Below are 47966 nucleotides of genomic sequence, written 5' to 3' on the forward strand. Positions count from 1 at the left end.
GTTTGTTGCTGGACCGTGTAAACAAGATAGCCTACTGTGCACTCTCGCCAAGGGCCGATGAAGAACTCTTTATAGAATTTTGTGAGGACTTTGAATATACACCTATAGTTTTCACGGCAAACCAAACAGTAGATGGGAAGCGAATGCCCATTTACCACACCAACGTGATGATGGCCCTCGCCGAAGAATTTGCCGTAATCTGCTTGGACAGTATAGATAACCCCAAAGAAAAAAAACAAGTAATCTCTGCTCTACGACAATCCAATAAAGAGGTTGTGAACATCACAGAAGCACAAATGCATCAATTTGCAGGCAATATGCTACAGGTACGTGGGGCGGAAGATAAAAAGTACTTGGTAATGAGCCTGGCTGCCCATAAGAGCCTCTCCAAAGGCCAAATTACCCAAATAGAAAAGCATTGCGAAATAGTAAGTAGTGATCTTCATACTATTGAAACATGTGGCGGTGGAAGCGCTCGCTGTATGATGGCAGAGGTATTTTTGCCTAAAAAGGAGTAAAAATTTGGTTACTCCTAAACCGCTCGAAGTAAATTTTATTCTTCTATTTCATAGGTGCTCTCTGCAATCCTATTGATCATCCCTGCAAAAATGAAATAATGGAAAGGTAACATGGTATACCAGTACAGCCTTCCTGTTAAACCACGTGGTCGGAATGTAGCTGTTTGGTGTAGCACATTGTTTGCGTCAATTTCAAATTCAAGCCAAGCTTCTCCAGGGACCCGCATTTCAGCAAATAGCAATAGCCTTTTTTCATTTTTATCGGCCAGGATCACACGCCAAAAATCAAGGCTGTCACCCTCATAGATTTTATTTGGGTGCGTGCGGCCGCGGCGCAGACCAACACCACCAAAAAGTTTATCCAGATAACCTCTTATTTTCCAAAGCCAGTTTCCGTAGTACCAGCCTCTATTACCACCTATGCTCCAGATATTTTCCAGTGCTTTCTCTGGGTTTTTTAATTGCACTGTCTGTTTGTCCTTTAAGCACCCTTGGTCCGGAACTTCTACATATTTTTTCAGTTCTTTTTTAAAACGCCCGCTCACCATACTGTCCTTCCAACTTGAAACTACTTGGTTCTGCTTAATTTTTTTGAAAGCCAGATCTATGGCTTTTGTATAGCTAACAGGTTGAATGTCCAGCATTTCTTGAAGTCTGGTATCTTTTGAGATTACTTCAACACGCATGCTGTCAACAAGGTTCAATGCCAGTTTGTATGAGGTTGAGGTTACAAAATACAACCAATAAGAGGATAACTTGGGCGACATAAATGGTACATCTATAATAGCAATACTCAAGTTTCGGCACTTGGCATAGCCCAACATCATTTCTTTATAAGAGAGGATATCTGGACCACCTATATCAAAACTTTCGCCGTAGGCTTTCTCATTCCCTAGGACACCCGTTAAATAACCCAACACATCTCTTATGGCAATGGGTTGGCAACGGGTCTTCACCCATTTGGGCGTAATCATTACAGGTAACTTTTCGCATAAGTCCCTTATAATTTCAAAAGAAGCACTACCGCTCCCCACTATAATTGCCGCTCGTAAAACGGTTAGCTGGGCATTGCCACTCCTAAGGGTTTCCTCTACGTTTTTTCTAGAGCGAAGGTGTTTGCTCAGGTTTTTTTCATTGGCAATACCGCCTAGATAGATCACTTGCTTGTACTGGGTATGCTGTAAATAGGTGTTGAAATTTTTTGCAGATTGCTCCTCTTTTTCGTCAAAATCATCGGTGGAGGCAGACATGGAGTGTATTAAATAATAGGCTGCATCAATATCTTTTGGAAGCTTATTGGGTTCTACTTCTTCAAGAAAGTCAATTTCAACAATCTCAATTTTCTGTTTTAAATCTTCAGCAATTGATAGTCTGTTGGCGTTGCGAACCGAACACACAACTTGGTGCCCCTCTTCTAAGAGCAAAGGCAATAAACGCATCCCAATATAACCGTTGGCCCCGGTGAGTAAAATCTTCAAAACCTGTATTTTGTTTAAAGATAAGTTGTATTTCCTGAACAAAGATGGACTTTATCAAAACTTTAAAAACAGTGGCTAGCTAAGTTTACTATCTTTATAAAAAATATATGGATATGAAAATCTTGAAAACTGTATTAATCGTTGTAGGTGTGGTGCTTATAGGTTTTGGTCTCTACAACGCCTTTGTGCCTCAAGAAGTGCTTGATGTTGGCCCTTTGGAGGTTTCAGCAAAAGAAGGCTTGAGTAACCAAACATTGGGAATGATAGGCCTTGGGGTGTTGGCACTGGTAGCGGGTGCTTTTATGAGGAAACGATAGTTGTTTATTTAAGTCGTTTTTTGATATCCATTCTCTGATGTAAAATGCCAACGATTTCAATAATTTCATTTTCGACCTTTCTGTAAAAAATCGGGTGCGATTTGATTTTTGTCACTCGATAGTTTTTTCGAGTTTGTTCTGCAGATTTCCCCATCAAATAGTTATTCGCTATATATTCAAACTCTCCAATTATTAAGTTGTAATAACTGTAGGCTTGTTATTTAGACCATTTATGAAAAGTATACACCTAAATATCATTTGTCTGACCCCCTTACAAATCTTCTAATCGTGTTGGAGTGGCTTCAGCTTTTGCCGCAAGCACTTTGGCCATAAAACTATGGGTAGCCTTATCTTTTGGTTTGGCCTCAATTTTTATAAAATAAGTATCCTTGTAAATACTGTATTCTTCCGCTTTTCCTTTGTAAAGTGTCAATTTATAATACGGAATGATAAGCGCATAACTTTCCAGTAAACTCCTGAATCCTACAATAATGCCCTTGGGGCGCATCTCTATATTACATTGGTTGCGGTTGCTATCCAGGTTCAAGAGGTTCTCTATCTCAATACTTGCTTGGGTAATAATCAATTTTGAGGAACCTATACCGCGCATCTTTATCCGGGTAGCCAAGGGGAATGGTTTACCTAGTTCTTGGTCAATCTTCCTTGCGATTGCTTTGTTGTTATAAGATACGTTTTGTAGCACGGGCCAGTTTTAATCCCCGTTCAAGGGTTGTAGGTTAATGTAGTGGTACTTTATGGTACCTAGGTGCTCTATGTCCAATTCTTCTGAAACAAGTTGGCACCAATTAAAATTAGCCTCTATTTTATTCTTTTTGTAACGTTCCAAAAGGGCATCGGAAATGAGCAGGTATTCGCTTATAGGCACATTGTTCTTTAACAGTCTGTGGGCAGTGATTACATCTTCACCCATTAGTTTAATGTGGTTGCCTATCTGTACCATGCCAATTTCGTCACCATAATGTAGAATTATCTTTAGCCCCAATACTTCGGGAAATTCAATTTCTTTATGTTTTTCCTTGAATTTTGCAAGCAATCCATCCATCTTTTCATAAAACTGTGTATAGAATAATTTACACTGGTCCACCAATTCATTAAAAGCTGGCAGTTCGCCTTTTCTGTAAAAAAGAACAGCATCTCCTTCAATTTCTGAAACTTTAAGGTCTATCTCGTTACTATATATAATCTCATTGAGCAGTGCGGGTATCACTACCGAACTCACTTCAATATCTACCGATCGCATAAACTCGGTAAAACCACTAATATCCGGGATGCAAATAAGGGCTGGGCTTGCTTTCATCTTAATTTATTTAGGGTAAAAGGTACAATAGTAAACGCTGGTAGCAAACAAGATTAACATAGTGTTGATTTTTTTCTGAAAACCCTCCCAAAAAACACTTTCTTTTTAAATATAACTATCTTTGCACCTTCATTGTCCAAAGCCGTTTTTATGGCTCAACTATTTTAAAACCACAACATGAATTTGCACACAAACCTTACCAAGCACATCAAGGAAGCAGTCTCCCAAAACTACGGCGCAACACTGGAAACCATAGAGTTTCAGGCAACCCGTAAAGATTTTGAAGGCGATGTAACCGTCGTGATATTTTCTATGCTGCGCACCGTAAAGGGCAATCCTGTTCAAATTGGGGAGACCATAGGAGCGTACTTGGTCGAACACGTTGCGGAGGTGTCAAAATACAACGTGGTAAAGGGGTTTTTAAATGTGGTATTGAGCGATGCGTACTATCTGGATTTTTTCAGAAGTATACAAGATTTTGGGACCTACGGAAGAGTACCTCCGGGCAAAGACGCCATGATGGTAGAGTATGCCTCTCCCAACACTAATAAACCCCTGCATTTGGGGCATGTGCGCAACGTACTGTTGGGGTATTCGGTTGCTGAAATCTTAAAGGCTTCGGGAAAAAAAGTATACAAAACCCAAATCATCAACGACCGTGGTATCCACATTTGTAAGAGTATGTTGGCATGGCAACGTTTTGGTAACGGTGAGACCCCTGAGTCTTCTGGGCTAAAAGGCGACACGTTGGTGGGAAAATATTATGTGAGATTTGACAAAGAATATAAAGCTGAAATTAATAAGCTCATCGAGAAGGGTACCCCCGAAAAAGAAGCAAAAGCCAAAGCTCCCATCTTAATTGAAGCCCAAGAAATGCTCCGTAAATGGGAAGCCGGCGATCCGGAAGTAGTGGCACTGTGGAAAAAAATGAACGGTTGGGTGTACGATGGTTTTGATGCTACCTACGAGAACATAGGCGTAGATTTCGACAAAAACTATTATGAGAGCGACACCTACCTGTTGGGAAAAGATTTTATAGAGACCGGTCTCAAAAAAGGAGTGTTTGAAAAAGACCCCGACGGCTCTGTGTGGTGCGATTTAACCGATGAGGGATTGGATCGAAAAATTGTACTCCGAAGCGATGGAACAGCCGTGTATATGACGCAGGACATTGGGACCGCTATACAACGTGTAAAGGATTTTCCAGATGTAAAAGGAATGATCTATACCGTTGGGAACGAGCAGGATTACCACTTTAAGGTATTGTTCTTGATCCTGAAAAAGCTAGGCTTCAGTTGGGCCGAAAATCTGTACCATTTAAGTTACGGGATGGTAGATCTCCCCAGTGGAAAGATGAAAAGCCGTGAAGGTACCGTTGTAGATGCGGACGATCTTATTGAGGATATGGTAACTACCGCCAAGGAAATTTCAGAAGAACTGGGGAAGATCGATGATTTTTCAGAAAAGGAAAAGAACCAATTATACAAAACCATTGGTTTGGGAGCGCTTAAATACTACATCCTAAAAGTAGACCCCAAAAAGAGAATCCTTTTCAATCCCGAAGAAAGTGTAGATTTTCAAGGTAACACAGGGCCTTTCATTCAATACACCTATGCGCGTATCCAGTCCATTTTGCGAAAAGCTGCTGAGAATGCCACCCAGGATCAAGAAGAAGAGGCTATCCAGCTGCACCCTAAAGAAAAGGAACTCATTAAAATAGTACAACAGTTTCCGGAGACCGTGCAACTGGCAGCGTCAAATTATAGTCCGGCCCTAGTGGCAAATTACACCTACGACCTTGTAAAAGAGTTTAACTCCTTCTATCAGAACGTGCCCATCTTTGGTGCCGAAAACCCTACGGAGATTGGCTTTAGGGTAGCACTTTGTGATGCAGTGGGCAATGTTATAAAAACAGCCTTTTCGCTATTGGGCATCCACGTGCCGGACAGGATGTAATTTAAAAAAGTAATTGTAGCGAGATATTGGGGGTCAGACCAAGTGAAAATTCATCTACTTGCTGGATGGTTGGGGTGTCTTCTTCGGTTTCTAGGATGTAATATCTATTCAGGGAATTACTTCGGTTGAATATGTTTAAAATGGCCAAGTTTATATTTCCCCTGAAAGTTTCATCTATCTTAAACTTGTAAGCAGCCGAAAAATCACTCCTAAAATAGCTGGGTAAAGTTTCGTTGTTTGGTTCATTATAATTAATGGTGCTTTCCCCTTCCTCGATACTAATTGGGTTGCCGGCCACGGGAGTGGTGTAGGGGAGTCCCGATTTAAAGGTATTCCCCAACGAAAAGCTGAAATCCTTATAATCGAAAGATCCTGCCAGGGTAACAGAATGGTTTATGTCCAAATTATTTCTAAAAGTTGCGGGCTGCACCTCTGGAAAATTATACGTATTGTCTTGAAAGGTGTAACTGAGCCAAATGTTGGCGTTCTCCAGTTTTTTATTTACTGAGACTTCAGCCCCTTTCACATTGTATTCGCCCGTAAAATTGGTATCCTGCAATTGGTTCCTAAACCCAAGATTGGACGTATTGATGCCCGTCACATTTTTTAGAAAGATATCTGTAGCCACGATCCAGTTGTTTGGGGAATAATTAATGCCCACGCCCAATTGCTTGCTCTGTAAAATTTCATTGTTGGTAACCCCCGCCAATAGCCAGTCACGAGTCTCCACGCCCAATAAATTATTCCTAATATTAATGGTTTGATAAATAGCTTGGTGCTTCAATTCCCCAGAAAGGGTAGCACGCCAATTACGGTCGATTTTTTGGTCCAAATGGAGTCTAGGTTCCAAAAAACCTGAAGCTATATTTTCAAAATTTGTGTACCGCAACCCTGCCGAAATATTGGTAAGACCCTCAAAGAGACTAACATTGCCTCCTATAAAAAATGCATTGGAGTAAAGGCTGTTATCTTCGGTATCTATAGTGTTGCTATTACTGTTGGTCACTGCGTTTTCAATGTTGGTATCGGTGTACTGGTATCCAGCATTGAGGGTGGTCTCTTTGTTCAAAGGATACGTGACGTCTGCTTTTATACCCTTTTCGGTCACTTTGTTTTGGTTGGATGCCAAAAGGGCGAGGTCTATATTATTGGTAAATTCGGTACGGTTGTAATTGCTCTGGTACACAAGTAGTTTTGAAGAAAAAGGATTGTTGGTCCCCCAGTTGCGTTTCCAGGAAAACCCGTTGGTGGATTTTTGCTGTTGCAGTTCACTTTGTAGGACTGAAGATGTTTCTTCGGAAATAAATCTTTCGGTAAAATTCAACTTGTTGTCTATGGCAAGGAACTGGTAGCCTATTTCGTCACGATCTGTAATTTTCCATAACGCCTTTACCGAAATATCAAAAAAATTGAAGGCCTCGTTAGTAGAGCGTACCCCTTCCGATGTATTGTTCTGCAGGTTGGTAATAATGGTATTTTGGAACACTTTACTGAAAAATTCGTTGTAGACAGGGTTGCCAATCCCAGTGTTTATTGAAGTTCTCCCCGAGAGGGTGAGCAAAAAAGTTTCAGAAACCGGTATCTCCGTATAGCCGTTGGCGCTGGTAAGATTTACGCCCAGTCCGCCCTCAACATTTTCAGGGATGGTATTGTTGGACTCCAGCGCAATCACACCAGAGACTCCCTCGCTGTACCTTGCGTTCGTGCCGTTTTTAAAAATAGTTACGTTTTGTGTGAGGTTAGGATTAAAGGCAGAGATAAGCCCAAAAAAATGGCCCGTTTGGTACATCCGAATATCGTCCCAGAGTATCAAAAATTCGTCCGAGGTTCCTCCGCGGACATTCAAATTTGCAGCGGTCTCATCTGCACTCTCAATCCCAGGGAGTGCTTGGGCAATCTGCAGGACGTCGGGTTCGATAAGGCTTGGGAGAATATCAAAATCTTTATTTGAAATAGTAGTGGCTCCCTCTATATTTTTGGAAATACCCTTTGTGATGAAGTTGGGTAGCACTACTTCCGGAAGGTAGGTATAGCTCTGCGACACGTACACAATAGGACAGTTGTTTTCACGTACAAGCATTTGGGAATTGATGGTCCTGGCCAAAAAGCCGTTTATGAAAATGCTAAGGGTGCTATTTTCAGTTATGTTTTCAATACTGAAATTCCCGCCACTATCGGTAGTCGTGGTTTTGGCGTTTGAGCTTATTTCGGCATTTTCAATGGGGTAGCCGCTTTCGGTATCTATAAGAATACCGCAAACTGAAATCTTTTGGAGTTGCTGCAACTGTACCGCAATGTATCTTTGGTCTATGCGCGTAAATTTAAGATTGCCATTTTCTGAAAGTGTCTCTAAAGTTTGCTGAAGATTCAGCGAGGTATTTAAAGCTGGCACCTCAATATCCTTTAAATCCCTACGGATATAGGAAAATTTAACATCGAAGGTATTTTCAACTTGTTTGAGGACCTCCAGTAAGGGGATTGGAGTGGTATTTTCCTGTGATACTGCTGAAAATGATACAAAAAAGAGAAGAAAAATGAGGATTGTTACGCCCTTATTCGGTAACGTCCTTCGGCTTAATTGTAATGGTTTCGTTTTCAATAGTATACGTTAGCCCCAGTGGGATAGTGATTGTTTGTAGGGCAGCCTCCAGATTGTTGTGGGTGTAGCTACCGGTAAAACGTAAAGTTACATCAATATTTTGTGTTTCAACAGGGATGTTGTAGGTGCTTTCCAAATCTTGGAGCACGTTACCAATGGCGATATCGTTATAACTACTTTCATTGTCAATCCAAGTGGGCTTGTTGGTGAATACCAGTGCCAGCTGTAGCTCGCCATCCTTTAAGACAACCGATTTTCCTTTGGTTAACGTAACGCTTTGGTCGTTGTGGGTCACGGCTACCTTACCTTCAAAACAGGCCACCTTAAAATATGCTCCATCTTCCAGCACGTTAAACTGTGTCCCCAGCACTGTAACGTCACCTTGGGAGGTTGAAACGGTGAATTTTTTTCCTTTGGCAACTTTAAAATAGGCCTCTCCAGAAAGAGCTAACTCTCGTGAATCTTCCCAATTGTTGTCGTTATAGGAAATTTCAGAAGCGCTATTGAGTACAACTTCAGAGGCATCTGGTAATACAATGGTCTTTGTTTCTGCGAGCTGGGTTGAGGTAGTGGTGGGCAAGGAATTAATAAACACATACGAAGCCGCTACAACCAACAAGACTGCTGCAATCTTGAGCAGGGTAGGGAGTGTCCTTACCTTAGGGCTTGTTTTTTGGGAAGTTTTAAGCCTTTGTTTAAGGTCTCTCAGGCCTTCTTCAGTATTGAAAGAAGGGGTTTCAATCTGTTTGGCGTAGGTATCTATTTTTTGGTAGGCCGCAAATTCTGGATACGTTTTTAATTTCTCCAGATCTTGAGCGGTGTGTGTGCCGTTAAGCCATTTATCCAATAATTGAGTGTCCATACTTTTAAGCTTCTAGTTGTTAAACAGTTTTCTGCACGTTTTACTACCTGTGGTGTTTAAATTTTTTCTACGGTTTTTCGTAAGGCCTCCAGGGCATCGTGTATCCTTTTGCTCACTGCTTTATCCGAAATGTTCAAGATTTCGGCAATTTCCCTGTATTTTTTTCCTTCAACACGGCTCAGTAAGAATGCTTCCCGTTGTATTTCGGTAAGGTTTGCAATGGCATCTTGCAGTTTTTTGCCATATTCCTTTTCTTCCAGTAAAAACTGTGGCGAATGCTTTTCTACCCTTGGTTGATGGCTCTCTACATATTTCAGCACCACTTTTTTATGTGCTACGGTATTCAGAAAAAGATTGTTGGCTACTGTGTACACATAGGATCTTGCTTTTCCTGGGGAGACTTTTTTACAGTTTTCCCATAGTTTTATAAATGCTTCCTGTGCCACATCATACGCCCTGTTTTTATCTCCACATTTAAAATAGATGAAGTTTATGATGTCCTGGGAGTAACGTTTGTATATGGTATTGTAGGTGCGCTCCTCGCAAATGTGTTTTTTTTCTTCTTCCATAGCTTTTGTAAACTTATAGAAAAAATAAAAAATAAAAACCGAGTAGTAATTTTAAACGTAAACTGTTATACAAGTAAGCAACAGCTTTTTAGAACGGGCTGTACTGCTTGTTTTGTTTCTAGTTTATGGAACAAGGGAAACCAAATTGCTATGAAAAGAATTTGGTTGGTTAATGTGGAAGCCCATCTTGTAATATTGTATTGCAGATGGGCTTTTTTATATTAGTTGATTGCGTCAAATTTATAACCTATTATTTTGTCTTTCCCGGGGTTGGCGTCTACCGCGACGAGATAGGTTATGGTTTGTCCGTTTGAAAACTCCAAATACGAATAGTATTTAAAGAGTTTTCCTATTTCGTCCGATGCTTCACCCACAGCATACAGATTGGAGCTCTTAAGTTTCCCGAAACGTTTTTCGTAATTTTTTATGCCCTGCCCAATATTTTCTTCGAGCGATTGTGGGATGTCGCTGGGATTTTTGATGCTGTCCATATTCTTGAAGTTATGCTCCAACAGATTTTGTGAGAATTTACGCACGTTCTTGGCTTTTGTGTCCAGCGTTTTAAGAATACTGGTATCGTAGTAAAAGTTGGCTGTATCCTTTTTGGAATTTATCATATACACCTCGATATCGTCATACGATTTTTTCTCTTCGGGTGTAAGGGCATGGTACACCATTAGTGCTGCAGCACCACTGGCGATAGGGGCGCGAAGTGTGTCTACCATTTTACTGTTTGAAATAAATACATTGAAGGTGGTTCTTTTTTCAGAAGTGTTGGATACAAAGCTCTTGGAATAGCTTGCAGTGCCTTTGTAAACGTCTCCAATTTTATCGAGAGCTCCTTTTTCGGTGTCTGAAGCACAGGCGAATAAACTTGCAATAGCTGCAGTGATTAAAGTGATTTTAAGTGTTTTCATGGTTGTTGTTATTTGGTTAGATTATATTCAAGAGCTGTACGTACCAATCCCGCTGTATTTCTGGCGCCGGTTTTAATGAGCATATTGCGTCTATGGGTCTCTACGGTTCCAAAGCTTATAAAGAGCTTGTCCGCTATTTCTTGTGTGGTGCATTCTTCCAATATAAGTTTTAATACATCCTTTTCTCGTCTGGATAGCGTTGGGAACGGGCTCGTTATTTTTTCTGTTCCATTTTTAAGAACGCTGTTGAGCACTATTTCGTTCACGGTATCGTCTAGGTACATCTTACCCTGGTGCACCGTTTTTATGGCATCTATCACTTCGTCCTGACCAGCGTTTTTCAACACGTATCCTTTTGCACCGTTATTGAGCATTAATTTTATAAGGCTGCTCTCTTTGTGCATGCTTATCGCCACGATTTTTAGATCTGGGTTGTACTTCAGCAATTGTTTGCAAGTTTCAATACCGTTAATTCCTGGCATATTGATGTCCAATAATACCACGTCTACTTTTTGTTTGGGAATTTCAGTGATACTTTCCTCCCCATTGAGTGCTGTGCCTACTACGGTTATGTCCTTTTCGTCCTTGAGGAGCAATTGCATTCCATCTATTACCATTTTGTGGTCGTCTACTATAAATACGTGTATCATAATAAGGGGATATTAATGGTTACTGAAGTTCCGTTACCGGGTTGTGAGTCCCAGTCTATCGTGCCATCCAGGTAAGCTACCCGGCTATGTATGCTTTTAAGTCCCAAGCCTCCATTTGCTTTGACTTTTTTAATGTTGAAACCTTTCCCGTCGTCTTCTATCAATAGGTTCAGTTCTTGGTTGTGCCCCACCAATTGTACAAGGATATTTTTGGCGTTGGCGTGTTTTCTTATGTTGGAGATTATTTCTTGTATAAGTCTATAGATCATTACCTCTTTAGTGGGTTCAATATTCTTTGGAAGATTGGTAATTTCGATATTTACATCATATCCTTGCTCCTTAAGGTGTGTGCCCACATCTTCGATAGCACCTTGCAAACCAGAAATGCTCAGCGCGTGGGGCATCATATTATGCGAAATCCTACGAACTTCTATGCAGGCCTCGTCTATTAGTTGGTTGGTTTTTTCGGTAAGGTTCAACTCGCTAAGTACATTAATTTCATTTTGTATCGTGGTAAAATGTGCTTTTACGGTGCTCAATAAGCCCCCAAGGCTATCGTGCAGATCCTTAGCGATGCGTAATCGTTCTGCTTCTTGACCTTCAATCATACTGTTCATAGCTATCAATTTGTTTTTTTGTTGGAGTTCGGTAATTTTTTGTTGCTGAAGGGCTTCGGTCTGTACGGCCAATCTATTTTTGTACTGCATGCGCTTACGCAAGAACAAGATAATAACTATTGAAAATACTGCCAAGGTAATAAGGCCAATGAGGATATTTCGTTTTAATTGTTTCTCTTTCTGAAGTATAGCCTCTTGCTCTTCCTGTTTTTTATTGAAATCGTACTGCATTTCAATTTGCGTGAGCTTCTTGATGTTCTTTTCGTTTATAACTGAATCCCTGGCAACCGTGAACATCTCAAAATTTTCAAGTGCCTTTTCAAAATTGCCTTTACGTTTGTAAGCATCGAACAGACATTCGCAAGCGGCTGTCATAAGCTCTGGAACTTTAATGGCGTCTATTAGGTTTTTGGCTTTTTCGCAATCTGCAATTGCTAGGTCCAAGTTGCCTTTTTTTATAAACAGTGTACCTCGAAGGGGTAACACTTCGGCAATTCCTGCAGCATGTTTTTTCTCTTCAAATATCGCCATGGCATCGTTGAAGTTCTGCATAGCCTTTTCTACGTCTCCCAACTCTAAGTGAGCGGCGCCAATATTAAGGCTGGAAATACCCAAAGAGGTAAGAGGGGCGCCAGCTTTGGTTTTCAGTTCCTTTCCTTTTTTTAGCGCTTCTAGGGCATCTTGGTGCCTACCCATTTTTAAGAGTAAATTGCCCTTGTTGCTGGTTATTACTCCAGCTCCATACGTGTCGTTCATAGAAAGTGCAGCTTCGTTTGCCAGATTGTAATAGATTAACGATGTTTCATAATCCTCGGTCTTGTTATATAAATTGGCTAAAGAATTTGAGAGAACGAGATTTTGTCCTTTTCGTTTTTTCTTCAATTCTGGTGTAAGGGTTGTAGTGTCTATTTTGTCCAGAATTTCCTTCGCCCGCATGGTGTACACGATAGATTGCGAAATAGCATCCTGTTTCTTTGCAATCCCTCCTCGGGTGGCAGAAATTCCCGAACGTAGAAAAGGAAACTCCTTTCCCTCGATAAAGGAAGCAGATTTGTTCAAGTACGTGGAAGCCGAATCTAACTGCGAATTAAAAAAATGAAAATTCCCTAAGGAGTAATAGGAGTTGGCAAGCATTTCGGGACTATTTACTTCTTCAGAAATTTTTACAGCATTGTCTATAAGTCTCTTGGTAGGGGCAGCATATCTATTCTTCCCGGCTTGGGAAGTAAGTAATTTAATGGCCTGGAGATCTTTATCCATGGTACCCACCAATTGTAAAATCGAGTCTACGTTGCGCTGGTTCACGGGTTTTCGCTGGCCAAGAGCTGTGAGTGCATTGCATAGAAAAAGGCAAGTACAAAAAATATAGATGGAACCTTTAATTTTCACAAGATTGGTTAGTAGTTGTAAAACACGTCTAAGGTAGGTAAGCTTGCTAACCAATTGGGTATGAATTCAGCCAGTACTTGAATCTATATGAATTCATAGAGGAATATTTCCTACAAAACCTAAATCGGAATTTTTACCGTAACGCTGGTTCCCTGGCCAATTTGGGAGTCCCAATCTATAGTGCCGTCCAGAAACTGCGCCCTGCTGTTAATGCTCTTTAAGCCCAAACCACCTTTTTCCAGTTGTTCTTTATAGTTAAACCCCTTGCCATTATCCTCTACCAAGATGGTAAGTTCATTGTTGTGCCCCAAAAGCTGGATGGTAACTTCACTTGCTTCGGAATGTTTCCTTATGTTCGATAATAGTTCCTGGAGCAACCTATAAAGCATCACTTCCTTGGTAGCATCTACATTTTTTGGATAGTCAATAATTTCAACCTTGGTCTCGTACCCTTCTTGCTGTAGTTGTAGTCCAAGATCTTCTACAGCACCTTGCAGCCCCGAAATGCTCAATGCTTGTGGCATCATGTTGTGTGAAATCCTGCGCACCTCTACCACGGCTTCATCAATAAGTTTGTTGGTTTTGTCAGCAAGGTTTATTCGTTCTACCTGCTTGAATTCGTTTTGGATGGTCGTAAAATGTGCTTTTACGGTACTTAACAAACCGCCCAAACTATCGTGCAGGTCCTTGGCAATACGGAGTCGTTCTGCCTCTTGACCCTCGATCATACTGTTTAGGGCAAGCAATTTGTTTTTTTGTTGGAGCTCGGTTATCCTTTGTTGCTGTATGGCATGCGTTTGTGCTGCAATAGTTTTTTGTGATTGTAACCTATACCTAAAAAACAGCAACAGCATCACCGCTACTACGGCCAATGCAATAAGCCCATATCGGGTCATGTTTTTTTGGCGGGTCTGTTTTTCCAGCTCCAGTTGTTGGGAGAGTATCTTACGTTCTTTTTTTTCGGTTTCAAATTCAATTTCCAGTGCTGCTATGTTTTTCTTCATTCTTTCTGAAGTAACACTATCCTGCAACGACCCCTGCAATATTTTATAGGTATAGGCATCTTTATAATTGTTAGCCGCAGCGCTCATCTTGGCAAGCGTGGTGAAGATATCTATTAAATGTGAAGGCTTTTGTACGGTTTGTAACCTCTCCACAGCATTTTTCAGATAGGGGATGCCCTTTTCGGGATTGCCGTTGGCTTCGTACAGATTTGCAAGTGCAATTGTTGTGTAAGCGTAGGAGTTCATGCTTTGTATGCTGTCACTGATGTTGATGGCTTTTTGTAACAGCGGAATGTTCTCCTTGCTCAATCTCCTTTTGAACAATGCTTCTATGGGCATGTGCCCGGCAGGAGTATTTACATGTGCTTCCTCATAATGCTCAGCAAGGATCTGGGTAAATTTTGCCAATTGTTGGGGCTTGTCCACTTGTGTGTAAAAATCCAGAATTATGTAAAGATGAAAACGTTTTTGGGAAGTGTTTTCCCAGTCCTTTACCAATTCGTAAATTTTCAATAGATACTGTTCCTGCTTGTCGTATTCCTTGAGAGAGTTGTATACCGCAGCCTTAGCGTCATAATAATTTGGTAGTAATACCCTGTTTTCTTCTTTCAGTATAAGTTCCTCTACTTTGTTGAGGTAAGCGAGCGCGCTATCTGGCTGGTTAATTTGGTCTAAACTATATGCCAGGGAGTAGTGGAAAAATATATAGCGCTTCTCCATATTGAACTTATCCGAAAGTTGGATGGCCTTTTTCTTAAGCGCTATGGCCTCATCCAAAAAACCGCTGCGGGATAGATTTCGGGAATAGGCTTCATAGAGGATGAGCTTGGCAAAATCTGTAGTGTCTTTCTTGAAAATATACTTGAACAAGGGAGTCGCTTGCTCCGGTGAATTTTTTCGTACAATGCTATCGCCCAGTTTAAAGTATAGGTGCCTTTTTTTCTCTTCTTCAGGAGAATTTAGGATGGTTTCAAGAACCTTGTCAATTTTTTCTTTCCCGAATTCTTGGGCAAACAAAAATTTGGGTTGCCCCAAAAAAAGGAGGGTCAACCCAAATAGTATATACATATGTTTCCGTAGTATTTTCACAAAGAAAAGATACACAATTATTGTGAAGTACGTTCTAGCGAGTTTTCATCTTTACCTGCAGCGTAAAGTCGCCTTCGCTCAATCCGTTGGCTCCGGTAACACCTATTACAACCCTGTAGGGCCTGTTTATGGCTACCAGATTAGTTACCGTTCTTGTGTGGTCCTGCGTTTTTCCTCGTACAGGGCGGTCCCATTTGTGGCCTGCCTCGCAGCGTATGCAGCGGTCCAGGTTGGGAACCAGTTTCATATTGTCCACCCCTATCTCATAGGCATATATGCTAAAATTCTTGCTCTTGTCCTTTGGGATTACGGTGACCTCCATCTCGCTATATTTTGGAATTACCCCTGTAAAGAACACGTGTTTGCCTGTAAACTTTTTCTTTTGGGTTTCTGGGAAACAGGCATTCTGGCTGCTCCAGGCCCAAGATAGATCGTCCAGTACGACACCTTGGTTTAGGTTGGCTGTATAAGCAACCTCACCATTGGGTTTGGGTTGTATTTCATTAACTTTTGGTTGGGCCATGATAGAAAACAACGGTGCCATTACTAGTATAAAGAAAATATTTTTCATAATTAATAGTTTTAAAAAGGGGCCAAAAATCACTTTGACCCCGTTGGTTAATTGAAATTATTTGGCGTTGATTCTATATTTGAATTTATTCCCCACCGAAAGATTCTTCATCGCAACAATGATTATTTTCCCTTTCACGTTTTTAAGGTTGAAGGTTTTAACCTTTCCGTTCTTGTCTTTCGGAAAAATATAGGAAACCCTTTCTTGGGTAACCCCGTTTTTTCCCTGTACGCAAATCACTACACCAGTCCTGGCTTTTCCATCGTATTTGTTTATGGTAAGTTTTACGTTGTTATTGAACGAAGGGTGGGTAACAAAAGTTCTCTTGGTCTGTCCCGTGATGCTCCCTGTTTCATTGCCGCCATCTATCTCAAGATAGCGAGGGCCAATGTTTGCACCACCATTGGATGCAATCCAGTTCCAGGCGTTCTTGATCTTTTTGGTACTGTTTTTAAAAGGAATAAGTGAGATGTCCGGTTTCCAGGGTCCAAATTTTTCCCAGGTTTTCTTGGCCAGTTTGGCGCCTTGGTTACAGTTTTGTGCTTCCGCTGTAAAAGTGAATGCAAACAATACGATACTGAATAATAAGATTACTTTTTTCATGATTTCTGAAATTTAAGATGATGTGTATTAAGGTTTAATTTCTAACTTTTGCTTCCATGGAATATCCAAAGGTGTTTCCTACCGAAACATTCTTCAGTTCAATTTTTAGCTCTCGGCTGGTGTTCACGTTTATCACCATTTGGTTTCCGGGCTGGCTTCTCTCAAAAGTGTCGCTGGAATATTCGGTCCAAGAGTTCCCGTTCTTTTTCCAAACGCGTACCGTACCACGGGCTTTACCACTGGTTCTTTTTATAATTACCTTGGTCTTGTTGGTACATGAAGCATTTGTGTAAATGGTTTTCTTTTGCTGCCCCATTAGCTTTCCAGTTTGTTTTCCTGTTTTTGAAAGGTTACTGGTACTTCCGGTAGCTGTCATTTTATATTTAAACTTGTTGGCTACAGATTGGTTTACGATATCCACCCGGATATTTTTTCCGGAAACCCCTGTAATGGTCTTGCTCTTTTTTGGAGTGTCACGTCCATTCTCGAAGATAATCCTATCCTTAAAGGCTCCGTTTGCATAAATGTTTACGGTTGTTTTTGCCTTACCGCCGGTCTTGTCGATAGTTACTTTGATCGAATTTGAAGTAGCCGTAAAATTAATCTTGGCTGGTCCTCCCGCCATCACGGTTCCCGTTCGGGATTTAAGGGTTGAAGTACACGTTTGTGCTTGCGCGTTCAGCCCAAAGCATACCATGACTATGGCTAGCGCAACTGTTTGTAAAGTTCTGTTGATGTAATTTTTCATAATTTGAAATTTTAATGGTTTATGAGATTATTATTTTGATACTGCTAAACTACGCAGGTATAATTGCTTGAGTATCAAAGAATACGGCTAGAGGTATAAAATGTATGAATTCCCGTAAGGGTACCCTTAATTCATATAGGTGTCTGAAAAACAGCTGCTTATTAAAACCTACAAAGCCCATCCCATAGGTTGAGACAGGCTTTTGCCACTAGGTCCTTTTTTGCTTTTTACACTACTTTGCCAAAATGGTAAACTGTGCCTTTTCGCCACTGTTTTTTAGGGAAATGCTCAGTACTTTTCCTTTTACGTTTTCCAGTACAAAACTTTTTGAGGTTTCTCCCATGGCAAGGGTGTGGGTCTGCAAATTTTCAGTGAGTTTTGCTTTTGTATGCGAGCATATCACTACTTCAAGACCTGCCAGGTCATTGTTGCCCGTTATGGTTATTTCCATGGTTTCCTTTGGGACCATATAGGTGACGTAGGTTTTCTTTTTGTTCTTTTTGAGGGTTCCTTTTTTTGGTTTTCCCTTGCTGGAAAGTAGTTTTGGAGTATTGCTTTTTAGGCTGAGCCCACCCAAGGATTTGGAGAGATTCTTCTTGACCGAATCGAAACCGGAGGTAAGTGATTCCGGATCGTTCAAGGCATTTTCCAATGTGAGGCTTTCCCACAAACCGCTTATTTGTTTAATGTCTTCGCTACATTCCTGTGCAAAGTTGCTTGTTGCTATTCCGAAGAACAATAAGATACATAGTAATTGTTTCATGATGCCACTTTTTAAGGTACATCACAAAACTACGGTCATATAAATTGCTGGCTATCAAAGAAAACCAATAGCGTTGAGAAATATATGTTTTCTGTAAAAGGGGAGTAGGGAGCAAATGTTACTCAGGAGAATCTTTTAATGTTGTCAACAGTGCTTCAAACTGGGTGCGTTTTTGGCTCTTCCTCAAGATGGCCATTTCGGTTGCAGTGCCTTGTTTTATGCTCAGGATGGAGGTAAGCATCCTCCGGGTGGTCAAAATTGAATTTTCCTTCATCAATGCTCTTGCGAGAGTTTCAATTTCCTTGAATTTTTCAGTAGTTATCCCTTTCCTGACGGGCTCACCACCGCTGTACGTACCAGAAGAGCTTTCTGCCTCGGTAATGGGCGAGTAGGTAAATTTGGTTTCTGTAATTCGGTATCTGTTGTTGTTTTGGTCTTGGTAGGTAATTGCCATAGGTCCTTTATTGGTAGTGCCACAAAACGCCACATCTTTATTTTTACTGCTCCCACAGCCCAACAAGAGCAAGGCAATTATGTATATAAAGAATTTTGTGGGTTTCATTTTTAAGTTGTTCGTGTAAAAGGTAAGCACTAGTTTTTTCTGAAGACCACTTTGGTCTCCTGGGTCGCCATGCCGTCTATCACTATAGGTTTTGTGATGATTCTTGCAATAATGGTATCGGTTTTGAACAGTGTTCTTGAAGCGATGGTGTACGTAAAACGTTGTTCCATCACGGTATCGTTAAGTTGCTGTAGACTCCCCATTGGTGAGAGATTTTTAACATCTATCGAATCCTGCCCTCGCGGCAACACAATGCTATCACTGGTTATTCCCTCCAATTGCTTTGATATGACCGTGCCCATTTCGGGGTGTTTGTTCTGTAAGGCGAGTAAATCGAAATATTCCTGTAATTTTTGTTCGGCAATGATGGCATAGGGAAAGGCTTCTTCAATTACGGTACTGCTGGTTGCTTCTGTAGCTTCCATTTCAACCATATCGCTGCTCACGGTAGCTTTCTCTTCGGAAACATTTGCGCAACCAACACATAGCAAAAGTAAAAATAGGTAGGAGAGCTGTTTCATTTTACTAAAAATTTAAGTTTTACCAATTGGCCGTTATGGTACTCCTTGTTCAAAATTTGAATGTTCCGCAGGGTACTGGTGGGGAGTGTCAATTTCTGTATAAAATCGTTTTTGGAGTACAGTTCAATCCCTGTGTTGTTGGGGTATACTTGATAGATCTGGGCATCGCTCGCAATGAGCTCTTGTAATTGGTTGCGCCGTTTTTCAACATCCATAAAATTTCCGCTGCTGTAATATTTCAGCATAAGGGCATAATCGTCCACACTCAATTTTACGGTGCCAAAGTCGTTGGTGTTGCTGTAGCGCACAATAGTATCGGTTTTGTGATAGGGGGATTGTACGACAAAGGTTATCTTTTCATCTTTTGTCTTGTAACTGAAACAGCCTTCATCATTGGTTTTGAGGTAAATGGGAGATTGCCCGGGCTGTAAAATCTTGATGTCCACAACCTGGGATACTGCTTCATTTTTATCCTCGTCTACCATGCAAAAGGTAAAGTTGTTTTTTTGGGTTACTTGTACTATAAAAATGATGAGTATGGGCAGGAAGATAGCAACCCACAGCACGGGCGGGAACCCTTTTCTTTTCTTGTCCTTTGTTTCCTCCACCAAACCAAGGTTTCCGTCCTTGAAATCTTTCCAATTTTCGGAACCCACATAGCGGCTCAGTATATTTAGGATATCAATTCGTGGTAGTTTTTTGGGTTGGTTCTTAAAATAAGTATAAAAGGATTTTTCTGAAATGCGCCCCTTCGTCCTGCTGAAGAGATCCTCCTGAAATGCCACGATGGTTTCCCCTTTCCAGTCTTCAGTATGCTTGGGTGCATGGTGCGTTTCCAAGAAAGTTTCGGCAACTTTTTCTTTTAGAAGTTTGAAATGGTGCAGTTGAGCTTCCGTCAATGTATATGTTTATAATATTGAAATTCAGTAACTTGTAAATTGTACAACAGTTTACAAAACTCTTACAAGCGTTTTGCAGCGATGTCTTTTCGGCCTGCGGTAGGTTTGTTTCATAATCATTAAAAATATAAAAATTATGAAGACTCCAAGTAAAAAGTTCACCTTAAAATCAATAATCGTTGCTTTTGCAATAATTGTGCTCTCCAGTTGCCAGCAAGCTTCCTATAAAGAAGATCTTGCCATGGAAAGTGTAGAAGTCACAGAGGATTACCAGGCAGTAGATGAAAATGAAGCAGCCGCAACAACCGCAAATGTTCCCGTACAGCTCAAGATCATTAAATCTGCTTCTGCACGGTACAAGGTTGAGGATGTAAAAAAGGCAACCGAGCAGGTAAAGGCCATGGCCCAAAAGTACAATGGCTACGTGAGCGATCTTAGGTTCGAAAACAATCTCTATGAAAAACAGAACCGCTTTACCATAAAAGTACCCAACCAATATTTTGATGTGCTGCTGGACAGCATTGCCAGCGTCGCCGTATTTACTGAATACGAAAACATTACCACACAGGATGTCACCGAGGAATATCTCGATCTGGAAAGCCGTTTAGCTACCAAAAAAGAAGTAAAGGCACGTTATGAGGAAATACTCCGAAAAAATGCCAAAACGGTTGAGGACATCCTTGCCACCGAAGAAAAACTACGTAGGTTGCAAGAAGAGATTGAAGCTGCCCAAGGGAGGTTGAAATACTTGAGCAGTAAGGTTTCCTATAGTACCGTACAAATAGATCTCTACGAAGCTGTACAATACAAAGACGAACCAAAGTCTTACACAAAGAGCTTTTTTGATAAGGCAGGTAATGGTTTCAATTTTGGTTGGAACTTGATCGAGGCCATTGTGATAGGGTTGATACATATCTGGCCAGTGCTTTTGGTGGTAATTGGCTTGGTTTTTTTCTTAAGATTAAAGCTGAGGAAAAAGTAAGATTTACAATGATAAATTAATTTGGTTTTGAAAACACCTCCCTTTCCGGTTTTGTACATTTTTCTTGCAGACTCTTTGGAGACCAATAAATGTAGTGATATGTATTCCCGCCTTAAGGGCGGGAGGGGGGTGTTACAATGTATATTAGTAAATAAACACTCCCCAAATAAATTAACCGTACCTTTGTCCCTCATAAAGAAACGAAACCTAAACTACACACGTTTCTGAAATACACTATATGTCATTTAAAAATCTTGGGCTGTCCGACGCCCTGCTAAAAGCTATTAGCGAAAAAGGATACGATACACCAACCCCGATACAACAAAAAGCGATTCCCAAAATTTTGGAGGGAAAAGATGTACTGGCTTCAGCACAAACCGGAACTGGTAAAACTGCTGGGTTTACATTGCCAATGCTTCAAAAGTTGAGCAATGCAAAAACCTTGCACAAAAGACCTGTACGCGCCCTGGTATTGACCCCCACAAGGGAGCTTGCTGCACAAGTACTCGAAGATGTAAGGACCTATTCAAAATTTGTGGATATTCGTTCCACGGTAATTTTTGGTGGGGTAAATGCCAACCCACAAATACGCACCTTGCGACAAGGGGTTGATATTTTGGTGGCAACGCCCGGTAGATTACTGGACTTGCACGGCCAAGGAGTTTTCAGCTTAAACAATGTGGAGTTCTTGGTATTGGACGAGGCGGACAGGATGCTGGATATGGGCTTTGCCCGCGATATCAACAAGATATTGGCACTGTTGCCCAAAAAGCGGCAGAACTTGCTGTTTTCGGCAACCTTTTCAAAAGAAATAAAGAAACTGGCAAACAGTTTTTTATATCAGCCCGTTATGGTAGAGGCCACTCCAGAAAATACCACGGCCGAAAAGGTAGACCAACTTATCTACAAAACCGATAAGTCCAAAAAAACAGACCTTGTCATAAAATTGATTTCCGAAGACGATTGGCAACAAGTGCTCATTTTTACGCGAACCAAACACGGCGCAAACCGTTTGGCAAAAAAGTTGGAAAAAGCTAAGATTTCATCGGCTGCCATTCACGGTAATAAAAGCCAAGGTGCACGTACCAAGGCACTGGCCAATTTTAAAAGTGGAAAGGTTCGTGTACTGGTCGCTACCGACATTGCTGCACGAGGTTTGGATATCCCATTGTTGCCGCACGTAATAAACTACGAGTTGCCCAACGTTCCCGAAGATTACGTACACCGCATAGGCCGTACAGGTAGGGCAGGAGCCAGTGGCGAAGCTATTTCCATAGTGAGCGTAGATGAGTTTGAATACGTTCGTGGCATTGAAAAACTTTTAGGAGAAAAACTGGACCAAAAGACCATTCCAGGATTTGAGGTGACTGAAACTTTGAAAGAAGTTGAAGAGAAAAAAGCAGCAAATAAAGCTGCAAACCAACGAGGGGGACGCAATTCGAGAACAAAAAAACCAACTGCTTCCGGGAGTAGGAATAGAAGAAATTCTAGAAGAAGAAAAAACTGAATTTTGGATTTTCAGTAGCTTGATAAATGTACAAAGCTCACTTTGCCACAACCTCTTCAATTTTGTATCTTTGCACCTCTAAAATAACGCACACCCATGTTCAATAATCTTAGCGATAAACTAGATAAAGCCCTCCACGTACTAAAAGGGCACGGAAGCATTACCGAAGTTAACGTAGCCGAAACTCTTAAAGAAGTTCGCCGCGCCCTCTTGGATGCCGATGTGAATTTCAAGACTGCCAAAGAATTTACCAACCGTGTAAAGGATAAGGCGCTGGGACAGGATGTGTTGACTACACTCCAGCCTGGCCAGTTGATGGTAAAAATCGTAAAAGACGAATTGACCGAATTGATGGGTGGCGATACCGTGGGTATTTCTTTGAAAAGCTCACCAAGCGTTATCTTAATGTCCGGTCTACAGGGTAGTGGTAAAACAACCTTCTCTGGAAAGCTGGCCAACTACCTTAAGACCAAAAAAACAAAAAAACCTCTTTTGGTGGCTTGTGATGTATATCGTCCCGCCGCGATTAACCAGCTGCACGTTGTTGGAGAGCAAATAAAGGTAGATGTGTACAGCGAAGAGGGCAATATGGATCCCGTGGCAATTGCTACAAATGCAATTGCACATGCAAAACAGAACGGTCACAATGTAGTGATCGTGGATACAGCAGGTCGTCTTGCGGTAGATGAAGAAATGATGACCGAAATCGCTAACATCCACAACGCAATTACACCAGACGAAACGCTTTTTGTGGTAGATAGTATGACGGGGCAAGATGCTGTAAACACTGCAAAAGCATTTAACGATAAACTGAATTTTGACGGGGTAGTACTCACAAAGTTGGATGGTGATACCCGCGGTGGTGCCGCTATTTCGATTAAAAGTGTAGTGAACAAGCCCATAAAATTTATTGGTACGGGCGAAAAGATGGACGCAATAGATGTCTTTCACCCAGCACGTATGGCAGACCGTATCTTGGGTATGGGAGATGTTGTTTCTTTGGTGGAAAGAGCCCAGGAACAGTTTGATGAAGAAGAAGCCAGAAAACTTCAGAAGAAAATTGCAAAGAACCAATTTGGGTTCGACGATTTTATCAAGCAAATCCAACAAGTAAAGAAAATGGGTAGTATGAAAGATCTCATCGGGATGATTCCCGGTGCCGGAAAAGCCCTAAAAGATGTAGATATTGATGATGACGCCTTTAAAGGCATCGAGGCCATTATCCATAGTATGACTCCTGAAGAAAGAAGTACACCATCAGTAATAAACGGAAGCAGAAAAAAGCGGATTGCCAAAGGAAGCGGTACCTCGGTACAAGAAGTGAACCAGTTAATGAAGCAATTTGACCAAATGAGCAAAATGATGAAGATGATGCAAGGTGGTGGAGGCCGTAAGATGATGCAGATGATGGGGAAGATGCGGTAAAATGTAAGTACGAATTGCAAATTTAAAAGTACAAAAAACCACGTAGTGACCTGCAGGGTTATGAGTGGAAGAAGCGAAGGAAACCCTGTAGGTTTTAATCGACAAAATAACAATAACTGCCACTGCATACTAATAATTATGACACTACTAGACGGAAAAAAGGTATCCAACGATATTAAAGACGAAATAAAGGCCGAAGTCGATAAAATGAAGGCCAATGGCGAAAAAGTACCTCACTTGGCAGCTGTTATTGTAGGGGATGATGGAGCGAGTTTAACGTATGTAGGCAGTAAAGTACGCGCTTGCGAGCGTGTGGGTTTTGAAAGCACTATGGTGCGTATGAAACACACAACTTCTGAAATTGAACTACTACATAAAATCAAGGAGCTTAACGAAGACGACAATATCGATGGATTTATAATCCAGCTTCCCTTACCGCCACAGATCAATACACAAAAAGTGTTGATGGCCGTGGATCCCAGTAAGGATGTAGACGGGTTCCATCCTGAAAACTTTGGAAGGATGGCCTTGGATATGAGTACGTTTATTCCTGCAACACCCTTTGGGATTTTGGAACTGTTGGAACGCTACGATGTAGATACAAAAGGAAAGCACACCGTTGTAATTGGCCGAAGCCATATCGTGGGACGTCCCATGAGTATCTTGATGAGCCGTAAGGGTTGGCCAGGCAACAGTACTGTAACCCTAACACATAGTAATACCAAAAACATTACACAGATAATCTCCCAAGCGGACATAGTAATCTCAGCCCTTGGCGTGCCCAATTTCCTCAAAGCCGAAATGGTACGGGACGATGCTGTTGTTATAGATGTTGGTATTACCCGCGTTGAAGATGAGACAGCCAAAAAAGGCTACCGGATTGTGGGCGATGTAGATTTTGAAAACGTAAGCAAGAAAGCAAGCTTTATTACCCCGGTTCCCGGCGGTGTAGGTCCAATGACCATTGCCATGTTGCTTAAAAACACCTTGTTGGCCAGAGAGCAACGCAAAGGATAATTCTTTAAGAACTACTCTTTGCCTGTGATAATTTCCAGTCTAGATATTTGTGAATATCGGTCTCTATCCACCCTATTCCTACTGAAAGTACCGCTAGGTCATCAATATAGCCCACTCCAGGGATAAAATCTGGTACAATATCCAAGGGATTCAAGATATAGAGCAAAGCCATTACAATTGTGGCAATTACAAACCAAGGGATACTCGTATAGGCTCCCTTTTTCATGTCTTTTACCATTCCTAGCATTATCTTGCCTATTTCAACATATTTGTTGAGGGAGTTGGCACCCGCCAGTTTTTTCTCTATCTGTTCCTCGTTTTCCAGAAGCAACTCAACATCGTCATCTTTTACTTCAACTACTTTTTCTTCTAGAAATTTTTCATCTATCTTTTCGGCTATGGGATTCTTATCGGTTTCTTTTTCTTTTTTCTTGCTGAAAAACATACAGTATCTTTTATTAGTTGGTTAAAGATACACCTATAAAAGCAGTTTCTGTTTTAAAGTTTTGTTATAAAAATTTCAAGACAACTAGTAGTAGAAGGGTAAACATAAAAAGATAGATTGTCCAGTAATGCCTAAATCGAAGTGGGTTGCTGCCCAACATTGCTTTGGTTATGGTAAACATTGTGCTTCGGTTTTTGGCAATGTAGTTATAACCCCAATCACTTAACCTCCTGAACCAAGCATATTTTGTGTACCAACCATGCCAAGGAGAGGAAGGATTTGCAATTTCATAGCTTTTGTAGGCAGAATCTGGGCCGCCGTGCACGCTACCACTTGTGGTAATAAGCCTAGAAGCTTTCTTGAATTCTTTGAGCGGGATATCCGGAAAGTCTTGTGCTGCGTTTTGGTAAGTGTCAAAATCTATTTTTCCTTCTGAAATTTTTCTCCACCGTGTTACCCAATACTTGCAAAAACCACATTTTCCATCCCACACCAAGAGTGGTTTTATTTTGGGTGGATATTGTGTAGTATTAAATTTTTGAAACATGGATTATAGATCTGGATCGTCATCGGTTTGTGGTTTACCGTACTCCCGCTTGTAAATACGCATTACTATCATAAACAAACTTATGAGCAAGGGACCAAAGATCAATCCTATGAATCCAAACAAGGGGACCCCTACAATTACACCAATCAATGTTACCAAGGGGTGCACATTGTCCAGTTTTTTCAAAACGTACAAGCGTATCACGTTGTCTGTAGAGCCAACTACTACGAATCCATAAATTAAAATTCCCCAAGCCTGAAATGTACTACCGCTGGAGAGCGTTAAGATAAAAACAGGAATAATCCCCACTAGGGTACCTACAAACGGGATCATAGAACCAATAGTTACAATAACAAACCAAAAGAAAGGGTCTTCTATTCCAAAAATCAGAAAACCTATTAGGGCAATAATCCCTTGTGCCAATGCCACTAACGGAATCCCAAGTGCATTGGAACGAACCATTGCGTGCGATTCGTCCCCTATTTTTTTTAGGTTCTTTTTGCTTATGGGGATGTAATCGAATAAAGATTCCTTCAATTCACGCCTGTTGGTGAGCATATAGTAGAGCATAAAATACATTAGCCCTATGGCAATGAACATGTTAAAAGTACCCCCCGCAAAACTTTGCAGGTTATCCGAGAGCCAACCAGACACAGCGCCGGCATCTATTTGCGAACTTAGGTCGTAACCTATTCTGTCTTCATATATCTGGGCTTGCTCCTTGAATGCTTTGGTAACCTTTTCTGAATTTTGTACTGCCTCTCCAATCTTATTCCCCAGCATTAATACAATACCAGCTACCGGGAGTAAAATACCCACAAAAGAGAGTAGCATTAATAGCCCTGCGGCCAATTCAGGCTTCCACCCTTTTTTTACCAGTGTTTTCATCCACTTTCGCAAAAGGACGTATATGGTGATTGCCCCCAATACTCCCGAGAGATACGGGATCAATTCACGAAAAATCAAGGTGCCCATCAATAAGATGAGCAGTAGTATAAATATCTGGCGTATTATTTTTGGATTTATAGTTCTTTCCATTGGGCTATGTTGCAAAAAGTTGGTCTGCGTTTTTAAAAGCCTTAAACTCCAAAGCGTTTCCAGATGGATCCTTAAAGAACATTGTGGCCTGTTCGCCTGTCTGCCCTTTAAAGCGTGTATATGGCTCTATGATAAAAGTAATTCCCTTTTTCTTTAGGGCGTTGGCGAGAGCATCAAAACTTTCCATGGTGAGCACTACTCCAAAATGTGGAATGGGCACATCCTTACCATCAACAGGGTTGCTTTTTTCTGAAATCTCTTCTGAAGCTTCTTTTATGTGGATGACCAATTGGTGCCCAAAAAAGTTGAAATCTACCCAATGGTCGCTGCTTCGACCTTCCTCGCACCCCAAGGTTTCCCTGTAAAAAGTTCGGCTGGGTTCTAGAGAGGTTACGGGAATGGCTAAGTGGAAAGGATGAAGGTTTTTCATGTAGATTAGTTGTTACGCAATGCTTGTATGAGTTCTTTCTTGTTCATGCTGGAGCGTCCTTCAATACCCACGTTTTTTGCTTGGTCGTAGAGTTCGTCCTTGGTCCATTCCTCGTAAGGGCTCGCTTTGCCACCTTTTTTTCCAGCGTTTGGAGTATTGGCTATACGGGCGGCTTTTTCTTGGCTATAACCTTTGTCACGTAGTGATTCGTATTGGTCTTCGTTTTTTATACTTGGTCTGTCCATAGTAATAAGTTTTACGTTTCGTCTGTATCTTTTTTACGTTTTAGGATACCAATACCAGCAAAGAAAAAAACAACTCCTAGAATTGCCAATGCCCAAGGGCTCAAGCCAGTTTCCATACTTCCGAAGATTCCTAAAATTCCCATTACAAGACCTATTCCTCCAGCAATGGTGAGTATTAATCCTAAAACTTTAATCATAATATTTTATTTGTTGGTTACAAGAATAAAAGTAGCAGAAATAGCTGAAACCCTTTACAGGCTTAACAAAATGTTAGCAGGTATAAAATATATTGAATCTGTGGTTTACCGATCCTTTTTTTACAGCAATGAAACATTCACAAAGCAACTTATTGTTGAGTTAAAAAAAAACCTTCCAGGTTTGAATGACCTGAAAGGTTTTTTTAATTTGTTGTTTTTTCCGACAGCTATCGGGACTAGGATTTAATTTTAAATATCCCCTTCCTGTATCTCAATAGCCTCTCCGGCATCCCAGCCCACCATAAAGTATTTAAACGTTGCAGTATCCGGGATTTGCGAGGCTTCGATCTTTTGGTTAAAGTTGTAGCGCACATCCTCGGGCAGTTCTTTTTTGTCTATGGTTAGGTACAAATCTGTTCCTTTTAAAAATACCACAACCGAGTTGATGGCGTTTTCAATGGCTGCTATCTGGTAATTGGCCTTTACATCTTTAAACGTGCTGGCCTTGGTGAGACCTTTTTCAGTTTTAAAGCGGGAATCAAAGATTTGTACATTGGCTATTTTCGAGTTTGGGTCGCTTTCATCATAGGGTGAGAGCAACAACAATTTGGCCCCTTCGCTGTCATAAATTTCTACTTCGCCCTGGGTTTCTATAGCTCCGGTGATGGGGTTCAGCTTAACAATACTGTCATTGGCATAAATACTGTCCAGCTGCTTCATTTGCGTTTTTTGGGTCAAGGGGCCTATAGCTCCATTGGTAATGGCAAATGGATCTTTTTCTTCTTCGCACTGCACAAAGAGCATCGTGGCTACGGCAGCAAAAACTATGGTTTTTTTCATTTTTTTGATTCCTTTATGGGAATGATTTTAATTAGTATTCAGTTTTTAATTTTATTTCACAACTCACAACTCACAACTCACAACTCACAACTCACAACTCACAACTCACAACTCACAACTCACAACTAAAGTCTATTTGATCAATTTAGTTAATATCCCCAATACACTTCTAATTACTGTGGGGCTGGTGAGCACTTTTTCAAGCGCTCCTTTGCTGGAGCTTCTGCGGCGGCTGGAACTACTTCGTCGGGAAGTCGAGCGCTTGGCAGCTTTTTTTTCTTTTTCGGCCTTTGCCTTGGCTTCCTCTTTGTTGGCAGTTTCAATTTTTTCGTTCAGCAGCTCATAGGCGCTCTCACGGTCTATTTCCTCGTTATATACGGGAATAAGTTTTGAGTCGTCCAACAAGTCCTTCAGTTCCTCATCGCTCAATACATCCATACGGCTCATTGGGGCACGAAGCATGGTGGCTGCCAAGGGCGTTGGAATTCCTTTTTCGTTCAGTACGCTAACCAACGCTTCCCCAATCCCCAAGGAGGTAAGTACTTCGTCGGTTTTGTAATACTCTGAGATTGGATAATTTTCAGCAGTGAGTTTAATCGCCTTTCTGTCCTTCGCAGTAAAGGCCCGTAACGCATGCTGGATTTTTAGCCCTAACTGGCTCAGCACTGCATCGGGCACATCGGTTGGGTTTTGGGTCACAAAGTACAGTCCTACTCCTTTGGAGCGTATCAATTTTACAATACTTTCAATCTGGTCCAAAAGCGCATCATTGGCTTCTTTAAAGATGAGGTGGGCCTCGTCTATAAAAATCACCAGTTCCGGTCTGCCGCTATCACCCTGTTCTGGAAAGGTGCTATATACTTCGGCAAGTAGGCAGAGCATAAAGGTGGAGAATAGTTTGGGACGGTCTTGTATATCGGTCAGGCGAACAATGTTTATATAGCCCATTCCGTTTTCATCTACGCGCAGGAGGTCGTCCGTATCAAACGATTTTTCACCAAAAAACATGTCGCCGCCTTGTTGTTCAAGGGCTACGATCTTTCTTAGGATAGCTCCAGTTGAGGCTGGAGAAATACGGCCGTAATGTTTGGTTATTTCATCTTTTCCCTCGCCTGTGGCATATTGAAGAATTTTTTTGAAATCCTTTAAATCCAGTAGCGGCAATTTATTATCATCACAATATTTAAACAGCACCGAAATAATCCCCGCTTGCGTTTCAGAAACGTTCAAAATTCTTGAGATGAGAACGGGCCCAAACTCGCTTACCGTAGCCCGTAACCTAACGCCCGCTTGTTCCGAGAGCGATAAAACTTCTACTGGAAACTTTTGTGCGTTGAACGGAATGCCAATTTTCTCGTGGCGCTCGTCTATCTTGGGGTGTCCCGGGCTGGGTTGGGCTATTCCTGAAAGATCTCCTTTCATGTCCATTAACAATACCGGCACCCCTTTTTCTGAAAGGTTTTCGGCCAGCACCTGTAATGTTTTGGTTTTTCCCGTACCCGTTGCTCCCGCGATGAGACCATGACGGTTCATTGTTTTTAGGGGGACCTTTACCAAAGCATTGGTAATGGTTTCACCATCCAGCATGGCGGCTCCTAAGGTGATCGAATCGCCCTTGGTAGTGTAGCCTTGCGTAATGTGGTCGAAAAACTTCTGCGTATCTGCCATGCGGTTGAAATTTGGCATAAAAATACGCATTGTACGAGACCCTGTAAAATATTAGGTATTTTTATTGAAACTTTAACCAAAACGTATGAAAGCATTGTATCTATTGCTTGGTTTGTGTGCTATTTGTATAATCAATGCGTGCAACCAGCACGAGCAAGAACCTGAGAAAATTGTATCCACTATCTCGCTAAAGAAGCCTGAGGCCCCCATATTTCATCAATCCCATGAGCCCAAGAAGCAAAACACCCCTTTTAGCGATGCTGTTCAGGTTGGGAATACATTCTATCTTGCTGGTCAAATTGGGATGGACCACTCGGTAAGAGAATTGGTTGAGGGAGGTATAAAAGCCGAAACAAAACAGGCCTTGGAAAATATTAAGGCTGTTCTAATACAACATCAGCTTAAGATGCAGGATGTGGTAAAAGTAACTGTGATCTTAGATGATATTCAAGATTTTGCCGCGTTCAATGAAGTGTATGTGCAGTACTTTCCGCAGAAACCTGCACGGACTACCTTTGCAGCCAAAGCTCTTGCCAGAGGGGCGAAGGTTGAGATTGATGTGATAGCTGTACGTGGAATCCCTAAAAATTAAAAGCCCAAATCCCACCTTGAGGGGGGGCGAAGGGGGGTGTAAATCAAAAAATACAATTAGAAATCCCCAACCACAACCCACTGCCACTGAAAGAGCTTTTTTTAAGTAAAATGACTTATCATTTATTACCACTGTAAACTGTAAACTTATTTTATACCAACTACCACTGCTACTGCAAACTAAAAGCTGTAAATTTGCCGGAATGAAGACTGAAGTACAAGAAAGCGTTGAAAAAGGGACGATGCTGCCTTTGATGGAAGAATTTTACACCATTCAGGGAGAAGGCTACCATAAAGGCACTGCTGCTTATTTTATACGAGTGGGTGGTTGCGATGTAGGTTGCCATTGGTGCGATGTGAAAGAGAGCTGGAACCCTAATATACATCCGCCAACCGATATTGTTTCCATTGCTGAAAACGCTTCAAAATATGCAAAGACCATTGTGATAACTGGTGGAGAGCCTTTAACCTGGGATATGGGCCCGCTAACCTCTTTGCTGAAGGAAAAGGGAATGGACACCCACATTGAAACTTCTGGTGCATACAAGCTAAGCGGTACTTGGGATTGGGTTTGCCTTTCCCCTAAAAAAATGAAACTCCCAACCCCCGAAGTGTATGCAGCAGCCAATGAGTTGAAAGTGATAATATATAATAACGATGATTTTCGTTTTGCCGAAGAACAGGCCGCCAAGGTTTCTAACGATTGCAAACTCTACCTGCAACCCGAATGGAGCAAGCGCGATAAAGTGATCCCTAAAATAGTAGATTACGTAATGCAGCATCCAAAATGGGTTGTCTCACTACAAACACATAAATATCTAAATATCCCTTAGTCCTGAAGGAGAACAAAAAAAACCGTGCCGCAATGTAACTTTTGCAGCACGGTTTTTTTTGTGTGAGAGTATGAGTTTTCCCTTTGGGGGCTAGAGGGCTTCTACATTGTCACGCTCATAAATGGAACGGCCACTCGGGTGGTTCCCCAGCCCAAATGCATGTGCACACCACCTTCTGCTTCTTCAAAAGCAATACTAAAGGCTTCCAGAGAGTCATCGGCCTTAGTTACCTTGCCTGTAGTGCGAACCACATCGTTGGCTTGGTCATAACTATATGCGCCCCAAACGTTGGTATCCTTGCTCAAGATAATGGTCCAAGTGTCTTCCCCAGGAATGGTAAAGAACGAATAGGTGCCGGCAGGAACCACTTTGTCGCCTACCTTCATAGCTTGATAAAGGGTGATTTCAGCGGCTTCATTGGCACCCGTTCTCCAAACTTTTCCTGTAGGGGCAAGTTTGCCTAGGGGTCGATCTTTGAGTTGTGGCCTGCTGTAGGCTATTTTTACCAATTTGTTGCTATCTCTATGGCTGGCGGGATAAGCAGCTACGTCCATTGGACTTTTGTCAAGTTCGTCAAATTTTTGTGCGTTCATGGTTCCAGTACAAACAAATAGTACGGAGAGGAATAAGGCTGTGAGAAATGAGTTTTTCATGGAATTTGTTTTAGGTTAAAATGAGTTTAAAGATACAGCTTGCGTTTCGGTATTTGCGTTAATGAAAAGCAAAAGTAATGCTGTCTTGGTCGGTAAAAACTTTCAGAACTTTCACGAGTGTGATCAAGGTTTCAGGAGTGATTTTTCAGGAAGTAAATTCCAGAAAAGAGCGATAAACTATTTCAGGGCTTCTTGCCAGGTTTTTTTCACAATAATTTGTTAATAACTTCGTGGGTTAAAAACGTGAAAGCAGGCAGTTTTATTGGTGGTTTGGTTATATTTGTTCGTTAGCGAAAATTTGAATATAAATAACGCATTTTATATATGAGCGAAGAACAAAAGAAAAACAATTACGGTGCCGATAATATTCAGGCGTTGGAAGGGATGGAGCATGTGCGCATGCGCCCATCTATGTATATAGGAGATGTTGGCGTGAGAGGATTGCACCACTTGGTGTATGAGGTGGTGGACAACTCCATTGACGAGGCACTTGCAGGGCATTGTGACACCATAGATGTAATCATCAACGAGGACAACTCTATAACCACAAAGGATGACGGTCGTGGTATTCCGGTAGATATACATAAAAAAGAAGGCGTTTCTGCCCTTGAGGTGGTAATGACCAAGATTGGAGCAGGAGGTAAGTTCGATAAAGATTCATATAAAGTTTCCGGTGGTCTCCACGGGGTTGGGGTAAGTTGTGTGAACGCACTTTCGGAGCACTTAAAGGCTACAGTACACCGTGATGGAAAAATCTGGGAACAAGAGTACGAAAGAGGAAAGACCCTCTATCCTGTTAAGCCAGTAGGCGAGACCGATTATCGCGGGACCATTGTTACCTTTAAGCCAGACCCGCAAATTTTCACCCAAGTAACCGAATATAATTACGATACACTGGCAAGCCGTTTGCGCGAATTGGCATACCTGAACAAAGGAATTACCATAACCCTTACCGACAAACGTGAAACAGACGAAAAAGGGGAGTATATCTCTGAAACTTTCCATAGTGAAGAAGGGTTGAAGGAATTTATCCGCTTTTTAGATGGAAATCGCGAGCCGCTCATAGGCGATGTAATTTCCATGGAGGGCGAAAAAAACGACATTCCCGTGGAAGTGGCTATGATCTACAATACTTCCTATAGCGAGAACCTGCACAGTTATGTGAACAACATCAACACACACGAAGGAGGAACGCATTTGAGTGGGTTTAGACGTGGATTGACCACGACCCTTAAGAAATATGCAGATGCCTCTGGAATGTTGGACAAACTAAAATTTGACATCTCTGGGGACGATTTCCGGGAAGGTTTAACTGCCATTGTTTCGGTAAAGGTACAGGAGCCACAATTTGAAGGGCAGACCAAAACCAAACTTGGTAACCGTGAAGTAACAAGTGCCGTGAGTCAAGCCGTATCGGAAATGTTGGAAATCTATCTTGAGGAAAATCCAACCGATGCCAAAACTATAGTCCAAAAAGTAATTCTTGCCGCAACAGCCCGCCACGCAGCCCGTAAGGCCCGTGAAATGGTACAACGTAAAACCGTAATGAGCGGTGGTGGCTTGCCTGGAAAACTTAGTGATTGCTCCGAACAGGACCCAGAAAAATGTGAGGTGTTCCTAGTCGAGGGAGACTCGGCGGGTGGAACGGCCAAGCAAGGGCGAGACCGTAACTTCCAAGCTATTTTACCGTTACGCGGTAAGATCTTGAATGTAGAAAAAGCCATGCAGCACAAGGTGTTTGAAAACGAAGAAATCCGTAACATCTTTACAGCACTTGGTGTGACCATTGGTACTGAAGAAGATAGCAAGGCACTGAACCTTTCAAAACTGCGCTACCATAAAATAGTGATTATGTGTGATGCCGATGTAGACGGTAGCCACATTGCCACGTTGATATTAACATTTTTCTTTAGGTATATGAAAGACCTAATTGAAGCTGGTCACGTGTACATTGCAACACCGCCATTGTATTTGGTGAAGAAAGGTCAGAAAAAAGAATACGCTTGGACCGATAAGGAGCGTGACGCACTCAACGAACAATTTGGAGGTAGTGCCAGTATTCAGCGCTACAAGGGTCTTGGAGAGATGAACGCAGAACAGCTATGGGATACGACCATGAATCCAGATTTTAGAACGCTACGACAAGTTACCATAGACAATGGTACCGAAGCCGATAGAATCTTCTCTATGCTCATGGGCGATGAAGTGCCACCACGCCGTGAGTTCATCGAGAAAAACGCAGTATATGCAAATATCGACGCGTAACATAAAAAAGTAGTTAAAGTTAGCTAAAAACCTATGGGAGCTCCCATAGGTTTTTTTATTTTGAAAAAAAAGTTATGAAAATTCATTTGTTTGTATTAGCGATTTTTGTTTCGGGTTTCGTTTCAGCACAAGAAAACCTTGAGGATCTTTTAGCTGCCGGTATCGAGGATGCCCAGCGTTTTTCGGCTGGATATATTTCACCTGCCACAGAGGGGATGATGTACAACCTTTCCAATAGTTGGGCGCAGTCTGCCGAGGTGAAAAAACCACTGAAATTTGAAATTTCCATCATTGGAAACGCCACTTTTGTTAATGACGACCGTAAAACATTCACTCTGAACACGGCAGATTATAACAACCTTCAATTTAGAGATGGCAGTGCGTCCAAAGACGTGGCCACTGCTTTTGGTGAAAATAATCCCGATATTATTGTGTTCGCCGAAGTGCGGGATGGCCCTTTTACCGATGAGGTGGAATTCCAACTCCCCCAAGGACTTGCATCGGTAAACGTAAACGTATTGCCAACAGCTTTTCTACAAGGGCGGATAGGTGTTTTTAAAGCTACGGAGGTAAAGCTAAGATATTTCCCAAAAGTTGAACGGGAAGATGTAAGAACTGGACTCTTTGGCGTAGGATTGCAACACGAATTCACACAATGGTTGCCTGCCGAAAAAGCGTTTCCCGTGGCTATTTCTGGATTGATCACCTACAACAACCTGAACGCCAATTATGATTTTACGGACGATGATGTAATTGATGGGGAAAACCAACAGTTCGACCTAAATATGGATACGTGGGTGTTTCAGGTACACGCATCTACGAAATTGCCAATAGTTAACTTCTATGGGGGATTGGGATACGTAACCGGAAAGTCGGATTTTGATGTACTGGGGACCTATCGGGTGAGAGGGGGAATTCCCCTGTTCGAGACCACAAACGAGTTTACCGATCCTTTTTCAGTTGAGAACAAAATTTCTGGAGTACGGGCCACAGTAGGAGCAAAATTACAGCTAGGGTTCTTTGGCTTGCACGCAGATTATAACATTTCAGAATACAGTACGGTGACCGTTGGGACACACTTCGGAATTTAACCCTTTGTTACCATAATAAATACGCATAGAATTGTATTTTTGCACTTTACAAACCCATAACCAAATAAAATAATATAGAAAATGAAAGTAACCGTTGTAGGAGCAGGTGCTGTAGGTGCAAGTTGTGCCGAGTATATTGCCATTAAGAATTTTGCGAGCGAAGTAGTATTGTTGGACATCAAAGAAGGCTATGCCGAAGGAAAGGCCATGGACCTTATGCAAACAGCATCGTTAAATGGTTTTGACACCAAGATCACGGGCTCAACCAGTGACTACTCCAAAACAGCCAATAGCGACATTTGTGTGATTACCTCAGGAATACCAAGAAAACCGGGAATGACCCGTGAAGAGTTGATTGGTATAAACGCTGGTATTGTAAAATCGGTTTCTTCAGACTTAATAAAACATTCGCCAGATACTATTATTATTGTAGTGAGTAACCCAATGGACACGATGACCTATCTGGTACACAAAACAACCGATCTTCCCAAAAACCGAATCATTGGAATGGGTGGAGCCCTGGATAGCGCACGTTTCAAATACCGTTTGGCCGAAGCTTTGGGAGCACCCATTAGCGATGTAGACGGAATGGTAATTGGCGGCCACAGCGACAAAGGGATGGTCCCGTTAACACGCTTGGCCACTCGAAACAGCGTACCGGTAACCGAATTTATCAGCGACGAGCGTCTGGACCAAGTACGGGAGGACACCAAAGTAGGAGGGGCAACACTAACCAAACTGTTGGGTACCTCTGCCTGGTATGCGCCAGGTGCTGCGGTAAGCGGATTGGTACAGGCCATTGCTTGTGACCAAAAGAAAATTTTCCCTTGCTCAACCATGCTGGAAGGCGAATACGGCTTGAACGACTTATGTATTGGAGTTCCCGTGGTATTGGGCCGTAACGGAATCGAAAAAATTGTAGAAATAGAACTGAACGATGCCGAAGCAGCACACATGAAAGAAAGTGCCGAAGGTGTAAGCAAAACCAACGGTTTGTTGGAGCTGTAACAGGATACACTATTAAAACCGAACCTCAAGAGATTTCTAATCTTTTGAGGTTTTTTTATGCAGCCTTTTTAGGTTTGAGAGCTGGAGGTTAAGGCTCTCCTAAGTCCTAAGCCGTAAAGTCTTATGTCTAAATTTTTTTCACACAATGGCCTAACGTCATTCCGAACGAGGTATGAGGAGGGACATTATTTCTAAAATCTCACATCTCAAGCTTTACTTCTAAAATCTAAAATCCAAAACTCCCCATCTCCAATCAATTTTCCCTATATTTGGCGCGTGAACTCAAAATGGTACATAAGTTTATTGGTTATTGCACTGGCTTTCATTGGGATAAGCTCAGAGCAAATGCTTGTGCCCAATCAGGAAATTGTGGTCCAGTTCAATGCCGATGCGGTGAGCGATCAACAAACACAAGATGCCATTACGAACGTTACCAGCAGGCTGCAATCCATTGGAATTGAAAGGATTCAGGTTGTTGAGGATTTTAGCGGAAATTTAAAGATCACTTATTATAGTGCTGTTACCGTTGAGGTGGTTAAGAGTTTATTGGCCAAAGAACAGCTTCAACTAGCACAAAACACCCAACAGGACAACAAGCAGCCTTTTGGGGAATACCCAAAAACCTACCAACTCAACATAAGCGAAATACAACTTGCCGAAGGTGCCAATATGGGCCTCAACGGAACTCTGGTTGAGGTAAAGTCTGGTTTCGAATGGTACATCAATCCACTGAATTATTTAGGTGGGGCTTCCATGGAAATAGGTTTGGGACAAACTTTTGAGGATATAGCCTTCACCTGCTACGGTGATGTGGCATTAGGGATAGATACCGCTTCCTATAAAATCCCCGAAGTACGTGCAGGCCCCTTGGCATAGGGGATGTATACTGTTCAATATGCTGGATACGCTTTTCACTGCTAGAAAATTTTCAGCAATCATCCTACTTTTCAGTTTTTTGCTTTTCAGAAATAAGAACGATCTAAAAATTGTTTCTGAAACAATATATCGCTAGTACGTTCAGTACTTGGCGTTTCAATAAAATAAATTTTAACTATAGTATTAATTGTTGAATGGAAGGGGAACGTATATATTTGCCCTCCCGAAAATTATCGGGGACTAAAATTCAACTAAAAACAACACAAAATGCAGAATAAAGGACTAGTTACCATTTTTGCTATCCTCTTTGGGATCGTGAGTTTGTACCAGTTATCGTACACTTACATTGCAACATCGGTAGAAAAAGAGGCTAAGGAATATGCCCAGAGCAATTTTCCTGAAACGCAGCCAGAAGAAAGACAACAAGCCGAAGCACAGTACCTGCTGGACGCAGCCAACGAGCCGCAAATGCTGGGTATAGACTATAAAACGGCCAAGGAAAAAGAATTGAACAAAGGTCTGGACCTTAAAGGAGGTATCAACGTGATCCTTCAGGTTTCGGTAAAGGATATCTTAAAGGGATTGGCAAACAATACCAAGGATCCTGCTTTTAACCAGGCTCTCGCCAATGCAGACGAGCTTCAGAAAGATTCGCAAGAAACCTATGCAGAGTCTTTCTTTAGAGCTTTTAACGACTTGCCGGGCGACAACAAACTGGCCTCACCAAATATTTTCTTCAACAAAAATTTGGAAGACCAGATAAACAGTTCCATGACCAACGAGGAAGTGCAGCCTGTTATCACCAGAAAAATAGACGAGTCCATTGCTTCTGCCTTTGAGGTACTCCGTAAGCGTATCGATAAGTTTGGGGTTACACAGCCCAACTTGCAACGTTTGGGGAACTCTGGGCGTATCTTGGTAGAATTACCGGGAGCTAAGGATATTGAGCGTACAAAAGACCTATTGCAGAGTACAGCGCAATTGGAATTTTGGACTGCCTATAAAGCGGAAGCCTTTCAAAGCTTCTTGTTCGAGGCAGATGCAAAGCTGAAGACTATGATCTCTCCAAATACGGAAGAAGACGGAGGAGAAACTACCGAAGAGACCACTGGAGACATAGCCGAAACACAACAAGATACTACTGCTGTAGCTACAGACACTACCGCAGTTGCCGATACACAAACTGAAGACGATGATGATTTGGGAGATCTTCTAGGTGAAGATACCGAAGCAGATGCCAGTGACGATCCAGCGGTAAACAATCCGTTATTGTCCAAAATTCAGTTTGGTGCTCCTGGAAGCCCGATTATTGCTTCTGTTGCCATAGAGGACCAAGCAACCGTAAAGGAGTATTTGAACAACCCACAGGTGCGTCAATTGTTGCCTACTGAGTTACGTTACACGAAATTTGTGTGGGGCTTGCCAACGGCTAGAGAGATAACTGTAGACGGCGAAACCGAAACAGTAGACTTTGTAGACCTATACGCCTTGGTAGGAAACCGTGAGAACGAAGCCCCTTTGAGTGGTGGTGTTGTTACCGATGCGGTACAAACCTACGACCAAGTAGGGCGCGTCGCGGTAAGTATGCAAATGAACGGAACAGGAGCCAAGAAGTGGGAAGAAATGACCGGCGAAGCATTTACCAACAAGAGCCAGATTGCTATTGTTTTGGACGATGTGGTGTATTCTGCTCCAGGTGTAACCTCTGGCCCTATTGCTGGAGGACGTAGTGAAATTACTGGAGATTTCACCATTGCCGAAGGACAGGATTTAGCGAACGTACTACGTGCCGGTAAATTACCAGCCTCTGCCGATATTATTCAAGCAGAAGTTGTTGGACCTACATTGGGGCAAGAAGCTATCGATAGTGGTATGCTATCGTTTGGTATCGCACTATTACTGGTATTGGTTTGGATGATTTTCTATTATGGAAAAGCAGGAGCCTTTGCCGATGTTGCCTTGGTAGTGAACATTTTGTTCATCTTCGGTATTTTAGCGGGACTTGGAGCGGTATTGACCCTTCCCGGTATTGCAGGTATTGTATTGACCATTGGTATCTCGGTAGATGCCAACGTACTTATATTTGAAAGGATACGGGAAGAGTTGTCCAAGGGAAAAGCACAGCGCGATGCCATTAACGATGGTTTCAGAAACGCATTGTCTTCTATCTTGGATGCCAACATTACCACGGGACTAACAGGACTTATCCTTTTAGTGTTTGGTACAGGACCTATCCAAGGTTTTGCAACTACATTATTGATAGGTATTGTAACCTCATTGTTTACCGCAATCTTCATTACAAGATTGTTTATAGATCGTTACACCAAGAACGGAAAACCATTGACGTGTTCTACAAGTATGACCAAGAATTTGTTCAAGAACGTGAACATCAACTTTCTTGGAAAGCGTAAGGTTGCGTATGTGATTTCTGGAATTTTACTGCTGGTTAGCTTAGGTTCGTTATTCAGCATTGGGTTGAACCAAGGTGTCGACTTTGTAGGGGGTAGAACCTATACCGTTCGTTTCGACAAGGATGTGAATCCTGCTGAAATTCAAGACGATTTGATCGCTGTTTTTGAAAGTGCCGAAGCAAAAACCTACGGTGCGGACAACCAGTTGAAAATCACTACAAAATATAAAGTAGACGAAACCAGTGCGGCTATCGATAACGAAGTAGAAGCAATGCTATTTGAAGCCTTGCAGCCTAACCTTCCCGCGTCCATGAACCTGGAACAATTCAAGGCAGACGATGATAATAAAGTGGCTGGACGAATGGAATACTATAAAGTAAGCCCAACCATTGCCGATGACATCAAGAAGTCGTCTTTCTGGGCCGTATTGGGGTCGCTCGTTGTAGTGTTCTTGTACATCCTGTTGCGTTTTAGAAGATGGCAATTTAGTTTAGGTGCCGTAGCGGCGGTATTCCACGATGTTGTAATCGTGCTGGGTATCTTCTCGCTTACACATAGGTTTATGCCCTTCAGTATGGAGATAGACCAAAGCTTTATTGCGGCAATCCTTACAGTAATTGGATACTCGCTGAACGATACCGTGGTAGTATTCGACCGTATTCGTGAGTTCTTTAACGAGCACGCCGGTTGGAAGATGAATCGCATTATAAACAGCGCCTTGAACAGCACATTGAGCCGTACATTGAATACCTCTATGACAACCTTGATCGTACTGTTGTGTATCTTCTTTATAGGGGCCGAATCCATCCGCGGGTTGATCTTCGCATTGATGGTGGGTGTAATAGTAGGTACCTACTCATCGTTGTTCATAGCGACGCCAGTATTCTACGACACCGTGAAGAAGAGAGGTATCGATTTAACCGATAAAAAAGACGAAGAAGAGGAAGAAGCCCTGAGCGCTTAATTTCTTCTGAAATTTTAATTGTTGAAATGCCCGTTCTTGTTTTGAGAACGGGCATTTTTATTTTGGCATTTTGAAGCGTAATAAGAAATCGCAGTTAAATTAGTACGTTCGAGTGAGCCTCTTTGAATAAAGGGGCAAGGTTGGTCAATCAGATTGGTCAAAACCGTAAGGATTCACGGTAAGCAAAATGTGCGACCTTTCGTGACGCTCCTGTCATTTCGAAGCGTAGCGAGAAATCTTTAAGGATGTTGGATATAGATTGTAGATATTAACCCCTTGAGGGGACCAGAGGGATATTTTATTAGGTGTTTCGATCAGGAATATTCCCTAACATCTTTTTCCTTTTGTCAAACCCAAAACCACTCGAGTAGAGGATGCAAGAGTTCGTCAGTTCGAGTAAATTTCAAGACTGTCAGAAAAGCCATTCTTGAAATTTGTATCGAGAACCCAAGCATTCTATATCAACCTCCAACACGCTCCCACTCCAAAACATCTCCTTTTTCCAATCCCCATGTATCGCTTAGTCCTGCATTTACCTCAAGTACGTAGGTGGCGGGAGCTTCACTGGGTAGGGAAGTGGGGTCCAGTGGCTGTGCGTTTTTTTGGATGCTCACTACCTCATTTTTTGAATTAAGGTAAATAATGTCCAGTCCAAATTCGGTATTCTTCATGTAGAAACTTCGGCGCTGTTCGTTGGGGAAGATAAAAAGCATCCCACGATTGGGTTGCATACCCTTTCGGTACATAAGGCCTGTTTGTGTTTCGTAGTCGCCCTCGGCAATTTCTAGTTCCAAGGTGGTTAGGATGCTATCGGTTTCGGCTTTTTTAAGAACACCTTCGGCTTCTTTTGTAAAGCTGATTTCCTTCGTTAGGATTTTGTTCTCTTTCCTTGCGGCTTCTTTGCAGCCTTCAGCAACCATAAAAATTCCTGAAACCAGTGTGATGATGTATAAAGTCTTCTTCATTTTCCTGAAATATGAAACATAAATTTCTTGAACTTCAACCCTTAGCTAGTAGGTTCTTCATAAACCTTCTGCTTTGATTTCCATAGAATGTAAAATCCGGCAATAATAAATGGAATACTAAGTAATTGCCCCGTATTCAACAACCAAACCTCACGGCCGTCCACCTGAACGATTTTGAAAAACTCTACCACAAATCGGGTCATGAATAGCAAAATCAAGAACCAGCCAAAAATATATCCAACGTGTTTTTTATGCGGTGTTTTCCAGTAAATGTACCAGCATGCCAAGAAGGTAATTATGTACCCCAATGCTTCGTAGAGTTGGGTAGGATGGCGGTAGGGTACCGACGCAAGAATTTCAGCAAATTGTGGGTTGTTTGCAATGGCATCGTAGGCTTTGTTCGGGTCTTTAATATCAGTGGCATTTACTGCCTGTTGCGGATAGATATCGTGCCGCAACATTTTGATCCCTAGTGGGTAATCGCCGGATTTTTTACCAACGATTTCAGAATTCATAAAATTCCCCAAACGTATAAAAGCACCGCCAATGGCAACGGTTATCACCACTCGGTCAAAAATCCACAGTACGGGTTTTTTCAAATGTTTACGGTTGTACCAAATCAAGGCAATAACTATGGCAATAGCAGCACCATGGCTGGCAAGCCCGCGAAAGCCTGTAAATTCAAATTCTGGGACGGTTTTGAAGGGCAGTATTACAGAGAGTGGGTCGTTCCAGATCAATTCGGTCTCGTAAAAGATAACGTGTCCCAAACGCGCACCTATCAATATAGCAAGCACCATAAACACGAAGAGGCTGTCCAGCTTTTCCATAGAAACGTTGTCGTTCTTGTAAAACCGTTTCATAATAAACCAGCCAATAACAAAGGCAATTACATAAGAAAGGCTGTAATAACGAATCATGATGAAGCCTAGATCCAACCCCTCGCTTGGGTTCCAAGTAGCTAAAAAGTGTAGCATAATACAGATTTATGAAGCGTAAAGATAGCGAAATTGCAAAGCCCATAAAGCAACTGGCTTCTATTTTTCTCTGCAAGTTGGTGGAACTGGATCGTAGCCTGAACCTCCCCAGGGATGACAACTAGCAATCCGTTTTATGGTAAGCCACCCACCTTTAAACAAGCCGTGCTTTTGCAATGCCTCTACCCCGTAATGCGAGCAGGTGGGCTGGTAACGGCACGTTGAAGGAAAAATAGGGGAGATAGCACGCTGGTACACGCGAATCAAAAAAATAAACGGATATGTGAATATGTTTTTCAAAGTATTCTACCTCGACTTGCCTCTTACGATCCGCTGAAGTGGTGAGAGGAAGGCACTGGAGTGTTCTTGAATTTAATTGAAATAGCCCACAAACTTCACTTCTGGCGGTTGGAGGGCTAGAATTCATTGTTTTAGTTTCAGCCCAGCGAATATGTTGTGCCTTCTTTCCCGTCCTTGAGTTGTATTCCAACTTCCTGCAACTCGTCACGTATTTTGTCGCTCGTTTCAAAATCCTTGTTGGCACGGGCTTGGTCGCGTAATTCAATAAGTAAAGAGACGGCGCCGTCCAGTTTTTCGGCAGATTCGTCTCCTACGATAGTTGCATCTTCCAGTCCCAGCACATCAAAAATAAAGGCGCGCATGGTAGCTGCAAGTTCTTCTAGATCGCTTTCTGTGATTGTGGCATTCCCATCTTTTAGTGCATTGATATACTTGGTAGCTTCAAACAATTGTGCAATGAGGATAGGACTGTTAAAATCGTCGTTCATTGCGTCGTAGCAGGATTGTTTCCATTCTGAAACTGAAAAACTACTTTTTGCTGAAACTGAAATTGAGCTCAAGCTATTGTAGGCATCCATCAACCTATGGAATCCTTTTTCTGAAGCTTCCAATGCTTCGTTTGAAAAGTCGAGAATGCTTCTGTAATGCGCTTGATACATAAAAAACTTAGCTACCGAAGGGCTATAGGTCCTGCCCAATGCATTGTTCTCGCCAGAAAACAATTCGCCGGGCAAGATGTTGTTGCCCGTAGATTTTGACATTTTTTTACCGTTGAGCGTTAACATATTGGCGTGCATCCAATAGTTCACCGGGCTTTTGTGGTTGCTAGCTTCGGCTTGTGCAATCTCACATTCGTGATGGGGAAACTTCAGGTCCATCCCGCCTCCGTGGATATCAAAATTTTCGCCAAGATATTTGGTGCTCATTGCGGTACACTCCAAATGCCAGCCCGGAAAACCATCGCTCCAAGGAGAGGGCCATCGCATAATGTGTTGCGGTTCGGCTTTTTTCCAAAGTGCGAAGTCCTGTGGATTCTTCTTTTCGCTCTGTGCTGCCAATTCGCGAGTGTTGGTGATCATGTCCTCCAGCTTTCGGCCGCTCAATTTTCCGTACTCATGGTCGGTATTGAATTTCAGTACATCAAAATATACCGAACCGTTTTGCTCATAGGCGTATCCTTCGGTAATCAATTTTTCAACGATGGCTATTTGCTCATAGATATGCCCTGTTGCGGTAGGTTCAATACTAGGGGGTAGCGCATGGAACTTTTTCATGGTTTCATGGAAATCTACTGTATATTTCTGAACTACTTCCATAGGCTCCAATTGCTCTATCCGTGCTTTTTTCAATATAGGGTCATCACCACTTTCGCCATCGTTCTCCAGATGTCCCGCGTCCGTAATGTTGCGCACATAACGTACCTTGTAACCCAAATGCTTTAAGTATCTAAAAACCAGATCGAACGACAAAAACGTACGGCAATTCCCCATGTGTACATTGCTATACACTGTTGGCCCACATACGTACATGCCCACAGCCCCATCGTGGATAGGGGTGAAAGTCTCTTTCTCCTTGGTGAGCGAATTGTAAATCTTTATCTCTTGGTCTTTATAAAGGCTCATGTTGTTTCAGAAAAATATGGTGGTTTCTAATTTCGTTTTGGATTTCAATTTCAGTTTCGATTTCAAAGTAGGACTAAACGCCTTCAAAATCTGTGTTTAGTTGAATATAATCCAAAAAATCCCTACGAGTTTCGGCGTCCTTGAACTTTCCGCCATATTCACTAGTAACGGTGCTACTGTCTATATCCCGAATTCCCCTTGAATTTACGCAAAGGTGTTTGGCGTCGATCACGCAGGCAACGTCCTCGGTGTTTAACACGCTTTGTAGTTCTTTTACAATTTGCATGGTAAGGCGTTCCTGTACCTGTGGTCGCTTAGCGTAATAATCTACAATTCGGTTCATTTTTGAAAGCCCTACCACAGTGCCGTTGGAGATATAGGCGATATGTGCTTTTCCTACGATGGGCAACAAGTGGTGCTCGCAGGTGGAGTAGAGGGTTATGTTTTTTTCAACCAACATTTCCCCGTATTTGTACTTGTTCTCAAAAGTGGAGGCTTTCGGTTTTCTGTCTGGGTGCAATCCTCCAAACAGTTCCTGTACAAACATTTTGGCTACTCGGTTAGGAGTTCCTTTTAGACTGTCATCGGTTAAGTCCAAGCCTAAGGTTTGCATAATATTGTGAACATCCTTTTTAATGCTGGCAATTTTTTCAATATCGCTCAGGTCGAAGGCGTCGTTCCGTAAAGGGGTATGTGTTGAAGTGCCAATATGGTCATTTCCAATGTTATCTGTATCCGAAATCTGTTTTTCCAAATCCATGTGCAGTGTTGTTGCGTATTTTAAAATACAATGCGCAAAGATACGTATTTCAACCAACGGGATGAAAATTTGTACAAAGGTATTTAGCTCCAATTTTTAGAGATAGAACCCTGTGGTTTCATAAAATTTTCTTAATTTTCGCCGATTATATTATAGCCTTATGAAAAAGCAATACCCCACAACATTCGTATACACGTTTATTTTAATAATATTTGCCTCCCTTTCCGCTGTGGCACAAGGTCCTGGATCCCTTTTTGTGGATGCTGGCCCAGACCAGACAGCAACCTGCGGGAACCCTTGTGTAGATATTACTGCTACTTTTTTGGAGACGTTTGATACGTCTGGGCAAAATTATACGGTAGACCCTATAGCGTATACACCACCTTTTCCTTTTGATGGCTTAGCAAACTCAATAAATATTGCTACCGACGATGTTTGGTCCCCAGTAGACACATTGCCTTTCGAATTCTGTTTTTTTGGAAGTCTTGAAAATGAGTTTCAAGTAGGCTCCAATGGTGTTATTCGTTTTGACGTAGATGGAACTGATACATCTAATGGCTGGGCTTTTACTGAAGATCTACCTAATAATGCCAACCCAACGCTTGGTGAAGCAAACGTATTTACTCCAGTTCACGACATTCACCCTGGTATCAATCCTGGTAATGAGATAGGTTATGAGGTGCTGGGGACATACCCTAATAGAGTTTTGGTGGTTTCTTATTTTGATGTAGCCATGTTCTCTGGGGCGTGTAATAGTCTTCTTGCAACCCATATGGCTGTATTTTATGAGTTTTCTAATGTAATTGAAATCTATATTCAAGATAAGCCAGCTTGTCCAGGATGGAATAGCGGAAACGCCGCCGTAGGTATCCAGAACGATGCTGGAACTACTGCTTATGTCCCGCCAGGGAGGAACACCAGCGATTCCCCTTGGACTACTAACAATGAAGCTTGGAGTTTTTCCCCTGTAGGGCCTCCAACCTATGTGTTTGAATGGTTGGACGATACGGGAACTGTAATAGGTACTACACCAACACTTAATGTATGTACTACCCAACCTGTCGAGACCTTTACGGCGCGTGTAACGTATACTAATACCTGTAATGGAGATGTTGTGGTATTGGAAGATACGGTAGATGTGTTCCAAAATGCACCATTCTCCATAGATCTTGGGCCCGATATTACCACTTGCGATACATCAGATATAGTTTTGGACGCAAACCCAACCCAAGCAGGACTTTCGTATGAGTGGTTCTACAATGCGGTTTCACAAGGCCCTCCAACCATAGACGATGATACCTTTACGGTTACCTTTCCAAACTCAGGGACATATAGCGTTGAAGTGTTCGACCCTAACGACCCAACCTGTGTTATAACCGATATCATTGAGGTAACATACCTAGATCAACCCGTCATCGCTGCTCCAGCCGAAGACCTTTTCCAATGTGACGATGGCGTGAATACAGGTGTTTTCGACTTAACAGTAAACAACCCAGTGGTTCTGGGAGGTCAAAACCCGGGTAATTTTACCATCACATACCATAATAGCCAGATGGATGCAGATACAGGCGCTAACCCAATAATGCCGGATAATGCATACCCAATCGCCACACCTCCTGTAGAGACTATTTACGTTAGGATTGAAGATTCCGCAACAGGAACGTGTTTTGCTACTGATGAATTTATTATTGAATTTGGACCCGTTACTGCGGGACCAATGACGGACCTTAATGATGTTTGTGATCAAGATTCAAACGGTTTTGTTACGCTGGATTTGGTTGCTTTGAAAAATGCTGAAGCGCTGAATGGACAGAATCCAGCAGACTATACGGTGAGTTATCACCCAACACAATTGGATGCCGATAATAACACAAATCCCCATCCAAACCCGTACGATGTTCTCGCATCGCCTGAGACAATTTTTGTTAGGGTTGAAAGTAACAATAGCCCTCCGGGAACTTGCTTTGCTACTGATAGTTTTGTAGTTGAATTCTTTGTGGCACCAGCCGTAAATCAACCAACGGTATATGAAATTTGCGACGAGCTCCCCAACGATGGTTTCGCTGAATTTGACTTAACAACCAAAGATGCTGAAATAACCGGAGGAAATCCTGATGCGGTAGTTACATATCACGAAACTTTCAACGATGCCCAAAATGGTGTGGCACCTATTACCCCGGCAAATATGTACACCAACATGGTGCAAGGATTTGATACGGTGTGGGCCAGAGCCGAAAATATAAACAGTCCAGATTGTTTTAACATCGTTTCCCTGGACCTTCAGGTGAACGACAGTCCTGCCATCACGGACCCTATCACGGACCTGGTGGTCTGCGACAACGACGAGGACGGTGTGGAG

At 42.1% G+C, this 47966-nt stretch carries 45 protein-coding genes and 2 pseudogenes (1 of these 47 only partly in view); 15 read left to right on the forward strand and 32 right to left on the reverse strand.

What is annotated here, in order from left to right; genetic code table 11:
• On the forward strand, positions 1–518 hold the 3' portion of the coding sequence (gene ctlX, locus C8D94_RS05860) for a citrulline utilization hydrolase CtlX (protein WP_115122926.1). The gene continues 418 nt to the left of window position 1, outside the view; the window shows 518 of its 936 coding nt (coding positions 419–936); its start codon lies beyond the left edge, outside the window; the stop codon is at positions 516–518.
• A gap of 35 nt (positions 519–553) precedes the next feature.
• Here ctlX and C8D94_RS05865 read toward each other — a convergent pair whose 3' ends face one another.
• Positions 554–1996 carry an SDR family oxidoreductase gene (locus C8D94_RS05865; protein WP_115123052.1) on the reverse strand — a complete coding sequence of 481 codons (1443 nt, stop codon included), beginning with the start codon at positions 1994–1996 and terminating at the stop codon, positions 554–556.
• Between the two features lie 113 nt (positions 1997–2109).
• Between C8D94_RS05865 and C8D94_RS05870 the strand changes: the two genes are divergently transcribed.
• On the forward strand, positions 2110–2313 hold the full coding sequence (locus C8D94_RS05870; protein ID WP_115123053.1) for a hypothetical protein: 204 nt from the start codon (positions 2110–2112) through the stop codon (positions 2311–2313).
• A 4-nt stretch (positions 2314–2317) separates the two neighbouring features.
• Here C8D94_RS05870 and C8D94_RS15445 read toward each other — a convergent pair.
• From C8D94_RS15445 to C8D94_RS05885, 3 genes and pseudogenes are all read right to left on the reverse strand, one after another.
• Positions 2318–2509, reverse strand: a pseudogene (locus tag C8D94_RS15445) (type II toxin-antitoxin system RelE/ParE family toxin); the annotation flags it as partial.
• Positions 2510–2584: 75 nt separating this feature from the next.
• Positions 2585–3016: a hypothetical protein gene (locus C8D94_RS05880; RefSeq protein ID WP_115122927.1), complete on the reverse strand. Its 432-nt coding sequence runs from the start codon at positions 3014–3016 to the stop codon at positions 2585–2587.
• A 9-nt stretch (positions 3017–3025) separates the two neighbouring features.
• Positions 3026–3631 carry a DUF2652 domain-containing protein gene (locus tag C8D94_RS05885; protein WP_115122928.1) on the reverse strand — a complete coding sequence of 202 codons (606 nt, stop codon included), beginning with the start codon at positions 3629–3631 and terminating at the stop codon, positions 3026–3028.
• Between the two features lie 177 nt (positions 3632–3808).
• On the opposite strand from C8D94_RS05885, the gene argS reads away from it, so the two are divergent.
• Entirely contained in the window at positions 3809–5587 is a 1779-nt protein-coding gene (argS, locus tag C8D94_RS05890) for an arginine--tRNA ligase (RefSeq protein ID WP_115122929.1), read from the forward strand.
• Position 5588: 1 nt separating this feature from the next.
• Here the strand turns inward: argS and C8D94_RS05895 are convergent, their stop codons facing one another.
• The 14 genes from C8D94_RS05895 to C8D94_RS05960 form a co-directional block, all read right to left on the reverse strand.
• Positions 5589–8186, reverse strand: a complete 2598-nt coding sequence (locus C8D94_RS05895; RefSeq protein ID WP_115122930.1) for a TonB-dependent receptor plug domain-containing protein — start codon at positions 8184–8186, stop codon at positions 5589–5591.
• Positions 8140–9048: a FecR family protein gene (locus C8D94_RS05900; RefSeq protein ID WP_115122931.1), complete on the reverse strand. Its 909-nt coding sequence runs from the start codon at positions 9046–9048 to the stop codon at positions 8140–8142. The genes C8D94_RS05895 and C8D94_RS05900 overlap by 47 nt, the downstream gene beginning before the upstream one ends.
• Before the next feature lie 56 nt (positions 9049–9104).
• A complete protein-coding gene (locus tag C8D94_RS05905; protein WP_115122932.1) occupies positions 9105–9617 on the reverse strand; it encodes an RNA polymerase sigma factor in 513 nt (170 codons plus the stop codon).
• A 221-nt stretch (positions 9618–9838) separates the two neighbouring features.
• Positions 9839–10534, reverse strand: a complete 696-nt coding sequence (locus tag C8D94_RS05910; RefSeq protein ID WP_115122933.1) for a hypothetical protein — start codon at positions 10532–10534, stop codon at positions 9839–9841.
• A gap of 8 nt (positions 10535–10542) precedes the next feature.
• Positions 10543–11184, reverse strand: a complete 642-nt coding sequence (locus C8D94_RS05915) for a response regulator (RefSeq protein WP_115122934.1) — start codon at positions 11182–11184, stop codon at positions 10543–10545.
• Complete coding sequence (locus C8D94_RS05920; RefSeq protein ID WP_115122935.1) at positions 11181–13190, reverse strand: tetratricopeptide repeat-containing sensor histidine kinase; 2010 nt, start codon at positions 13188–13190, stop codon at positions 11181–11183. Before C8D94_RS05920 ends, C8D94_RS05915 begins: the two co-directional genes overlap by 4 nt.
• Positions 13191–13309: 119 nt before the next feature.
• Complete coding sequence (locus C8D94_RS05925) at positions 13310–15262, reverse strand: tetratricopeptide repeat-containing sensor histidine kinase (protein WP_115122936.1); 1953 nt, start codon at positions 15260–15262, stop codon at positions 13310–13312.
• A 55-nt stretch (positions 15263–15317) separates the two neighbouring features.
• Entirely contained in the window at positions 15318–15854 is a 537-nt protein-coding gene (locus C8D94_RS05930; RefSeq protein WP_115122937.1) for a hypothetical protein, read from the reverse strand.
• A gap of 57 nt (positions 15855–15911) precedes the next feature.
• Complete coding sequence (locus C8D94_RS05935; RefSeq protein ID WP_115122938.1) at positions 15912–16457, reverse strand: hypothetical protein; 546 nt, start codon at positions 16455–16457, stop codon at positions 15912–15914.
• Between the two features lie 34 nt (positions 16458–16491).
• Positions 16492–17205 (reverse strand): hypothetical protein, encoded by a 714-nt coding sequence (locus C8D94_RS05940; protein WP_147278501.1) that lies wholly within the window; start codon positions 17203–17205, stop codon positions 16492–16494.
• A 232-nt stretch (positions 17206–17437) separates the two neighbouring features.
• The gene (locus tag C8D94_RS05945; RefSeq protein WP_115122940.1) at positions 17438–17968 is read right to left on the reverse strand and encodes a hypothetical protein; all 531 of its coding nucleotides are present in this window, start codon (positions 17966–17968) and stop codon (positions 17438–17440) included.
• Positions 17969–18086: 118 nt separating this feature from the next.
• The gene (locus tag C8D94_RS05950) at positions 18087–18530 is read right to left on the reverse strand and encodes a hypothetical protein (protein WP_115122941.1); all 444 of its coding nucleotides are present in this window, start codon (positions 18528–18530) and stop codon (positions 18087–18089) included.
• Positions 18531–18559: 29 nt separating this feature from the next.
• Positions 18560–19051 (reverse strand): hypothetical protein, encoded by a 492-nt coding sequence (locus C8D94_RS05955; RefSeq protein ID WP_115122942.1) that lies wholly within the window; start codon positions 19049–19051, stop codon positions 18560–18562.
• Entirely contained in the window at positions 19048–19950 is a 903-nt protein-coding gene (locus tag C8D94_RS05960) for a hypothetical protein (protein WP_115122943.1), read from the reverse strand. The genes C8D94_RS05955 and C8D94_RS05960 overlap by 4 nt, the downstream gene beginning before the upstream one ends.
• A 136-nt stretch (positions 19951–20086) precedes the next feature.
• Here C8D94_RS05960 and C8D94_RS05965 point away from each other — a divergent pair, with 136 nt between their 5' ends.
• From C8D94_RS05965 to C8D94_RS05980, 4 genes are all read left to right on the forward strand, one after another.
• Positions 20087–20932, forward strand: coding sequence for a DUF4349 domain-containing protein (locus tag C8D94_RS05965; RefSeq protein ID WP_115122944.1), 846 nt, complete (start codon positions 20087–20089; stop codon positions 20930–20932).
• Between the two features lie 238 nt (positions 20933–21170).
• On the forward strand, positions 21171–22439 hold the full coding sequence (locus C8D94_RS05970) for a DEAD/DEAH box helicase (RefSeq protein WP_115122945.1): 1269 nt from the start codon (positions 21171–21173) through the stop codon (positions 22437–22439).
• Between the two features lie 96 nt (positions 22440–22535).
• The gene (gene ffh, locus C8D94_RS05975) at positions 22536–23864 is read left to right on the forward strand and encodes a signal recognition particle protein (protein WP_115122946.1); all 1329 of its coding nucleotides are present in this window, start codon (positions 22536–22538) and stop codon (positions 23862–23864) included.
• 138 nt (positions 23865–24002) lie between these two features.
• Complete coding sequence (locus C8D94_RS05980; RefSeq protein WP_115123054.1) at positions 24003–24881, forward strand: bifunctional 5,10-methylenetetrahydrofolate dehydrogenase/5,10-methenyltetrahydrofolate cyclohydrolase; 879 nt, start codon at positions 24003–24005, stop codon at positions 24879–24881.
• Between the two features lie 4 nt (positions 24882–24885).
• Here the strand turns inward: C8D94_RS05980 and C8D94_RS05985 are convergent, their stop codons facing one another.
• The 8 genes from C8D94_RS05985 to C8D94_RS06025 form a co-directional block, all read right to left on the reverse strand.
• Entirely contained in the window at positions 24886–25326 is a 441-nt protein-coding gene (locus C8D94_RS05985; RefSeq protein ID WP_115122947.1) for a YkvA family protein, read from the reverse strand.
• A 64-nt stretch (positions 25327–25390) separates the two neighbouring features.
• Positions 25391–25873 (reverse strand): thiol-disulfide oxidoreductase DCC family protein, encoded by a 483-nt coding sequence (locus C8D94_RS05990; protein WP_115122948.1) that lies wholly within the window; start codon positions 25871–25873, stop codon positions 25391–25393.
• Positions 25874–25876: 3 nt separating this feature from the next.
• Positions 25877–26911 carry an AI-2E family transporter gene (locus C8D94_RS05995; protein WP_115122949.1) on the reverse strand — a complete coding sequence of 345 codons (1035 nt, stop codon included), beginning with the start codon at positions 26909–26911 and terminating at the stop codon, positions 25877–25879.
• Between the two features lie 4 nt (positions 26912–26915).
• Positions 26916–27341 (reverse strand): VOC family protein, encoded by a 426-nt coding sequence (locus C8D94_RS06000; protein WP_115122950.1) that lies wholly within the window; start codon positions 27339–27341, stop codon positions 26916–26918.
• A 5-nt stretch (positions 27342–27346) separates the two neighbouring features.
• Positions 27347–27586: a DUF7218 family protein gene (locus tag C8D94_RS06005; RefSeq protein WP_115122951.1), complete on the reverse strand. Its 240-nt coding sequence runs from the start codon at positions 27584–27586 to the stop codon at positions 27347–27349.
• Between the two features lie 11 nt (positions 27587–27597).
• Positions 27598–27783 carry a hypothetical protein gene (locus tag C8D94_RS06010; protein ID WP_115122952.1) on the reverse strand — a complete coding sequence of 62 codons (186 nt, stop codon included), beginning with the start codon at positions 27781–27783 and terminating at the stop codon, positions 27598–27600.
• Positions 27784–28032: 249 nt separating this feature from the next.
• Positions 28033–28623 (reverse strand): hypothetical protein, encoded by a 591-nt coding sequence (locus C8D94_RS06020; RefSeq protein WP_115122954.1) that lies wholly within the window; start codon positions 28621–28623, stop codon positions 28033–28035.
• 132 nt (positions 28624–28755) lie between these two features.
• Positions 28756–30291 carry a helicase HerA-like domain-containing protein gene (locus tag C8D94_RS06025; RefSeq protein WP_115123055.1) on the reverse strand — a complete coding sequence of 512 codons (1536 nt, stop codon included), beginning with the start codon at positions 30289–30291 and terminating at the stop codon, positions 28756–28758.
• An 85-nt stretch (positions 30292–30376) separates the two neighbouring features.
• Between C8D94_RS06025 and C8D94_RS06030 the strand changes: the two genes are divergently transcribed.
• Both C8D94_RS06030 and C8D94_RS06035 read left to right on the forward strand, forming a co-directional pair.
• On the forward strand, positions 30377–30883 hold the full coding sequence (locus C8D94_RS06030; RefSeq protein WP_115122955.1) for a RidA family protein: 507 nt from the start codon (positions 30377–30379) through the stop codon (positions 30881–30883).
• Positions 30884–31085: 202 nt separating this feature from the next.
• Complete coding sequence (locus tag C8D94_RS06035; RefSeq protein ID WP_115122956.1) at positions 31086–31715, forward strand: 7-carboxy-7-deazaguanine synthase QueE; 630 nt, start codon at positions 31086–31088, stop codon at positions 31713–31715.
• 101 nt (positions 31716–31816) lie between these two features.
• Here the strand turns inward: C8D94_RS06035 and C8D94_RS06040 are convergent, their stop codons facing one another.
• Positions 31817–32368 carry a DUF2911 domain-containing protein gene (locus tag C8D94_RS06040; protein ID WP_115122957.1) on the reverse strand — a complete coding sequence of 184 codons (552 nt, stop codon included), beginning with the start codon at positions 32366–32368 and terminating at the stop codon, positions 31817–31819.
• A 324-nt stretch (positions 32369–32692) separates the two neighbouring features.
• Here C8D94_RS06040 and gyrB point away from each other — a divergent pair, with 324 nt between their 5' ends.
• From gyrB to secDF, 5 genes are all read left to right on the forward strand, one after another.
• Entirely contained in the window at positions 32693–34633 is a 1941-nt protein-coding gene (gyrB, locus tag C8D94_RS06045) for a DNA topoisomerase (ATP-hydrolyzing) subunit B (RefSeq protein ID WP_115122958.1), read from the forward strand.
• Between the two features lie 74 nt (positions 34634–34707).
• The gene (locus tag C8D94_RS06050; RefSeq protein ID WP_115122959.1) at positions 34708–35724 is read left to right on the forward strand and encodes a DUF6588 family protein; all 1017 of its coding nucleotides are present in this window, start codon (positions 34708–34710) and stop codon (positions 35722–35724) included.
• A gap of 81 nt (positions 35725–35805) precedes the next feature.
• The gene (mdh, locus tag C8D94_RS06055; protein ID WP_115122960.1) at positions 35806–36732 is read left to right on the forward strand and encodes a malate dehydrogenase; all 927 of its coding nucleotides are present in this window, start codon (positions 35806–35808) and stop codon (positions 36730–36732) included.
• 276 nt (positions 36733–37008) lie between these two features.
• Positions 37009–37608, forward strand: a complete 600-nt coding sequence (locus C8D94_RS06060; protein WP_147278502.1) for a hypothetical protein — start codon at positions 37009–37011, stop codon at positions 37606–37608.
• Between the two features lie 267 nt (positions 37609–37875).
• On the forward strand, positions 37876–40983 hold the full coding sequence (gene secDF, locus C8D94_RS06065) for a protein translocase subunit SecDF (RefSeq protein ID WP_115122962.1): 3108 nt from the start codon (positions 37876–37878) through the stop codon (positions 40981–40983).
• A 461-nt stretch (positions 40984–41444) separates the two neighbouring features.
• On the opposite strand, the gene C8D94_RS06070 is transcribed toward secDF, so the two are convergent.
• The 5 genes from C8D94_RS06070 to folE form a co-directional block, all read right to left on the reverse strand.
• Complete coding sequence (locus C8D94_RS06070; RefSeq protein WP_115122963.1) at positions 41445–41948, reverse strand: DUF192 domain-containing protein; 504 nt, start codon at positions 41946–41948, stop codon at positions 41445–41447.
• A gap of 41 nt (positions 41949–41989) precedes the next feature.
• Complete coding sequence (lgt, locus tag C8D94_RS06075) at positions 41990–42925, reverse strand: prolipoprotein diacylglyceryl transferase (RefSeq protein WP_115122964.1); 936 nt, start codon at positions 42923–42925, stop codon at positions 41990–41992.
• A gap of 60 nt (positions 42926–42985) precedes the next feature.
• A complete protein-coding gene (yidD, locus tag C8D94_RS06080; protein ID WP_115122965.1) occupies positions 42986–43225 on the reverse strand; it encodes a membrane protein insertion efficiency factor YidD in 240 nt (79 codons plus the stop codon).
• Positions 43226–43362: 137 nt separating this feature from the next.
• Positions 43363–44847 (reverse strand): cysteine--tRNA ligase, encoded by a 1485-nt coding sequence (cysS, locus tag C8D94_RS06085; RefSeq protein WP_115122966.1) that lies wholly within the window; start codon positions 44845–44847, stop codon positions 43363–43365.
• 73 nt (positions 44848–44920) lie between these two features.
• Positions 44921–45607, reverse strand: a complete 687-nt coding sequence (gene folE, locus C8D94_RS06090; RefSeq protein ID WP_115123056.1) for a GTP cyclohydrolase I FolE — start codon at positions 45605–45607, stop codon at positions 44921–44923.
• A gap of 160 nt (positions 45608–45767) precedes the next feature.
• On the opposite strand from folE, the pseudogene C8D94_RS06095 reads away from it, so the two are divergent.
• Positions 45768–47966, forward strand: a pseudogene (locus C8D94_RS06095) (hypothetical protein); the annotation flags it as partial.

The organism is Marinirhabdus gelatinilytica, assembly GCF_003353425.1.
GTDB lineage: Bacteria > Bacteroidota > Bacteroidia > Flavobacteriales > Flavobacteriaceae > Marinirhabdus > Marinirhabdus gelatinilytica.

What these genes read in the sequence shown, in the direction of transcription:
- C8D94_RS05995 (WP_115122949.1), bottom strand. Translation starts at nt 26,911, where the DNA reads ATGGAAAGAACTATAAATCCAAAAATAATACGCCAGATATTTATACTA.
- C8D94_RS05930 (WP_115122937.1), bottom strand. Translation starts at nt 15,854, where the DNA reads ATGAAAAATATTTTCTTTATACTAGTAATGGCACCGTTGTTTTCTATC.
- C8D94_RS05905 (WP_115122932.1), bottom strand. Translation starts at nt 9,617, where the DNA reads ATGGAAGAAGAAAAAAAACACATTTGCGAGGAGCGCACCTACAATACC.
- C8D94_RS05985 (WP_115122947.1), bottom strand. Translation starts at nt 25,326, where the DNA reads ATGTTTTTCAGCAAGAAAAAAGAAAAAGAAACCGATAAGAATCCCATA.
- C8D94_RS06010 (WP_115122952.1), bottom strand. Translation starts at nt 27,783, where the DNA reads ATGATTAAAGTTTTAGGATTAATACTCACCATTGCTGGAGGAATAGGT.
- C8D94_RS05990 (WP_115122948.1), bottom strand. Translation starts at nt 25,873, where the DNA reads ATGTTTCAAAAATTTAATACTACACAATATCCACCCAAAATAAAACCA.
- C8D94_RS06020 (WP_115122954.1), bottom strand. Translation starts at nt 28,623, where the DNA reads ATGAAAAAAACCATAGTTTTTGCTGCCGTAGCCACGATGCTCTTTGTG.
- C8D94_RS05980 (WP_115123054.1), top strand. Translation starts at nt 24,003, where the DNA reads ATGACACTACTAGACGGAAAAAAGGTATCCAACGATATTAAAGACGAA.
- C8D94_RS05900 (WP_115122931.1), bottom strand. Translation starts at nt 9,048, where the DNA reads ATGGACACTCAATTATTGGATAAATGGCTTAACGGCACACACACCGCT.
- secDF (WP_115122962.1), top strand. Translation starts at nt 37,876, where the DNA reads ATGCAGAATAAAGGACTAGTTACCATTTTTGCTATCCTCTTTGGGATC.
- C8D94_RS06035 (WP_115122956.1), top strand. Translation starts at nt 31,086, where the DNA reads ATGAAGACTGAAGTACAAGAAAGCGTTGAAAAAGGGACGATGCTGCCT.
- folE (WP_115123056.1), bottom strand. Translation starts at nt 45,607, where the DNA reads ATGGATTTGGAAAAACAGATTTCGGATACAGATAACATTGGAAATGAC.
- C8D94_RS05940 (WP_147278501.1), bottom strand. Translation starts at nt 17,205, where the DNA reads ATGAAAAATTACATCAACAGAACTTTACAAACAGTTGCGCTAGCCATA.
- C8D94_RS06030 (WP_115122955.1), top strand. Translation starts at nt 30,377, where the DNA reads ATGAAAGCATTGTATCTATTGCTTGGTTTGTGTGCTATTTGTATAATC.
- C8D94_RS05955 (WP_115122942.1), bottom strand. Translation starts at nt 19,051, where the DNA reads ATGAAACAGCTCTCCTACCTATTTTTACTTTTGCTATGTGTTGGTTGC.
- argS (WP_115122929.1), top strand. Translation starts at nt 3,809, where the DNA reads ATGAATTTGCACACAAACCTTACCAAGCACATCAAGGAAGCAGTCTCC.
- C8D94_RS06040 (WP_115122957.1), bottom strand. Translation starts at nt 32,368, where the DNA reads ATGAAAAACTCATTTCTCACAGCCTTATTCCTCTCCGTACTATTTGTT.
- cysS (WP_115122966.1), bottom strand. Translation starts at nt 44,847, where the DNA reads ATGAGCCTTTATAAAGACCAAGAGATAAAGATTTACAATTCGCTCACC.
- C8D94_RS05925 (WP_115122936.1), bottom strand. Translation starts at nt 15,262, where the DNA reads ATGTATATACTATTTGGGTTGACCCTCCTTTTTTTGGGGCAACCCAAA.
- C8D94_RS06005 (WP_115122951.1), bottom strand. Translation starts at nt 27,586, where the DNA reads ATGGACAGACCAAGTATAAAAAACGAAGACCAATACGAATCACTACGT.
- C8D94_RS06000 (WP_115122950.1), bottom strand. Translation starts at nt 27,341, where the DNA reads ATGAAAAACCTTCATCCTTTCCACTTAGCCATTCCCGTAACCTCTCTA.
- lgt (WP_115122964.1), bottom strand. Translation starts at nt 42,925, where the DNA reads ATGCTACACTTTTTAGCTACTTGGAACCCAAGCGAGGGGTTGGATCTA.
- C8D94_RS05870 (WP_115123053.1), top strand. Translation starts at nt 2,110, where the DNA reads ATGAAAATCTTGAAAACTGTATTAATCGTTGTAGGTGTGGTGCTTATA.
- C8D94_RS05915 (WP_115122934.1), bottom strand. Translation starts at nt 11,184, where the DNA reads ATGATACACGTATTTATAGTAGACGACCACAAAATGGTAATAGATGGA.
- gyrB (WP_115122958.1), top strand. Translation starts at nt 32,693, where the DNA reads ATGAGCGAAGAACAAAAGAAAAACAATTACGGTGCCGATAATATTCAG.
- C8D94_RS05950 (WP_115122941.1), bottom strand. Translation starts at nt 18,530, where the DNA reads ATGAAACCCACAAAATTCTTTATATACATAATTGCCTTGCTCTTGTTG.
- mdh (WP_115122960.1), top strand. Translation starts at nt 35,806, where the DNA reads ATGAAAGTAACCGTTGTAGGAGCAGGTGCTGTAGGTGCAAGTTGTGCC.
- C8D94_RS06050 (WP_115122959.1), top strand. Translation starts at nt 34,708, where the DNA reads ATGAAAATTCATTTGTTTGTATTAGCGATTTTTGTTTCGGGTTTCGTT.
- C8D94_RS05935 (WP_115122938.1), bottom strand. Translation starts at nt 16,457, where the DNA reads ATGAAAAAAGTAATCTTATTATTCAGTATCGTATTGTTTGCATTCACT.
- C8D94_RS05885 (WP_115122928.1), bottom strand. Translation starts at nt 3,631, where the DNA reads ATGAAAGCAAGCCCAGCCCTTATTTGCATCCCGGATATTAGTGGTTTT.
- C8D94_RS05970 (WP_115122945.1), top strand. Translation starts at nt 21,171, where the DNA reads ATGTCATTTAAAAATCTTGGGCTGTCCGACGCCCTGCTAAAAGCTATT.
- C8D94_RS06070 (WP_115122963.1), bottom strand. Translation starts at nt 41,948, where the DNA reads ATGAAGAAGACTTTATACATCATCACACTGGTTTCAGGAATTTTTATG.
- ffh (WP_115122946.1), top strand. Translation starts at nt 22,536, where the DNA reads ATGTTCAATAATCTTAGCGATAAACTAGATAAAGCCCTCCACGTACTA.
- C8D94_RS06025 (WP_115123055.1), bottom strand. Translation starts at nt 30,291, where the DNA reads ATGGCAGATACGCAGAAGTTTTTCGACCACATTACGCAAGGCTACACT.
- C8D94_RS05910 (WP_115122933.1), bottom strand. Translation starts at nt 10,534, where the DNA reads ATGAAAACACTTAAAATCACTTTAATCACTGCAGCTATTGCAAGTTTA.
- C8D94_RS05965 (WP_115122944.1), top strand. Translation starts at nt 20,087, where the DNA reads ATGAAGACTCCAAGTAAAAAGTTCACCTTAAAATCAATAATCGTTGCT.
- C8D94_RS05945 (WP_115122940.1), bottom strand. Translation starts at nt 17,968, where the DNA reads ATGAAACAATTACTATGTATCTTATTGTTCTTCGGAATAGCAACAAGC.